Source organism: Trueperaceae bacterium (assembly GCA_019454765.1).
Classification (GTDB): domain Bacteria; phylum Deinococcota; class Deinococci; order Deinococcales; family Trueperaceae; genus JAAYYF01.
Map to the genome: position 1 here is coordinate 3213 of JACFNR010000015.1, position 51436 is coordinate 54648.

The following is a 51436-nucleotide window of genomic DNA, read 5'->3' on the forward strand; positions in this document are numbered from 1 at the left end:
AGGTACGCCTCCACCACGCGCGGGTCGCTCGTGACCTCGGCGTAGGTTCCGGCGGCGAGCTCCGACCCGTGATCCATCACCAGCACCCGGTCGGCGAGGTCGCGCACCACGGGCATGACGTGCTCGATGAACACCACCGTCACCCCCTCGTCGCGCACGGCGCGCACGAGTTCGACGGCCTGCCGCGCCTCGCCGGGACGCAGGCCGGCCATGACCTCGTCGAGCAGGAGCACCTCCGGCCGCGTGGCGAGGGCGCGCGCGATCTCCAGCCGCTTCTCCTGCAACAGGTTCAGGTCCTCCACCGGGTGGTCGCGGAGCCGCGTCAGGCCGGTGCGCTCCAGCGCCTGGTCGGCGCGGCGGCGCGCCTCGCCGGCGGCCACGCCGCTGGAACCGAACTGCGCGCCCACCAGCACGTTCTCGCCCACCGTCATCTCGGGGAACGGCTGCACCACCTGGAAGGCGCGCCCCAGGCCGAGCCGGCAGCGCTGGAAGGTGGGCAGGTGCGTGATGTCGTGGTCGAGCAGCGTGATGGTGCCGGACGACGGCGTCAGGAGCCCGGACACGAGGTTCAGGAGCGTGGTCTTGCCGGCGCCGTTGGGGCCGATGATGGCGAAGATCTCGCCGCGCCTCACCTCGAACGACACGCCGTTCACGGCGGTCAGGCCACCGAACGTCTTCGACAGCCCCTTGCCTGCGAGTATCGGCCTCACGAGCCGCCCTCCTCGCTCCGGGGAGCGTCCTCGGAGGCGGGCCGGCGCCTGAACGGCCTCCCGAGCAGGCCCACGAGGCCGCGCGGCATGAAGAGGATGCTCGCCACCAACACGATGCCGTAACCGATCAGGTAGCCCTCCGAGAACGTGCGCTTGAGGGTCTCCTCGAGGCCCGCCAGCACGGTGGCGCCGAGGATGGGACCGAGCGTGGTGTAGAGGCCCCCGAAGATCGGCGTGACCAGGGCGAGGACGGTCGTGTGGATGGAGAAGGCGCCGTCGGGGCTGACGCTGCCCAGGCGGTGCGCCTCGACCGCCCCGAGCAGGCCGGCGATGGCGCTGGAGAGCACGAAGGCGAGGAGCTTCATGCGGGCCGGGTCGACCCCCATGACGCCCGCCACCTGCTCGTTGGTGCGGATGGCGGTGAACGCCGAGCGGAGGCGCGAGCGCTGGACGAGCGCCGACACCACCACGGCGAGGACCAGCAGGGCGGCGTAGACCCAGAAGTAGCTCTGGTTGCGGAGGAACGCCACCTCCCAACGCTCCATGGCGCCGGCCACGAAGGTCGGCCGGAACAGGGCGGGCACGTTGATGCCGGCGGCGCCGCCGGCCACCGGCGTCGGCAGGCGCTGCACGGCGGCCTTGAGCACCTCGGTGAAGGCCAGGGTGGCGATGGCGAAGTAGATCCCGAACAGCCGCAGCGTCACCGAGCCGAGGCCGAGCGCCAGCAGGGCCGCCACGACCCCGCCGAGCGGGATGCCGAGCCACAGTGGCGCGCCCGTGAGCTTGAAGAGGACGGCGGTGGTGTAGGCGCCCGCGCCCGTGAAGGCCGCGTGCGCGAGCGAGAGCTGGCCCGTGCGGGCGAGCAGGTCCCAGGAGAGCGCCAGGGTGGCGAGGACGAGGGCGTTCGTGGCGAGCGAGAGGTAGCTGACGGACGCCCGTCCGAACAGCTCCCGCAGCGCCGCGGGCAGCAGGACGAGGAGGAGGGCGAAGAGAGCGGTCACGACGAGGTCGCGGCGCAGGCCGCCGCGCGGGCCCCTCACGCCGTCCTCCGCGAGCGCCACACTAAGACGATGAAGATGATGGCGAAGAACACCATGTTCCTCAGCGCGTCGCCGTTGGGCACGAGCGTGGCGACGAGAGACTCGGCGAGCGCCACGGTCAGGGACGCCGCCACGATGCCGCGGATGTTGCCGAGGCCGGCAAGCACCACGATGGCGAAGGCCTTGAGCGTGAACGCGAGGCCCACCGTGGGGGTCGGCGACTGTATGACGGCTATCATCACCCCGCCCATGCCCGCGAGCAGGGCCGACAACGCGAACGCCACGAGGTAGACGCGGTTCACCTCGAGGCCGACCAGGCCCGCGCCGATGCGGTTCTGGGCCACCGCGCGCATGGCGCGGCCGAGCGGGGTGGCCGCCAGGACCCAGTAGAGGGCCAGGACGAGCACGAGCGAGATCACGAAGCTGCCGAGCGGCACGGCGCCCACGCTGACGCCACCGAACTGGAACCCGAGCGAGCGGTACGGCACGTTGGCGATGGTGCGCGGGTCGCCGCCCCAGATGAGGAGCGCCAAGTTCTGCAAGATGATGCCCAGGCCGAAGGTCAGGAGCATCTGGTTGAGCTCGGGCGCCTTCAGCACGAAGCGGATGGAAGATAGGTAGATCAACGCGCCGATGACCGCGAGGGCGGGCGCCACGAAGAGGAGCGAGAGCAACGGGTCGAAGCCGAAGCTCACGAAGAGCTGGTAGGCGAGGAACGCTCCCACCATGAAGAACTCGCCGTGGGCGAAGTTGACGATGCCGATCACGCCGATGGCGAGCGCCAACCCGACCGACACGAGCGCGTACAGGCCGGAGGCGAGCACGCCCGAGACGATGGCTTGCGGTAGGAGTGCGAGGTCCATGGTGGTCTCGTGCCGTGAGGGCGGTCGGGGGGCCGCGCATGCTCGCGCAGCCCCCCGGCGCCTTCGGGCTAGCTGCTCAGCGGCAGCTCACGAGGGGGGCGGTGGCTCGCGCGGCGGGCCAGACGAGCTCGCGGACGCCGTCCTGGAACTGGAAGACGTTCCACATCTCGGCGCCGAAGCCCTGGTGTAGGGCGATGACGGACGGCTTGAAGCTCCACTCGCCCATGGGGGAGGGGAAGGTGCCCGACTGCAGGGCCGCGATGACGGCGGCCTGATCGGTGGTGCCGGCCGCGTTGATGGCGTCGGCGTAGCTCCACAGCTGGGCGTAGGCGAGGGCGGCCATGTAGTTGTCCGGCGCCTTGCCGTGCATGGCGACGTACTCGTTCAGGAACGTCTTCGCCTCGGGGTTGGGGAGGTTGGGGAGGTAGCCGATGAGGCCCGTCACGCACTGCGCCTCGGGGGCGGCGTCGAACTCGCTGGGCCAGCCCGGAGGGGCGCCGAAGATGTACTGCGGGACGTAGTTCATCTCGCGGATCTGGCTGGTGAGGGGGACCACGTCGGAGTCGTAGCCGATCCAGAAGAGAGCGTCGGCGCCGCTGGCGGCCGCCTTGGCGATGGCGGCGCGGAAGTCGCCGTTGCCGCCAGTGAGGGTCGACTTGAACGCCTCGACGAGGGGCACGTCGATGCCCGCGTCTTCCAGGAGACCGGCAGCCGCGGCCGCGCCGGGCCCGCCGAAGGCGGAGTCCTCGTGCAGGAGCGCCACGCTCTTCACGCCCGTGCTGGCCATGAACCCGGTGGACGCCTCGGTGTTCTGGTAGTCCCACGGGTGCACGTGGAAGAACCACTCCTCCTTGCCGAGGAGCTCCTCGATGCCGTCGAAGCCGTCGATGCCGATGCCCGACACGGCCCCGCCGATCCACGACACGATCGGCTGGAAGGTGCGGAACGACTCGACCAGCGCGAGCGTGACGCCGGAGGAGTAGCCGCCGGCGATGAACTCAACGTTGTCCTCCGTCATCAGCTTCTCGAAGGCGGCGACCGCCGTGGCGGGGTCGGCCTTGGTGTCCTCGATGACGAGCTTGAGGGGCTGGCCGAGCACGCCGCCGGCCGCGTTGATCTGGGCGAGGGCGAGCTCGAAGCCCGCCTTCTGGGCCTGACCGGTGCCGGCCGCGCCCCCGGAGAGGGGCGACAGGATGCCGATGGTCACGCCCTGCGCGGCCGCGACGGCCAGGAGGGCCACGACCAGGGTTGCGAGTATGCGCTTCATTCTTCCTCCTTCTGTTGCTTGCGGTCCCGCGCGGTGGCGGGTCTCCGGCTGCGCCGGCTGGGGGTCTTGGGTGGGCGTCTGCGGGAGGGGCGCCGGGTTCATGTCATGCGGTCCCCCCTGACTCGGGGCCCCGTCCGAACGTCTGGGCCAGGAGGGCGCGGAACCGCGCGGGCGCTTCGAGGGGCGGTGCGTGCCCCACGTCTTGCCAGGTGATCAACTCAGCGTCCCGGTAGGCCCCGGCCGTCACGGCGGCGGCCTCCGCGTCGATGAGGGCGTCCTTGGCGCCGTGCAGCACCACGACCGGGACGGTCACGGCGGTCGTGGCGGCGCCGAGGTCGTACGCGGCGAGCGCGCGGGAGTTGCCCTCGTAGGCGGCTGGAGCCATGGCGAGGGCGTCGTCGACCAGCGCCGGGAAGTAGGCGGGGAGGCGCGTGGGTGTGACGGCCGCCAGCGAATCGTGCAGGAGCCGGCGGTCGGTGCGCATGGCCGCGAGGGCCAGGTAGTGCTCCTCCGGGGTCACGTAGCCGAACGGGGGTGCGGCGTCCACGAGCAGGAGCGCGGTCACGAGCTCGGGGTGGCGCACGGCCAGCGCCTGCGCCACCGCGCCGCCGAGGCTATGCCCCACCACGCCCGCGCGGCTCACGCCGAGGCCGCCCAGGAAGGCCGCCATGGCGTCGGCCCAGGCGTAGACCCACTCGCCAGTGGGCCACCCCGCCGGCAGCGGGCTCGAGCGCCTGAAGTTGGGCAGGTCGGGCGCGAGCAGGAGGAGCCCCTCGGGCGGCTCCTCGAGCTGCTCCTTCCACCACAGGTGTGAGGCGAAGTTCCCGTGGATGAGGAGCACCGGCGCGCCCGCGCCGGCGCGGGCGTAGCCGAGCGTCAGCTCCGCCGCGTGGCCCGGCCGACCGGGCCTGTCCACGTTGACCGTGAGGTTCGCCGTGGTCACGCGTCACCTCCCGCGGCCTTCGCGCCGTGCTCTGCCTCGAACCGCTGCCTGAGAGCGGTCTTGAGGATCTTGCCCGCGCCGCTCTTGGGCAGCTCGGTCGCCACCTCCACGTGCTTGGGCACCTTGTAGCGCGCCAGCCGCTCGCGCATGTGCCGCGACAGCTCCTCGGGGGTGGCGACGAGTCCGGGGCGCAGCACCACGACCGCCAACCCCACCTCGCCCCAGCGCTCGTCCTCCACGCCGAGCACGGCGCACTCGGCCACGGCGGGGTGGTCGTAGAGGCAGCTCTCGACCTCGCTCGGGAACACGTTCTCGCCCCCCGAGATGAACATCTCTTTGCGCCGCCCCCTGATGGTGAAGAAGCCGTCCTCGTCGGTGGCCGCCAGGTCGCCGGTCCACAGCCAGCCGCCCCTCAGGGCGTCGGCGGTGGCCTCGGGCCGTTCGAAGTAGCCGCTGAACACGTGGGGCCCTCGCAGGGTGAGTTCGCCGACCTCGCCCGGCGCGCAGGGCGTGCCGTCCTCGCGCCTCACGGCGGCCTCGGCGTGCAGGAGGGGCTTGCCGACGGACTCGGGCCGCGCCTCCGCCTGCTCGAGCGTGATGGAGAAGCAGTTGACGCCCGCCTCGGTCAGCCCGTAGCCCTGCCTGAAGCGCACGCCGCGCCCGGCGAAGGCGCGCCGCACGGGCTCGGGGCAGGCGGCGCCGCCCGAGATGGCCCAGCGCACGCGCGAGAGGTCGCGCTCGGCGAAGCTCGGGTCGGCGGCCAGCATGGCGTACATGGTCGGCACGAGGAAGAGGATGGTCACGCCGAGCTCCTCCACCAGCCGCAGGTACTCGACCGGGTCGAACCTGCTCTGGAGGATGGTCCGGCCGCCCAGCTGGTAGAGGGGCGTGGTGAGGACGTTGACGGCGGCGTGGTAGCAGGGGGTGGCCTGCACCGCCACGTCGGCGTCCGTGAGGCCCCAGGAGAACACGGTGTTGACGGCGTTGTAGAAGACCTGCCGGTACGGCAGCATGGCCCCCTTGGGCAGTCCGGTGGTGCCACCCGTGAGGAGGATCATCTGCGGGTCCTCGGGGCTCAGCCTCGGCGGGGCGAGCCGCGGGGCGGCTTTCCCGCGGGCGGTCACGCTCTCGTCCCAGGCGGCCAGGTCGATGAGGGCCGGGCCGCTCGCGCCCTCGGCGAGAGCGGCCCCCTCGGCGGTCGCGGCCGCAGCCGCCGCGTTCTCCGCATCGTGGAGCACCGCGCTGGGCCGCAGGTAGGCGCCCAGCTCGCGCAGCTCGCGCTGTGCGAGACGCACGTTGAGCGGCGTGTAGACGAAGCCGAGCTTGGCGGTGGCGAGGATGAGGTCCAAGTGGCCCAAGTGGTTGTTGGCAGCGATGGCCACGCGGTCGCCCTTGCCGACCCCAAGCTCGGCGAGGTGAGCCGCGGCGCGGTCGGCCCGCTCGTTCAGCTCGGCGTACGTGTACCAGCGACCCCGCCACCAGAGGGCGTCGCGCTGCGGCGTGAGGTCCGCGCGGCGGGCGGCGACGTCGAGGATCACGCCGCGCCCTCCTCGCTCCAGCGGAGCGCCACGGCGTTCCACACGTAGCCCACGCCCGCGGCAACGGCCACGGCCAGGTCGCCGGGCCGCAGGCGGCCGCTCGCGCGGGCCAGCTCGAGCGACAGGATCTGGTCCACCTGTCCGAGGTGGCCGTAGCGGCTCAGGTAGGTGCTCTGCTCTGGCGCCAGGCCCAACTCGCGCAACAGGTAGTCGTGAGCGCTGCGTTTCACGTGGAGCATGGCGAGGTAGGCGAGGTCCGCCGGCTCGGCGCCGCTGCGCTCCAGCGCCTCCCTGACCACGCGCACGAAGTTGGCCAGGCTGGCGTGCTCCAGGCGCTCCTTCATGCCGGCGGGGTCGGGGACGCGCAGACGGTAGTCGCTCACGTTGGCGGGAGTGAGGGGCGCCTTCGTGCCGCCCACGGGCACGAGCACGTCGAGCGAGAAGCTGCCGTCCGTGATGATGCTCGAGCCCAGCAGGCGGTGCCCGGCGCCGTGCTGCACGACGGCCGCCCCGGCGCCGGCGCCCAGGTTGTACATGAAGCGCACGTCGGGGTCGGTCAGGTCGATCAGGTCGGAGTTGCGGTAGCCGCCGGCCACCAGCACCACGTTCACGCTCTCGTCGGCCAGCAGGAGGTCCTTGGCCTGCTTGAGGGCGAGGACCGCCGTGCCGCACTTCTGCCCGACGTCGTAGGCGTAGGCGTTGCGGGCGCCCACGTCGTAGGCGAGCTTGATGCCGGCCGTCCAGACCGGGTACTCCTTGTACTCCTCCGTCATGGAGATGACGACGTCCACGTCCTCGGGCCGCACGCCCGCGTCGGCCAGGGCGCGCTCGCCGGCGGTGACCCCCATGGCCACGGGATGGTCGTCCGGTCCTGGCAGCACGCGCTCCTCGATGCCGAGCTTGTCGCGCACCACCCACTCGGGGAGGCCGGTGGCGGTGGCGAGGTCGGCGGCGCTGAGGCGGCCCGCCGGCACGTAGGTGGCGAGACCGGTGACCCCGACGCTCGTCCGCGAGGGAGCGCTCACGGCGCCGCCTCCGGCTCGGGCGCCAGCCCGTGCGCGACGAGCTCGAACGTGGCGGCCAGGACCTCGGCGGGCGGCGCCTCGCGGCGCCAGATGGCGTACCTGAGGCCGAGGAAGTGCGCCACGCCCATGAGCGCCCACGCCTGGGCGCCGGCGTCGGAGCGCCTCACCTCGCCGGTCGCCTGGGCGCGCTGGAGGTTGACCGTGTAGGCGTCGGCGAGCGTCTGGTAGTACTCGCGGTAGATGGTCTCGTCGACGAACTGCGACTCCATGACGACCCGGTAGAGGTTCTGGTGCGTCAGGGCGAAGCGGATGAACGCCTCGAGGCCCAGGCGCTCCACCTCGAGGCGGTCGGCGGCACCGGCCGTGGCCTCGCTGAGGGCGTGCCTGAGCTGCCTGCCCATGTCGAGGACGAGCTCGCGCAGGGCGTCGACCTTGGCGGGGAAGTAGAGGTAGAAGGTGCCCTGCGCCACGCCCGCCCGCCGCGTGATGTCGGAGACGGAGGTGGCCACGTAGCCGTTCTGACCGAACTCCGTCTCGGCGGCGTCGAGCAGCTTGCGGCGGGTCGCTTCGCCGCGCGCTGTGGTCGGGCGGGGGAGTGCGCTCAACTAGGTGCCTTCCTGCCGGCGTCCACGCCGCACGGTCGGTGCGCGGCGCGGAACCTGACTACTGATTCAGTTGTCAGTAAGTAAAGCGCTTGCCGCGGCGGCTGTCAAGGCCACCCCAGCCCCGGTCGGATCTGCCTCTGAGATGACTCGGGCCGCCGCCCCGAGGGTCGACGCCCGGCCGGCAACGCCGGCGCCTCAGAGGTCGCCGGCCACCACGGTCACGACCAGGTCGGTGCCGCTCCCGTCGAAGAGGTAGGCGCTGCCGTCATGCACGAAGGGGTCGTCGGACCGGGCGAGCCTCACGGCGCCCGCGGCGCCGAGAGGGGTCGGCGCCGTGAGGAGCCTCCCGGCCTTGTCGACCAGCGCGAACCAGGTCCCCGTGTAGGTCGTGGGCGTCCACGTCTCCCACAGGAGCAGACCCGCGTCGTCACCGGCCCGCACCGCCTTCAGGCGCGAAGCGTTCCCGGCGTCGACGTCCGGGTAGCTGGTCAGCCAGCGCAGCCCCGCGTTGCGTTGCGGCGCCCAGCCGCCGTTGAAGTCGTAGAACCCGCCGCTCTCGGTGACGCTCCCCGGCCCGCCCGAGAGGACGAGGTCGTCGGTCACCACGTTCGCCTCGCCGTAGGGGGCGGCCTGGAAGTCGGCGCGGACCTTCACGTTCCCTATGTCGCGGGGGTCCGTCAGGTAGCCGGCGGCCCGCTCGTTGCGGAGTGCCCGCCCGTCAGGGTCCGGCTCGCCCACGAAGACGACGAGCAGCCCGTCGTCGAACTCGAGCACCGCGCCGAGCTCGCCGTAGACGTTGTTGTCGTTCGACCACCGGTAGTACGTCGTGCCGCCCCCGCTGATCTCCTCGTACACGGGGTAGGAGACGCCGGCGGGGCTGGTCGCGGTGGTGCCGTGCTCGGTCTTGAAGGTGTACACGACGCGAGAGGTCTTGCTGCCGACCGCGATCCGGTGGAGGTTCACGCCGCGGGGGTAGTTGTCGCCGTGGTCGATCGCGAGGAAACCACCGCCCTCCGCCGCCGTGAGGTAGGTGCCGAACGAGTGGCCGGACGTCTGCCCCAAGAGGCTGGTCTGCGTGAGCGTGTCGGCGTCGAAGGTCGCGGCCACCCCGCCCTGGTGGTTGAGTCCGTCGCTCGAGCGGTGCATGAGGCGCGAGAGCACGAGCGCGAGCTGGCCGCGAGAGTAGGCCAGGGCCGAGTGGCCCTCCCACGGCCTGACGTCACCGGAGGCGATCATGTTGAGGCCTTGCCGGCTCGTGTCGAGGGAGACGGCCGCGGCGGCCGACTCGGCCGGGGCGCCGAACGTGTAGGCGCGCAGCGTGAGCGTGGCCGCGACCTCCTCCTCCGTGGTCCCGCCGGGCGCCAGGGTCAGGTAGTAGAGCCGCCCGGCGCCGAAGGTGGCGGCGAGCAGCCGCTCGCCCCCGCCGGGAAGGCTCCAGGAGCTGCCGCGCGCCAGGTCGGCGCTGAAGAGCGCGACCATGACCTCCCCGGCTGAGGCCGACTGCCACACGGCGCCGACGAGTCCGTCGCACGCGAAACCGAAGTAGGTGCGTGGGGCGGGGTAGCGGTTCTGCCACTCGCCGGGCCCCGCGGGGGAGGTGCCCGCGGCGGCGGGAGCGGCGGCGGCGACGGGGAGGCGCACCTGGCTGGCGACCAGTTCCCCGCTCGGCAGGCCGGGGGCGGCCCAGGTGCCGAGCGGCACGGCCGCGGCCCCGGACGGCGTCAGCGGCAGGTCCCGGCAGCTGCCGCCTGGCAGGGGCTCGGGTGGCGATTTGGGCGGCGGCACCAGGTCCTCGAGGAACCCGCACGCCGCCAGGGCGAGCACCAGCGCCCCCGCGACGGGCGCCAAGCGCCACGCGCGCCTCGCGGCGCCGACGGCCCGGTGCGCGGTGCGCACGGCCCGGCACCCTGTTCGGTGACCGACCACGGTTGCCTAAGCTTACTCGCCGGGTCCCGCCCAGGGAGCGACGGCCGTCGCCGGGAGCGCAGCGTCGCGGCCCCGCCACTCCCCGACCGGAGCCTCCCGCGGAGGTCCGGCCAGGCGAAGGTGCGTGGCGGCGTCCGCCCGCTCGGCGAGCAGCCGCGCGACGTGCGGGTGGCAGGTGAGGAAGAGGACCTGGTGCGCGAGCGCCACGTCCGCGATGACGTCGGCGAGGCGCGCGGCGCGCTCCGGGTCGGCGTTCACCAACACGTCGTCGAGCACGAGGGGCAGCGGGCCGTGGCTCTCCGAGAACGACGCGACCAGCGCGAAGCGCACCGCCAGGTAGAGCTGCTCCTTGGTGCCGCGGCTCAGCTCCTCCGTCTCGCGCGGTTCGTCGGTGGCCGTGAACACCCTCAGGGCGCGCCCCTCCTGCAGGTGGACGCGCGTGTAGCGGCCCGCCGTCATCGACGCCAGGTGAGCGCCGGCGCGTCGCAGCACCGCGGGCACCTTAGTGCGCTCGTACTCGCCGAGCGTCTCGTCGATCAGACCCTTGGCGAGGCTGGTCACCAGCCAGCGCCGCGCCTGCGCTCGCGCCTCGGCGGCGGCGAGGTTGGCCGCCAGCTGGTGCGTGGCGAGGTCGGCGGAGTGCGTCAGGTCGTCGAGGCGCTGCTTGAGCCCCCCGACCCGCTCGTCGAGCCCCCTGACCTCCTGTCCGAGGCGCTCGGCCGCCTCCTCCCGCACCTTCACGTCGGCCTCCCAGCCGCGAGGGTCGGCCGCCGCCAGGTCGCGCCGCGCCGCGTCCTGACGCGCACCGAACCGGGTCGCGAGCTCGCGCTCGGCGTCGCGGACCACGGCCTCGTGGCGCTTTCGTTCCAGCTCCCTCTCGGCGCGGCGGGCCTCAGCGCCGGCCAACGCCTCGACCCACCCCCGCACGGCGCTCGCCACGCCGCCCTCGCCCACCGTCTCGCCCAGCGCCCCCGCCAGGCGCTCCGCTCGCGCGCGGTAGTCGTCGTTTCGCAGGGTGGCCGGGCGCACCCAGGCGTAGGCCTCGCGGTAGGCAGACTGCGCTGCCCGCCCGCGCTCGATGGCGTTCAGCAGGTGCGGGACGACGGACGGGCCGCTGCCGGCCGGTAGGCCGTTGCGTTCGCACCACGCCTCCCACTCCCGGCGCGCGTCGGCCTCGACCGCCTTGCCGGAGGCGACCTCCTGCCTGAGGGCCTCGAGCGCCTCTCCCGCCGCCCGCAGCGCAGCGACCGTCGAGTCGTGGGCGGCGCGAGCTCGGCGGGCCTCGCGCAAGGCGTCCGACCGGAGGGCGAGGGCACGCAGCGCGGCGCGGAGGTCGGCCGCGAGCGTCGCGCCGCCATCCAGACCCAACCGCGCGGCGGCGGTCCTCGATTCCGCCGCCAGCTCGCCGACCACCAGCTCGAGCCTCGCCGCCTCCTCCGCGAGCGCCGCCATGGCATCTCGCCCCCGCGCGCGCTGCCGTGCAGGGGCCAACAGGGCGGTCGCGGCGAGCCCCAGCGCCAGCGCCAAGGCGCCGTAGCCCGGGCCCGCCCCCCAGGCCAACCAGGTGGCGCCCGCGGCGAGGGCGATCAGCAGGCCCCAACCGACCCAGCGGGCGGTCCGGCCGGACGCCGCCCGGGTCGAGGCGGCCTGGAGCCGCTCCAGGGCGCCCGCGCGCTCGTTCTCGGCGCGGCTCAGGGCGACGCTCAGGTCCTCCAGGCGCTCGAGCTCCGCGCGGCGCGCCTCGACGGCTCGCAGGTCGGCGACGTCGTCGACCGGCGCGGCGCCGCCCTGACCCGCGCCCGCGGGCGCCGGCCGGACGGCCTCCGCCAGCAGCCCCTCGCGCCTGGCGCGGGCGGAGGCCTCGGCCGCGGTCGCTTCGGCGAGCCTGTGCTCGGCCGCCTCGACGGCGCCGGCGAGCCTGGCGCGCGCCGCCATGGCCTGCTGCGCCTCGGCCTGAGCGGCCTCCGCCCGTTCGCGCCAGGCGGCGGCGCCGTCGAACGCCGCCAGGCGCGCGGCGCTCCAGGCGGGGCCTAGCTCGCGGAGGCAGTCTCGCAGCGCGTCGACGCGAGCCTGCATCGCCGTGAGCCGCCGAGCCACCTCGTCGAGCGTCTGCTCGTACCGTTCGAGGCCGGCGCCCAACTCGGTGATGGTCGCAGCGTGCCGCAGCCAGCGCTCGTCGGCGCCCTGCGCGCCACCCTCCGAGGCGGCCGCGCCAAGGCGTCGCAGGGCGGCGAGCGACTCGGCGCGCGCCTGCCACGCCGGCCACAGCGCCAGGAGGTTCGCCTGCCAGTCGCGCTGCGCCAGCGTCCGCCCCAACTCGTCGGCCCGGGTCCGGGCCAGGGTCGCGGCGTCGTCGCGCTCGCGCTCGAGCCTCTCGAAGGCGCGCGCCTCGTCGCGAGCCTGCGTGGCGGCCGCCTGCAGGCGCCGCAGCTCTTCGGCCGGTCTGCCGAGGGCCGTCTCCTTGCTGCGCGGCCTCAGCAGTTCACCGAGCCGCGACTCCAGGTCACGGGAGGCGCGACCAGCGTTCTCGCCCGCTCCCGCCACCGCGGCGGAGAAGAGGCGCTCCTTCACGGCCGCGTCCGTGAGGCCGTCGAACTCCTGGAGCTCCCCGAGGCCGAAGGCGAAGACGTTGCGGTAGGTGCTCGCGTCGAGCGAGCCGGTCAGCGCCGCCAGGCGGGACAAATCGAGCTGGTCGCCGCTCGCGAGGTCCAGGAGGCGGTGGGTGGCGCGCGCGCCGCTGCGGATCACGCGGTAGGCGCGGTCGGCGTCGTGGAGGTCCAGGCTCCCCACCACCCGGGTGGCGGCCGCGAGCGCCGTGGGGAAGAGGAGCGCCTGGATGAAGGCCAACAGGGTGCTCTTGCCCGCCTCGTTCGGGCCCTCCACGACCACCAGGCCCGGTCCGAGCTCGAGCTCCGTGCCCTCTAACGCGCGGAAGCGACCGATGGAGACGCGGCCCAGTCGCACGGCTCAGGCCTCCCGGTAGCCGACGTCCAGCAGGTCGAGAGCGAGGGCCTCGGCCTCGTCCCAGATGGCCCCGGCGTCCGCCTCGAACGAGGCCAGGTCGAGGAGCGCCGCGACGGGGCGCAGGTGCGGGTGATCGTTCAGTTGCCGGGCGAGCGCCGCGACCGCTCGCGCGGCCTCCGGCCGGCCCGCGTCGCTGCGGCGCAGCAGGTCCGCCACGAAGTCGCCGGCGGCGAGGCGAGCCGCGCGGTCCATGGGCGGCCTGGTGCTGAGGCGCACCTCCTCCCACCAGACGTTGGGGGGCGCCGTGTCGCGAAGGTAGTCGGTGAGCCCTTGCTCCCCGCCGGCGCGGAGCGCGGCGTTGGCGGGTCCGGCACCGCGCAGCTCGGCGCGCAGGACGTGAGTGTGCGCGGCGCCCGCCGGACCCACGGCCGCGGCCAGCGCGGCGTGCACCGCGTCGACATCGGCCAGGCCGGCGATGTCTATCGTGACGTCATCGAAGCGCACCAACCCCACGTCGACGAACTCGAGCGTCGCGCGTCCGTCCTCGACGTGCACCAGGTAGAAGCCGCGTTCGCCGCGCTCGCCGGCGTGACGGGCCTGCAGGTTGCCAGGGTAGACGACCACGGGGTCCCGCTCCTGCAGGACGGCGCGCGTGTGGACGTGCCCCAACGCCCAGTAGTCGAGGCCGGCGGCGCGCAGGTCGGCCATGGTCGTCGGCGCGTAGTTGTCGTGCCCGCCCAACCCAGCGACGTTGGCGTGCAGCAGGCCGACCTGGAACCCCGCGAAGCCCGGGTCGCGCGCGAAGCGCAGCGCGAGGTTCTCGCTGACCTCCGGTTCAGCGAAGGAGAGGCCGTGCACGAGCGCCAGCGTCTCGGCGCCACGCACGACCGGCGCGGCGCGGACCGCGTCGTGGCCGAACAGGGTGACGAGGGGCGGCCACTCGCTCACGGCCGGCCAGCGACCCCCGCGGGGGTCGTGGTTGCCGTGCACCACGAAGCTCGCCACGCCGGCCGCCGACAGGCGCGCGAGCCCGTCGCGGAACCGCAGTTGGGCCCGCACGCCCGCCACCTCGCTGTCGTAGACGTCGCCGGCGACCACCACGAAGTCGACGCCGGCCGCGAGGCAGGCGTCCACCGCGGCGTCCCACGCCGCGAGCGAGGCGTCGCGCAACGTGTCGGCCAGTCCCTTGTTCACGTCGCGCAGCCCGTGGAACGGGGTGTCGAGGTGGAGGTCGGCCAGGTGAGCGAAGCTGAAGCGCATGAGCCTCCTTCCCCGTGACGGCGATGGCGCCGCGCCTGCGCGGACCCGGCCCGGAAGATAACGCGCTCTGCGTGCCCCCCGCTATGAAGGAACGCCTAGCGGGAAGGGGCAAGGAGAGGGGCCGCAGGCGGCGTTCGCCCCGCCTGCGGCCCCTCCCTACGCTCCTTGGGCCCCCGGCCCCTCCAGCGCCCCCGCGCTCCCTCTTTGACCCCGGCGAGGTGGTGTTGGGCGCTCCCGTTGGCGCGCCCTCCAGCCTCTCCGTGCCGCCTCAGCTCGACGGCCGGGCGCTCTTCTCGGCGTTCGCTCCAGCGGCGCCGAGCGCCAGCATCCCGCCTGCCGCCCTGCCGGGCGCCAGCCCGGCCTCCGTCGTCCGCAGCTCGGCCGCGGGCTTACCGATCCCGAAGCCTTGCACGTGGCTCGCGCCAAGTGCCTTCAACTCCTCGCATGCGGACGCGTCCTCCACCCCCTCGGCGACAACCACCGCGTAGCGCGCGCTCGCGCCGAGCACGAAGTCGCGCGCGGCGGCGCGCTCCTCGCCGCGACCGTGAAGCGCGGCCTGCACCACGCTGCGGTCCACCTTGACGCCGTCCACGGGCGCGTCGAGGCGGGCGCGGTGGCCGAGGTCCTCTCGCGTGACGTCGTCGAGGTAGATGCCGCCGCACAGCTCCCGCAACAGCCGAAGCTGACGTGACAGCGTCGACGACTCCGGCGCCGCGCCCTCTACGACCTCGATGTAGAGGCGCTCGGTGACGCTGGGCAACATGCCCTCGAGCGCCAGCAAGGTGCCCGGGAGCTGGAGTTGAGCGGGAGTCAGGTTGACGGACAAGCGGACCTCGGGGTGCGCGGCGAGCACCTTGGCGCCCTTCAGCAGGGTGAAACGCGTGAAGGTGTCGATCCTGGCGGGCGCGAGCCAGTGAGGCAGGATGTCGAGCGGCCCGCGGATGGTGCCGTCGGGCAACCGCCACCGGATCAGTGCTTCCGACCAGTGGGCGTGGCCAGCGGCCAGCCGGACGATCGGTTGGAACATGAACGTGAGGTCTTCTAGTGGCGACTGCATTCGGGGGGATGGAGTCTTTCTGGTTGGAGCAGGGGCGACCCGCGGTAGGGGGCAGCCGCCGCGCTGCCTACGCTAGGCAGCGGTGGGGGCGGTCGACCTCAGCCGACGTCCCACTCGCCGGGCAGGTTGCTGCCACCGGCGATGACCGTGGCCGCGGGCGCGAAAGCGGCGAGGCTACCGACGGCGAGGCCGCTGATGGCGAGGGTGACGAGCAGGGCGGTGGCGATCTTCTTGAGGTTGCGCATGGGGGATTACCTCCGGTGGCGTGTTGACATGAAGGTAGTTCGCGGGGCGCTTCAAAGGCGCTTCATCGAGGCCGCCTCCGCCCGAAGCGGCGCTGAAGCGACGCGTCGACTAGCCTCGGGGCATCTCCGGGCCGAGGTCCGAACCGGAAGAAGGCTGAGTCGCTATGGATAGAGTCGCTTTGGACAGAGTCGCATTGGACAGAGAAGAAGCCCTGCGTCAACTGAAGGCCACCACCCAGTTCACGTTCGTGGGCGACAAGGTCCTGCTCAGGCAGGCGAGCGTCCTGCGAGCCGCCGCCGAGGTGCAGCTCGATGCCGCCCGCGCCGCCCACGTCCCCGGCGAGATGCTGCGCGGCGGCGTCAGGGCGCCGGTGGCGCGCCCCACGGCCTGAGCGGCGCCTAGGCGGCGCCCGAGCCCGACGCCCGTACCTGGCGCGCCCGTAACTGGCGCGCCAGGTACGGGCGCGCTATGTGCGGGCGCGCCAGGCCCCGCTGCGTCGCACTCGCACGCGCCACGGCCGGGCACCCCACGCTACGCACGCACGGTCACTCGGCCGCGCCCGGCCGGCCGAGCCTCGGGCGGCTATCCTTAGGCGATGTGGCTCGAGCGGCTCCTCGGAGTCATAACGGGGTCGGATCTGCCGGTGGTCGTGACCGGTGGCGAGCCGTACGGCGTCCCGTTCCTGATCGAGGCGATGCGCGCCAGGACGCCCCTGGCCTGGTTCGAGGTCGGCGCCGACGCCCGCGGTGACGCCGTCGCGCAGGGCAACGCGCTGGCCCGCGCCGTCGACGGCGCCATCGGCACCCGCCTGCTGGGCTCGGCGCTGCCGTACCAGGCTCAGCTCGCCTCGTTGCGCCACCACGGCGCCGACCTGCGGCCCCTCTGGCTCGCGCTGACCACCGAGCTGACGAGCGAGCCGCTCCTCGCCGACCTCCTCGACCTCCACCGCCACGGCTTCGGCGTCCTGCTCGACCTGCGGGGCGCGGAGGCGCCCCCCGCGTGGGCGCGGGGCGGGGCGGCGACCCTGCTCGGCCCCGCCGAGCTGCGCCTCCCCCGCGACGAGGCCGAGCTGTTGCTGCCGCGCGCCGTGCCCGCCGACGGCCTGGAGGCCCTCTGGCGCGCAGCCGACGGCCGCTTCACGGACCTGTTGAGGCGCGCCAACCGCGTGGCCGGGATCCCGGCCCTGAGCGTGCCCGGCCCGAGCGGGGCGCTGGTGGACGCCGAGGAGGCGCAACTGGTCGACGTGGCCGTGGCGGTCCAGGCGCTGCGGCGCGAGGGAGAACTGGTCGCGGCGCTCGAGCTGGCGACACTCAAGGCGCCCGAACTGGTCGACGACCTCCTCAAGCAGGCCGGTCCGCGCTACCAGGAGGAGGGCCTGCTCAAGCGCCTCCACCTGCTCCTCTCCGCCCTCCCGGAGGAGCACGCGCACGGCGAGCGGGTGCTCGAGTGGCGCCTCGTGGCGGGCTTCGCCGCCGGCGACGTCACGACGGTCCTGCCGGACGTGGACGCCTACCTGGCCGTCCACCTCGCGCCGGAGTTGCGGGCGCGCCGCGCCGGCGCGCTGCCGCCGGAGAAGGGGTTCGCGCTGGCCGAGCAGGCGTTGGCCGCGCGCCGCACGCCGCTCACGCTGTGGCAGTACGGACGCCTCCACCCCGATCCGGAGGTGGCGCTGCAGACGCTCAGGGAGGCGGTGCAGTTGGCCGACGACGTCGGCGGGCCGTTCGACCTGGTTCGCAACGCCGGCATGCTCGTGGCGCAGCTCTTCCGGGTCGGCGACTACGAGCAGGCCGCGCGCTGGGCGCGCTGGACGCTCGACGTCTTCGATCGCGGCGACGTGAGGGACGGCGCCAGGCGCCTGCAGGTCGTCAACGACCTCGCCATGGCCAGCATCATGAGCGGCGACCTGGTCGGGGTGCGCGGCAGCCTCGAGAGCGCCCAGGCGATAGCCGAAGGGAACCTCCCGCAGCTGGCCGTGCTGCTGCGCGGGACGTTGGCCGGCCTCGAACTGGTCGAGGGCGCGCCGGAAGCGGCCCTCGAGCTCGCCCTCGCGAACTACCACACGAGCACGAGGCGCTCGCGGGCGGTGCACGGCCAGTTCCTGGTGCGCGTCCTGCTCGAGCTGGGCAGGCGCGGCGAGGCGCGCCGCGTGGCCGACGACGTCGTCGCGTTGGCGGACGAGGGGCGGGGGTTCGAGTGGCGCATGGCGCAGCTCGCCGCCGGCATGGTCGACGCCGTCGAGGGGAAGGGCGGCGCCGCCGAGCGGCTGCTCGACGTGGCGCTGGCGCGCGACCTGTCGGCGGAGCACCGCCTCGCCGCCGCCCTCCACTACCTCGTTGCCGCCGGTGACGGCGCGGTCCTACCCGACGACGTCGCGGCGCTCGTGGCGGGCGCCAGCAAGGCCGGCCTCCGCGTGGCCAGCGGTCCGGAGGAGACGTTCCGAGGCGTGTGGGGCGTCGTGGTCGCCCCGCCGGCGGGCCTGCGCCTCACCCTCCTCGGCGACCCGACGGCGCGCTTCCGCGGTCACGCCCACGCCCTCCCGCAGCGCCTGGCCGAGGTGGCGACGGCGCTGGCGCACCACCCGGACGGCATAGAGCTCGACGCGCTCAACGTCTACCTGGTGCCGGACGGCCAAGCGCCCCTGACCAAGAGCGGCATGCGGGCCATGCTCACGAGGCTGCGCAAGCTCCTCCCCGTGAGCGACGCCCCCTACCGCTTCGAGGTGCCGTTCGACTGCGACCTGCTCGAGCTGCGCGCCCACCTCGCCAAGGGAGAGGTGCGCCAGGCCGTGGCCCTCTACCGCAGCCAGCTGCTGCCGCAGAGCGAGGCGCCCGGCGTCGTGGAGGAACGCCTCGACCTGGAGGAGGAGCTGCGCCAGGCGGCCCTCGGTGCGGGCGACCCGGACGCGCTCTTCGACCTGGCGCAGCGCCTCGGCGACGACCTGGAGTGTTGGGAGGCCGCCGCCGCCGCGCTGCTCGCCGGCGACCCGCGCCTGACGGTCGCCCGCGCGCGCGTCAGGCGACTCGCCGAGGCTTACGCGCCGCCCAGCTGAGGCCGCCTGCTCCAAGTCAGGTCACCGCTGGCAGCGGACGGCCTGCCACCCTCACACGCTCTGCGCGCGGTGCAGCAGGCGGTAGGTGCCCGGCCGCGCCAGCAGCTCCTCGTGGGTGCCCTGCTCCTCGATGCCGTCCTCGTCGACGACCACGATCCTGTTGGCGTCCTTCACAGTCGCCAGGCGGTGCGCGATCACCAGCGTGGTGCGCCCCTCCGCCAGCTCCGTTAGCGACTGCTGGATGGCTCGCTCCGTCTGGGTGTCGAGGGCCGAGGTGGCCTCGTCGAGGATGAGGATGGGCGGGTTCTTGAGGAATATGCGCGCGATGGCGAGGCGCTGCTTCTGCCCGCCGGACAGCTTCACCCCGCGCTCGCCGATGACGGTGTCGAGCCCGTTCGGGAGCTCCTCGACGAGCCGGTCGAGGCGCGCGCGGCGCGCCGCCTCGAGGATCTCCGCTTCCGTCGCGCCTATCCTGCCGTAGGCGATGTTGTCCCTGATCGTGCCGGCGAAGAGGAAGACGTCCTGCTGCACGATCCCGATCTGGCGCCTGAGGCTCGCCAGCGTCATGTCGCGCACGTCCATCCCGTCGATGGTGATGCGGCCGCGGCTCGGCTCGTAGAAGCGCGGCAGGAGCGAGCAGATGGTCGTCTTGCCCGCCCCCGACGGGCCCACGAACGCCACCGTCTCGCCGGCCGCGACGCGCAGGTCCACGTTCCGCAACACCTCGCGGCTGCGCTCGTAACCGAAGCTCACGCCCTCGAAGGCGATGTCGCCCCGCAGGTTGCTCACCTCCACCGCCCCCGGCCGGTCGGCGATGTCGGGCCTCGTGTCGATCAGCTCCGTGTAGCGCCTGAAGCCGGCGATGCCCTTCGGGTACGTCTCGATAACGGCGTTGATCTTCTCGAGGGGCCTGAAGAAGACGCCCACGAGGAGGATGAACGCCACGAAGCCGCCGTTGCTCAGGCCGCCCGTGATCACGAAGTAGCTGCCCGCCACCATGACGATCAGTTGGGTGAAGCGCATGCTGAGGTAGGAGAAGGCGTTGGTGGCCGCCATGATGCGGTACGCCTCCAGCTTGGTGGTGCGGTACGCCTGGTTGTCGCGCGCGAACAGCTCGCGCTCGTGATCCTCGTTGGCGAACGCCTGCACCACGCGCATGCCGCCCACGTTCTCCTCGATGCGGCCGTTGAAGGCGCCCACGCGGTCGTAGATGGCGCGCCAGTTCTGCGTCATGCGCCCGCCGTAACGCACGGTGAACCAGCCCGTGAACGGCACGACGGCCAGGGTGATGAGGGCCAGCGGGACGTTGACCGTGAACATCAGGACGAACGCGCCCAGCAGCGTCATGACCGCGATGAACAGGTCCTCCGGGCCGTGGTGCGCCACCTCGCCGATCTCCTCGAGGTCCTTGGTCAGGCGCGCCACGAGGTGACCGGTCTTCTGCTCGTCGTAGTAGCCGAACGACAACTTCTGAAGGTGGTCGAAGGCGTTGCGCCGCATGTCGGTCTCGATGTTGATGCCGAGCATGTGGCCCCAGTAGGTGACGGTCGCCATGAGGCCCGTGTTCAGCAGGTAGACGAGGGCGAGGGCCACCGCGGCCATCGCGATCGACGCCCAGTGGCCGGTGGGGAGGAGCCTGTCGATGAAGACCTGCACGGCGAGCGGGAACGCCAGCTCCAGGACCCCCGACACGACGGCGCTAGTGAAATCGAGCGCGAAGAGGCCCCGGTAGGGTGCGTAATGGGAGAAGAAGCGCCGCAGCACCCGCAGATGGTACATGAGGCAGGCCGCGGCCCCTGTTCGCGGGGTGGTGGCCGCGGTCGCGCGTCCGAGCCCCAGAGGGTCGGTCGCGTAAGCCCGGTCGTGCGGGCCCGTCCGTGGCGGCGACCTGCCCGTTCGGGCTAGGCTTGGCGGCCATGAGCACGCCCGCAGAGCGACCGCGCGTAGGCGACGGCCTCGTCGCCAGCCTGCCCATCGCGCTGGCCTACTTCCCCGTGGCGGTCTCGTTCGGGGTGGCCGCGGCGAAGGCGGGCTTCAGCCTGGCCGAGGCCACGTTCATGTCGGTAATCATCTTCGCGGGCGCCAGCCAGTTCCTCGCCCTCGCCCTCCTGGCCGGCGGCGCGGCGCCCCTGCTGGCGGTCCTGTCGCTGCTGGCGATGAACGCTCGCCACCTCCTCTACGCCCCGGCGCTCCTCGAACAGGTGAAGCGCCGCGCCGGCGCCGCGCCCCGGACCAGGTGGGCGTGGCTGTGGGCCTGGGGCCTCAGCGACGAGGTCTTCGCCAGCGCCATCGGCCGCGTGGCCGCGGGTTCGCTCGCCTGGCGCGAGGGCTGGCAGGCGGGCATCGGCCTGGGGGCCTACCTGGCGTGGACGTCCGGCACGGTCGTCGGCGCCGTGCTGGGCGGCGGCGCGTTCGAGCGCTGGCCCGCCGTCGACGCCGCCCTCGGTTTCCTTATGCCGGCGCTGTTCGTGTCGCTGCTCCTCGCCATGTTCGAGCGGCGTCACCTCCCGGCCGTGGCGGCGGCCGTGGTCGGTTTCGGCGTCGGCGCCGCGTTGACCACGCCCAGCACGGGCCTCCTCGTGGGGATGCTGGCAGGCGGCCTGGCCGGCGCGGTCGGCGGCGCCGGCCCGCAGGAGGGAGGGGCCGAGTGACCGCCACCTTCGTGATCGTCTGCGTGAGCGTGGGGCTCGGCACCTACCTCTTCAGGTACCTGCCGGCCCGCCTGCGCGGCGGCGAGCGGTGGGGCGCCGCGCGCGGGCCCCTGGGTCGCTACCTAGGCGCGTTCCTCGGCAGCGTCGGGGTGGCGGCGGTCGCGGCGCTCCTGGCCGCGTCGCTCGCTCCCTACCTGCCGGTGACCCTGGCGGGCGGGCTCGGCGGAGGCGCGCCGCGCGACGCCCTCGCGGCCCTGGCCGGCCTGGCGGCCACCGCCGCCGCCTTCCGGTGGCGCCGCGACGTGGCGGTCAGCACCCTCGTCGGAGCGGTGGCCTTCGGGGTGGCGTGGTGGCTCGCGTGAAGGGCGACGCACGCCACGGGCGGCGCCGGAACGTTGGGGCCGCGGCGCGGACCGGCCCCGTTACCGCCGGGGCGATCCCGGCGGCGGCTCGCCCCCGCCCGAGCGCGGCACCGGCAGGCGCAGCTTGAGCGCGCGGCTCCCGACTCGCACGACCAGCGTCACGATCACGGCCACCACGAGCGCGAGGCGCGGGTCGACGGCGAACACCAGGTAGTAGGCCAGGGCGCCGAGGGCCGCCGCCGAGGCGTAGAAGTCGCCGAAGCGGTAGAAGATGCCGGGGACCTGCCCCACGAGCACGTCGCGCAACACCCCGCCCCCCACCCCCGACACCGCCCCGGCGAAGACGGTGCCCCACGGACCCATGCCGTAGGCCATGCCCCGCTCCGCCCCCAGGGCGGCGAACAGCGCGAGGCCGAAGGTGTCGAGGGCGTAGAGGAGCCGGCTGTCCTCCCTCACGCGCCGGTGGACGAAGAACACGACGATCGCCGTGGCGGCCACGCCCCAGAGGAGCGCCTCGTTGGAGAGCGCGGCCGGCGGCAGGGCGCCCACCATGACGTCGCGGATGGAGCCGCCGCCGATGGCGGTGACGGTCGCCAGCACCAACACCCCGATGATGTCGAAGCGCCGGTGCACCGCGACCAACGCCCCCGAGGCGGCGAAGGTGAGCGTGCCGACCCAGACGAGACCGTCGACCCAACTCACGCGGACCTGCTCACGTGGCGCAGCATAACGAGGACGCCGCCCGCGCGGGCGGCAGACCTGGGTCAAGGCGGGACGCGCGCGGGGGTGGGATGCTGACACCGATGAACGCCAAGCGACACGACCTCACGGCCGCCATGCGGCCCGAGCCGACGAGCGCGGGGAAGAGCTTCCTCGTCAGGGAGCCGGGCCTCACGCAGGTACTCCTCACCATGGCCCCCGGACAGGGCATGCCGGTGCACGACCACCCGGGCGCCACCGTCAGCATCCTCGGGCTCGTGGGTCAGGCCACCGTCTACCTCGAAGGGGTCCCGAACCCCGTCAAGGAGCGAGAGCTCATCTCCTTCCCGGGCGAGCACCAGGTGAGCCCGCGCAACGACTCGGACGCGCTCGCCGTGGTGCTGATCACCTTGGCGGAACGGGTGCCGTCGGCCTGAGGACGGGGCGGGCGCGGCGCGCCCTCAGTCCTGGCCCTCGCGGCGTCGCGGCAGTACCACGCCGGCCAGCACGAGCACGGTCGACACCGAACTGACGCTCACCCCCACCACGGCCGCCACCCGGATGATGATGCGCTCCGCCGGGGCGGTGATGTCGGCCAGGGGCGCCGCCAGCACGAGCGCCGAGGCCAGCATCAACCCCACGAGCGAGATGCTGAGCACCATGCGCCTGAAGCCGCGCTCGAAGCCGCGCTCGACCGACTCGAGCCGCTGCGACAGGGAACTCGCGTCGACCTGCAGCGCCGTGCGGCCCCCCTCGAACGCCTCCAGGAGCCCGAGGGCGGCGCCCACCACGTTCGGCGCCCGCCCCGCCAGTTCCCGCGCGAACGGCGCCGCCACCTCCGGCACCAACCGGGTGGGGTCGAGGCGCTTGACCAGCAGCTCGCGCAAGGTGTGGAAGGCGATGTCGACCACCTCGTCGGCCCCCTCGGAGCCCATCAGTGTGCGCATGATCGCCTCGCCCTGACCGATCGACTTGAACGCCAGCGTGAACGAGCGACGCAGCTTGAGGCCGTTGCGCACGAGCAGGGTCATCAGCTCCGCCAGCAGCGCGCCGACGTCCGGGTCGGCGGCGTGCAGCACGAGGTGGTGGTTGAGGAGACGCCTCACGTCGCGCTCGAGGGCGGCCCGGTCCACGCCGGGGTGCGGCTGGCAGAGGGCCAGCAGCTGCTGCGCCGTCGCGCCCGGGGCGCGGTCGTGCAGCGCCCAGATCAGCTGGGCGAGGCGCACCCGGTCGGCGCGCGTCAGTTGACCAACCTGCCCCATGTCGAGGAAGACGATCTGACGCCGCTCCCGGTCGTACCAGACGTTGCCGCCGTGCAGATCGGCGTGGAAGAAGCCGTCCAGCACCACCTGCTCCAGTAGCGCCCGGAAGAACTTCAGGGCAAGGGCCCTGCGCCCGCGCTCGCTCAGGCCGAGCGCCGCCACGTCCGTGATCTTCACGCCCGTCACGCGCTCGAGCGTCAGGACGCGGCGGCCCGACCAGCCTGGGTAGACGGCCGGCACGTGCACGAACGGGAACTCCCGCATGTTGTGCTTGAGCTGCTCCGCCTGGTACGCCTCGTTGTCGAAGTCGAGCTCGGCCACGACCATGTCGGCGAACTCGTCGAAGAGGGGCGACAGGCCGAGGCGCCGCACCACGCGTAGGCGCGCCTCGAGCGTGGCGATGAGGTCGCGCAGGACGTTGAGGTCGGCGCGCACAAGCAACTCGATGTTCGGCCGTTGGACCTTCACGACCACCCTCGTGCCGTCGGGCAGCGTAGCGGCGTGGACCTGGCCCATCGAGGCGGCCGCCAGGGGCGTCTCCTCGAAGGTCGCGAAGGCGACGGCGAGCGGGCGCTTCAGCTCGCGCTGCACCTGCGCCGCCGCCTCGAGGAAGGTGAACGGCCTGACGTGGTCCTGCAGTTGCTCCAGCTCCTGGCGCCAGGTGGGCGGCAAGACCTCGCTGCGGCTCGCCACCAACTGCCCGAACTTCACGAAGGTGGGACCCAGCTCCTGCAGCATCAGGCGGAGCTTGACGGCGGGGTCCTCCTCGCTCAACCTCGGCCGCACGCGGTAGAGGAGGCGCTTCATGAAGTTGCGCACCGGCGCCAGGAAGGTGTAACCCACGGCGATGTCGACCAGGTAGGAGCGCAGCATGGCGATCAGTTGGACGGTGCGCAAGCTCTCCGCCAGGCGGTTGCGCTCGCCGCCCGGGAGCCGCTCCAGCCAGCGCCAGTAGGCCGGCGTCGAGCGCTCGTCGCCGGGCAGCCGCGGGCTATCGAACCCGACGACCGCGTCGAACGCGGCCACCAGCACGCCCATGAGCACGGCCCCGAGGGCGGCCGTGACGAGGCGCCGCGCCGGGTCGGCCCACCCCTCCTGACCGAGGTAGCTGAGGCCCAGGAAGATGAGCACGTCGATGACCATCGCCACCAGGCCCAACGACCAGATGTAGAGCCGGCCGCTGAAGAAGAGCATCACGGGGCGCACGAAGGAGTGGAGCGCCCCGAACACGAGCCCGACCACAACGTAGGCGAGCACGGGCGGCAGCAGCGCCGCCGGCGCATCGGAGCCGTGCGCCAGGAGGCCGGGCACGACGTTCAGCACCACCGCGGCCGCCGTCGTGTAGACGAGCAACCTGACGAGGAAGTAGATCATCGGCCCGTCACGCTCATGCCCAATCTTGCCACCTCCCGCGCCGCGCGGGGCGGCCGGTCCCACCGGCGGGGGGCGGCGTCATCCTAAGGGCGGATGCGGGCCCGGTCCGCGGCCGACTAACTTGGGGGCATAAGGAGGTCGCCATGAACGACACCGAGGGTGAAACGAGGAACGAACGGGAGGGCGCGGCCGCCACTGGCGCCGCCACTGGCGCCGCCACGGGCGCCGCCGCCGGTGCGCAGACCAGCAGGGGCGGAAGGACCACCACGGAGGAGTTCCGCGTCTCCGGGGAGGCCGTGGTAGCCAAGGTCAAGGAGCTCGTCCACGAGGGGAACGTGCGCCGCATCGCCGTGAAGAACGACGACGGCAAGACCCTCATCGAGATCCCCTTGACGCTCGGGGTGATCGGCACGGTGCTGCTGCCCGTGTGGGCGGCCCTCGGCGCCATCGCGGCCATGGTGGCCAACCTGACCATCACCGTCGAGCGCGTCGTCAAGGACGACGAGGAGAAGCCCGCCTGAAGACGGCGCGGCGCCCACCCCTGGCCGGCGGTGGGCGCCGCGTGACGGCGCCGTGACAGGGGGCGAGTAGACTGGCCGCGTGACGGTTTCCCGCGTGCTGGACGACCTGACCGGCGCCGCCGCCCGATCGGAGTTGGCGCCGGCGCTGGCCGAGTTCGCCGCCCGGCGCGACGCCGCCGGCGAGCACCACGCACTCGCCGTCATGGACGTCGACAACCTGAAGTCCCTCAACGACGTCTACGGTCACGCCACCGGCGACGCCGCCCTCCGTGCCGTGGCGGCGCGCGCGCTCGGCGCCCTCCGAAGCGGCGACCGGCTGTTCCGGTACGGCGGCGACGAGTTCGTGATCCTCCTGCCCGACACCGACCGCGCGGGCGCGGAGGCGATACTGCGCCGCGTTCACCAGCACGTTACGGCAGACCCGGTGCAGGCGGCGGTGTGGGTGTCCGTCGGCGTGAGCGTGGGCGTGGCCGCCACGGACGAAAGGGACGGGCGCGACCTGTTCACGCGCGCCGACGACCGCGCGCGCCGGGCCAAGCGCACGGGCCGCAACGCCGTGCTCGCCGACGACGGGGAGGCCGCGCCGCCCGCCGACCCGCTGAGCGGATCGCGCCTGCAGGGGCGGGACCCGCAGCTCGCCGCCTTCAGCGCCTTCCTGGCGACGCCGGGGCTCGCGGTGCTCCGGGTGGACGCCCCCGCCGGGGCGGGCGTGACGCGCTTCCTCGACGAGCTGGCCGTCAGGGCTCGGCAGGCGGGCCGGGCGGTCAGGCGCCTGGATGGGCGGGCGTCCCGCAGCGGACTCCACCTCTGGGCGCTCGACTCCGCCTACGCCGGTGTGGCGCACCACGAGGGCGTGGAGCGCGACCTCGCCGGGCTGATGGCCAACGACGCGGAGGCGCGCGGCCTGGTGCTCCTCGTCACGGCCGGGCCGTCGCTCGACCTGGGCAGCGTGAGGCTGGTGGAGGCCCGGCTCGGCGCCGGCGGCGCGAAGCTGGTGGAGGTCGTGGCCCCCGGCGCTCACGGCGCCTTCGCTCCCGATGAGCGGCTCCAGCTGACGCCGCTTGCGCCCGCCGAGGTCGGCGCGTGGCTCGGCGCGGCGCTGGGAGGGCCGCTCGACGGGCCGCTCGTGGCGGCGTTGACGGCGGCGGGGGAGGGGCTGCCCGGCCGGGTGGCGCGCCTCGTCGGGCGGCTCGTGGCGAGCGGGGCGCTCGTGCGGCGTGGCGGCGTGTGGAGCGCCGAGCCGAGCGCCGTGGCGCGCGAGGCGGCGCGGCTCGCGGCGGAAGGCGAGGCGGGGGAGTCCGGAGGTCGCGCCGCCCCCCGCGTCACGCTGCCCGCGTGGGAGACGCCGCTCGTCGGCCGGGCGCCGTGGCTCAGGAGCGCCGGCGCCACCGCGCGCGAGCACCGCCTCGTCACCCTGGTGGGCGCCGGCGGCGCGGGCAAGTCCCGGCTGGCCGCGCAGCTCGCGCTGGAGCTGGCCCACGACCCGGCGGGCGGCGCGGCCGACGGCACCCACTGGGTGGATCTGAGAAGCGTCGGCGGCGCCGGGGCGCTGCCCGGCGCCCTCGCCGAGGCGGCCGGACTCGAGGGCGTCGAGGACGCCGAGGACCTGGCGGCGCGCCTGGGCACGCGGGAGCTGCGGCTGGTTCTGGACAACGCCGACGCGGTCGCCGAGTGGGCCGGCGGCCTGCCGCGCCTGCTGGCGCGCGCCCCCGGTCTGAGCCTGTTGGTCACCTCGCGCATGCCGTTGCGCCTGCCGGGGGAGGTCGTGCTGGCCGTGCCCGCCCTGACGCATGTCGCGGCGCGCGAACTGTTCCGCCACGGGATGCGCCGCGTCGGCGTTCAAGACGAACCAGACGAGCGCCTCCTCGACGAGGTGCTCCTGCGCGTCGGCCGCGAGCCGCTCGCGCTGGAGCTCGCGGCCGCCTGGACGCGGATCCTGAGCGGCCCAGAGCTGCTGGCGAGGCTGGACGAGCAACCGGGATCGCTCGTGGCGGTGCCGGGCATGCAGCCACTCACCACGCGCTTCATCGACGTGGCGCGGCGGCTCATGAGCGAGGAGGAGCAGGCGGCCCTCGGGACGCTCGCCCTCATCCCCGGCGGCTTCACCGCCGAGGACGGCCGCGAGGCCAGCGGCGCCTCGGCGTTCTTCCTGCTGGCTCTGCTCGAGCGCTCCCTGCTGCGCCGCGACGGGGAGCGTTACTCGGTCCACTCCGCCATCGCCGAGCGTTTCCGAGCCGCGCTCGCGGACGTGGAGGCCGCGGAGGGGCGGGTGGCGCGCACCTACTCCGGACTGGCGCGGCGCCTGGGCGAGCTCCCCGGGCGCGAGCGGACGGAGCGGGGGTTCAAGCGGGTCGACGCGGAGCGCGCCAACCTCGAGAGCGCGCTGACCTGGCTGGCGAAGCGACGGGACGTCGCCGGGGTGTGGCCGCTCGTGCGGCTGCTGCGCGGCTACTACGACGTGCGGGGCAGGTCGCGTCGCGGGCTCGCCGTCTTCCGGCAGGTCGACGAGGCGCTCGCCGGTGCGGTGGACGCGGAGCTCCTGGCGTGGGTGAGGGAGGCGCGCGGGCTCTTCCATTGGCAGCGCGGCGAGGTCGACGCGGCCAGGGAGTGCGTGGCCGACGCGCTCGCGCTGCTCGCGCCGGGTGGACCGAACGCCACCTTCGGCATGGTGCTTAACACGGCCGGGATCGTCATGGACGGTGACTTCGACGAGCAGGTGGGTTACTTCGACGCCTCGGCGCGCATGCGCGCCTCGCTGGGCGACGAGTTCGGGGAGGCGCAGGCGCGCGGCAACGTGGCGTTGCTGCTGGCGTCGCGCGGGAGGCACGAGGAGGCGTACGCGGCCCTGCAGGTGGCGCGCCGCAACTACGTGGCGGTGCGGCACGACAGCGGGCTGGCGTTGACCTTGGCCAGCATGGCGCAGCAGGCTCACGCGGGCCGGTTGCCGGCGGCCGGGGCCTTGGCGCTGGCGCGCGAGGGGCTCGAGCTGGCGGAGCGCATCGGCTACCCCTACGGCGCACGCCTCGCCGCGACCGCCATGGCGGAGGTGTTGGCCGCCGGCGGCCGGGGCGAGGAGGCCGCCGCCGCGTTCGCGCGCGCCGCGCGCTGGGCCCACGAGGAGGAGCGCCCGGCCCTCGAGCACGACCTCCACGAGCGCGCCGCCGCGGCGCGCCTGGCCGGGCAGGCGGCCCTGGCGGCCGACCCGGAGAGCGCCTAGGCCGGCACGCCCACGCGCGCCGCGGCGGCCGCGGCCTGCACCACGTCGGCGACCAGGTCGTCCGTCGCCTCGACGCCCACCGACAGCCGCACGAGCCCGTCGACCACGCCCTCCGCCGCCAGCAGTTCCCGCGGCAGGAGCTGGTGGGTGGTCGAGGCGGGGTGGCAGGCAAGCGACGCCACGTCGCCGAGGGACACGGCGTGGTCGAAGAGGCGCAGCGCCTCGAGGAAGGCCGCCGCCGCGGGCAGCCCGCCGGCCAGCTCGAGCGACACCATCCCGCCGAAGTCGCTCATCTGCCGCGCCGCCACGGCGTGACCCGGGTGCTCCTCCAGGCCCGGGTAGTGAACGCGCGCCACGCCCGGTAGGCCGCGCAGGGCTAGCGCCACCGCCCTGGCGTTGCGGCAGTGCGCCGCCATGCGCAGGTGCAGGGTGCGCATGCCGCGCAGCAGCAGGTGCGCCGCGAACGGGTCGAGGGTGGCGCCGAGGTGACGCAGCCCCTCCATGCGGATGGGTCCGGTCAGCTCGACCGGTCCCGCCACGACGCCTCCCAGGAGGTCGCCGTGGCCGCTCAAGTACTTGGTCGCCGAGTGCACCACGAGGTCGATGCCGTGTTCGCGGGGACGCGTCAGGTACGGCGTGGCGAAGGTGTTGTCGCACACGCTGATCAGTCCGTGCGCCCGCGCCACCCGGCCCACTAGCGCCAGGTCGTGCACCCGCAGGTCGGGGTTGGTCGGCGTCTCCACGTAGAGCATGCGGCTGTGCGGACCCACGGCCCCCGCGAGCTCGTGGTCGGCCACGGCGCGCGCCGTCACGCCGAAGCGCGGCAGGAGGTCCTCCAGCAGGCCGCGCGTGCCGCCGTAGAGCGGCCCGAGGAGCAGCACCTCGTCGCCCTGGCGCAGCAGGCTCATGAACACGGCGGCGATGGCGCCCATGCCCGACGCGAACGCCACCCCGTCCTCCGCGCCCTCCAGCGACGCCACCTTCTCCTCGACCGCCCTGACGGTGGGGTTGCCGACGCGCGAGTAGACGTTGCCCGCCGACTCGCCGGCGAACAGGGCGGCGCCCTGCGCCATGCTGCCGAGCACGAACGTGCTCGTCTGGTAGATGGGCGTGACGTGCGCCATGGTCAGCGGGTCGTGATGCTGCCCGGCGCGGACGGCACGCGTGGCGAAGGCTCGCCCCTGCCTGTCTTGTTCCATGCCCGAGTCTACCCGCGCGGCTGGGGCGGGGTCGGTGCCGGGCCGACCGGCGGTGCGCGCGTCGGGGCCGAGGACCCTCCCTGACGCGTTCTTTGCCAACCGTCGCGCGGTAGGCGTACAATGCGCCTACCCAAAACCGGGCGCGGCGCAGGCCGCACACCTTCATATCTACCAGCAGGGATGGTGGCTCGAAGATGATCGAAACGGCTCAAGACCTCCTCAACTACGTGGGTGGCAAGTGGCAGCCCTCACGCTCCAGCGCGCGGCAGGACGTGCGCAACCCCGCCACGGGCGCGACCATCGCTCGCGTGCCCCTCAGCCCCAAGGACGAGGTCGACGAGGCCGTCAAGGTCGGCGTCCAGGCCTTCAAGGCGTGGCGCGAGACCCCGGTGGTCGACCGCATCAAGCCGCTCTTCAAGCTGCGTGAGCTGCTGACCGCCAACCAGGACGAGCTGGCGCGCACCATCACCAACGAGGCCGGCAAGACGTACGGCGAGTCGTTCGCCGAGATGGCCCGCGGCATCGAGAACGTCGAGGTCGCCTGCGGCGCGCCCTACATGATGCAGGGCACCAACAACGAGGACATCGCGCACGGCATCGACGAGCACATGATCAGGCAGCCGCTCGGGGTGGTGGCGGCCATCACGCCGTTCAACTTCCCCGGCATGATCCCGCTCTGGTTCCTGCCGTACGCGGTCGCCACCGGCAACTGCTTCCTGCTCAAGCCGAGCGAGAAGGTGCCGATGACCACGCAGCTCCTGTTCCGCCTGCTAGAGGAGGCCGGCTTCCCCGCCGGTGTCGTCGGGCTCGTCAACGGCGGCAAGGAGACGGTCGACGCCATCCTGGATCACCCGGACGTCAAGGCGGTGTCGTTCGTCGGCTCCACCTCGGTGGCCAAGTACATCTACTCGCGCGCCGCGGCCAACGGCAAGCGCGCGCAGTGCCAGGGCGGCGCCAAGAACCCGGCCGTCATCCTGCCTGACGCCGACATGGAGATGGCCACGCGCATCGTGACCGACTCGGCCTTCGGCTGCGCCGGCCAGCGCTGCCTCGCCACGTCCGTCGCCATCACGGTGGGCGACGCGCGCAAGGAGTTCACGGAGCGCATGGTCGCGGCCGCGCAGGCGCGCAAGGTGGGTTACGGCCTCGAGAAGGGCGTCGACATGGGCCCCGTCATCTCGGCCGAGTCGAAGGCCCGCATCGCCGGCCTGATCGACAAGGGCCTCAGCGAGGGCGCGCGCCTGCTCACGGGCGGCGCCGACGCGGACATCGACGGCTTCAGCAACGGCTACTTCGTGCACCCCACGCTGCTCGACGACGTGAACCCCGGTTCGAGCATCGCCAAGACCGAGGTCTTCGGGCCGGTCCTGTCGATGATGCACGCCTCCAGCCTCGACGAGGCCATCGACTGGGTCAACGACCGCGCGTACGGCAACCAGGCCTCCATCTTCACGACCTCCGGCAGCGCCGCGAGGCAGTTCCGCCACCAGGCCGTCGCGGGCAACATCGGCATCAACCTCGGCGTGGCCGCTCCCATGGCCTTCTTCCCGTTCAGTGGCTGGAGCGAGAGCTTCTTCGGCGACTTGCACGCGCAGGGCGCGCACGGTATAGAGTTCTACACGCAGACGAAGATCGTCATCGAGCGGTGGCCCCAGACCTGGAGCCGCACGTTCTGAGCTAGGCCGCTTCAGGCCCCCACGCTCGCGGTCGCCGTAGGGAGGTGGCCGCGAGCGCGACGTACCCAGAGTCGGCCCCGTCAGCGCCCGCGAACCCCCTACGTAGTAGCGGAGTCCCAGGAGGAGCATGGAGCACAGTGAGCTGTCCTTGGCGCAGTTGCAGGACTCGTTCTCCGAGACCTACCCGCGCTACACAGAGAACGAGGCGAGAGTCGAGGCCGACCGCTGCCTCTACTGCTTCGACGCGCCCTGCATAAAGGCCTGTCCGACCAGCATCGACATCCCCACCTTCATCAGGCAGATCGCCAACGACAACCTGACGGGCGCGGGCACCACCATCCTCGAATCGAACATGATGGGGCACTCGTGCGGCCGCGTCTGCCCGGTCGAGGAACTCTGCGTCGGGGCGTGCGTGCTCGGCCGCGAGCACCGCCCGATCGCCATCGGCAGGCTGCAGCGCTACGCCACCGACCACATCTTCGACAACGACATCCAGCCGTTCGACCTCGTTCCCGACACGGGCAAGCGCGTGGCCGTCATCGGCGGCGGCCCGGCGGGCCTCAGCGCCGCCGGCGAGTTGGCGCGGCGCGGGATCCGGGCGACCGTGTTCGAGAAGGACGAGTTCGCCGGAGGCCTCTCCACCTACGGCATCGTGACCCTGCGCGAGCCGACGCAGGTGGCGCTCGACGAGGCCGCCTTCGTCGAGAAGCTGGGCGTCGAGATCCGCACGGGAGTCGAGGTCGGCAAGGACGTCGGCATCGACCACCTCTTGAACGACTACGACGCCGTCGTGTTCGCTGCGGGCACCGGCCGCGTGCCCGACCTCGGCGTACCGGGCGAGGAACTCGGCGGCGTCGTGGAGGCGCTGCCCATGGTGCGGGCCAGCAAGCTCGCCTACCTGGACGGTTTGGATGGCTTGCGCGACATCGAGGTGGGCGACGAGGTGATCGTGGTGGGCGCGGGCAACACGGCCATCGACGCCGCCACCATCGCCAAGCGCCTCGGCGCCGAGCGCGTCACGATGCTCTACCGCCGCAGCCGCGCCGAGATGAGCGCCTACGATCACGAGGTCGACTTCGTGCGCAACGAGGGCGTCGACATCCGCTTCCTCACCCAGCCCGTCGAGATCCTGGGCGAGGGGGGGCGCGTGACCGGCGTGCGCTGCGTGCGCATGAAGCTCGGCGAACCCGACGCCAAGGGCCGGCGCTCGCCGCAGCCCGTGCCGGGCACCGAGTTCGTGCTGCCGGCCGACCAGGTCATCAAGGCCATCGGGCAGGAGAAGCTCGTCGCGCTGTACGACGCGGTCGGGGTGGCTCACCGCAACGGTTACGTGACCACCGACGCCGAACTCAGGACCAGCAACCCGAAGGTGTTCGCGGCGGGCGACTGCATCCGCGCCACCGGCCACGCCATCACGGTACAGGCCGCCGAGGACGGCAAGATCGTCGCCAGGGCCATCGCCAAGCAGCTGGGAGTGGCCGACGTCGAGCCGAACCCCACCCGCGGCCGTTTCCTTCACGCCACGGCGAACGACATCGCGAGGATCCATGGCTGACCTCACCACCAACTTCGCGGGAATCACCAGTCCCAACCCGTTCTGGCTCGCTTCCGCACCCCCCACCAACTCCGCCTACCAGATCAACAAGGCCTTCGAGTACGGCTGGGGCGGCGCCGTCTGGAAGACAATCGGCGATCCGGTCCTCAACGTCGTCAACCGCTACGGCCAGTTCCAGTACAACAAGAACCGGCTCATCGGTATCAACAACGTGGAGCTCATCTCCGACAGGCCCATCGAGGTCAACCTGAAGGAGATCCGCGAGATCAAGAAGCTCTGGCCCGACCGCGCCGTGATCGTGTCGGCCATGGTCTCCAGCAACGAGGCGGCCTGGAAGAAGGTGGTCCAGCAGATCGAGGACACCGGGGCCGATGGCATCGAGCTCAACTACGGCTGCCCGCACGGCATGAGCGAGCGCGGCATGGGCGCGGCGGTCGGGCAGGTGCCCGAGTACTGCGAGATGATCACGAACTGGGTCACCTCGGCCGCCAGCATCCCCGTCATCGTCAAGCTGACGCCCAACGTCACCAACATCATCCCGCCGGCTCACGCCGCCATCAACGCCGGCGCCGACGGCATCTCCCTCATCAACACCATCAACTCCATCACGGGCGTCAACCTCGACACCTTCGAGATGACCCCCAACATCGGCGGCAAGGGCGGCCACGGCGGGTACGCCGGGCCGGCCGCGCGCCCCATCGCGCTGCACATGCTGTCGCAGGTAGCGTCCGACCCGAAGTTCCAGGCGGCCGGCATCCCCATCTCCGGCATGGGCGGCATCGAGACGTGGCGCGACGCGGCGGAGTTCCTGCTCCTCGGCTCCACCAGCATGCAGGTCTGCACGGCCGTCATGCATTACGGCTTCCGCATCATCCACGAGCTGTGCGACGGCCTCTCGAACTGGCTCGACGAGAAGGGCAAGTCGTCCATCGAGGAGTTGCGCGGCGCCTCGGTGCACCGCATCTCCGACTTCGGCGACTTCGACCTCTCCTACCGCACCGTCGCCCTCATCGACGAGGACAAGTGCATCCAGTGCAACCTCTGCTACGTCGCCTGCGACGAGGGCGCGCACCAGTGCATCGACCTCACCAAGGACGGCAAGGTCGTCGACCCCGAGACGTACACGGGCGCCGAGCTCCTCCAGCCGGTGGTGCGCGAGGACGACTGCGTCGGCTGCGACCTCTGCAGCCTGGTGTGCCCGGTCGACGACTGCATAACGATGGTCGAGCGGCCCCCGAAGTTCGAGTCGGTCACCTGGAACGAGCTCCTGCGCACGCGACCGGAGGTGACCACGGACTGGGACGCCATGGTGGCGTTCCGCGAGGAGAAGGGTATCGAGATCCACTGAGCGTGACGCGGCGGGCGCCCGGCCGTACCGGGCGCCCGCTCACTATCGGCACGAAAGGACGAACGTGAGCCTGCTCATCAAGAACGGCGAGATCGTCACGGCCGCCTCCCGGATGCGGGGGGATATCTTCTGCGAGGACGAGACCATCACGGCCATCGGCCAGGGGCTGACGGCCCCCGCCGGCGCCGAGGTCATAGACGCGAGCGGCAAGTACGTGTTCCCCGGTTTCATCGACCCGCACGTGCACATCCACCTGCCGTTCATGGGCACCGTCACCAAGGACACCCACGGCACCGGCAGTCGGGCGGCCCTGGTGGGCGGGACCACCACCTACATCGAGATGCTGGCGCCGGCCAGGCAGGAAGACCTCATGCAGGGCTGGCGTCACTGGAACGAACTGGCCGCCGGCAACAGCGCCTGCGACTACACCTTCCACATCGGGGTCAGCAAGTTCGACGCCACCACCGAGGCGCAACTGCGCGAGATCGTGCAGCAGGGCATGACCTCCTTCAAGGTCTTCCTCTCCTACAAGGGCTTCTTCGGCGTCAACGACGAGGAGCTCTTCCGCACCCTCACCCTCGCCAAGGAGCTTGGCGTCAGGGTCACGGCGCACTGCGAGAACGACGAGCTGGTGGCCCAGCTGCAGGCGCAGCTGCTCGCCGCGGGCAAGACCGGGCCGGAGTGGCACGAGCCCTCGCGGCCCGAGCGGGTCGAGGCCGACGGCACGGGTCACTTCGCCACCTTCCTCGAGATAACGGGCGCCAAGGGCTACGTCGTGCACCTGAGCTGCGAGCCCGCCCTGGAGGCGGCGCTCGCCGCCAAGGCGCGCGGCGTCGACCTGGCCATCGAGTGCGTGGTGCCGCACCTCGTGCTCGACAAGACGTACGCCGAGCGGCCCGACTTCCAGGGCGCCAAGTGGGTCATGTCGCCGCCACTACGCGACAAGCGCAACCAGAAGCCCCTATGGGACGCGCTTGCCGCCGGGCTGATCGACACGGTCGCCACGGACCACGCCCCCTTCGACTTCGCGGGGCAGAAGGAGATGGGGCGCGGCGACTTCACCAAGATCCCCAACGGCATCCCCACCATCGAGGACCGGGTGAACCTCCTCTACACCTACGGGGTGAGCCGCGGCAGCCTGTCGCTCGAGCGCTTCGTGAGCGCGGCCAGCACCCGCGCCGCCCAGCTCTTCGACCTCTACCCGAGGAAGGGCACCATCGCCGTCGGCTCCGACGCGGACCTGGTCGTCTACGACCCCGGCTACCGGGGCCGCATCAGCGCCTCCACCCACAGCATGAACGTCGACTACTCAGGCTTCGAAGGCGTCGAGATCGACGGGCGCCCCAGCGTGGTGACGGTCCGCGGTCAGGTGGCCGTGAGGGACGGCAAGTTCGTCGGCGACCCGGGGCGCGGCAAGCTGCTGAGGCGAACCGCCGGTAGGTAGAGACCCCCGTGACAGAGGCCCCCGTGATAATCGACGTCCAGGACGTCTCGAAGCTCTTCCGCGTCGGCAAGTCGGAAGCGGTGGCGCTGCAAGACGCCAGCCTGCAGGTCAGTGACGGGCAGTTCGTGAGCCTGATCGGCCCGTCCGGCTGCGGCAAGACCACGCTCATGCGCCTCGTCGCCGACCTCATCGAGCCCACCACGGGGCGCATCACGGTGGCGGGCAAGACCCCGAAGGAGGCGCGCGCCTCCCGCGAGTACGGCTACGTCTTCCAGGCGCCCGCCCTCTACGACTGGCGCAACGTCGTCAACAACGTGACCCTCCCCCTCGAGATCATGGGTTGGTCCAAGAGCGAGCGCCGCGCCCGCGCCGAGCAGATGCTCGAGCTCGTCGGGCTCGAGGGGTTCCACCGCTCCTACCCATGGCAGTTGTCGGGGGGCATGCAGCAGCGCGTGTCCATCGCGCGGGCCCTCGCCTTCGACCCGAAGCTGCTCCTCATGGACGAGCCGTTCGGTGCGCTCGACGAGATCACCCGCGAGGCGATGAACTTCGAGCTCCTGCGCCTGTGGCGGCAGACGAAGAAGACCATCGTCTTCGTCACCCACTCCATCGCGGAGGCCGTGTTCCTCTCCTCGCACATCGTGGTGATGACGGCGCGGCCGGGACGCATCCGCGAGATCATCGAGGTCGACCTGCCCTACCCGCGCGACGCCGAGACGCGCGAGACGGCGCGCTTCTTCGAGCTCACCACCCAGGTGCGCGAGGCGTTGCGGGTCGGCAAGGAGGGCGAGAGCGGCGCCGCCCGCGCCGCTAACGGTCGCTCCCTGGCCCAGGTCGGGTACTGAATGGCGGGTGCCGGCCCCTTGCTCGGCAAGGCCACGAGGCGCCGCTTGGCCGCCGCCGTGCCGGTCGCCGTCGTGGTCACGATCGTCGTCCTGCTCATGTACCCCGTCGCGCTGTGGCTTGGCCTCCCGCTCGCCAAGCTGCGCATGGAGAACGTCGCCAACTGGGTGCGCGAGACCACCGCGCCGCACCCGCTCGCCGAGGCGCCCGCCGACCCGGCGGCGCCGGTCCCCGCCGGCACGCGCCTCGAGTTCGGACGGGTCGGGCCGGCCGTCACCACCGACCGGTCGGTCCTCGTCTTCGCCGGTGAGCCCCTCGACGCGCGCTTCGAGGTCACGGGCGACGTCGTCACCCTCGCCGACCCCGTCGCGGGACCGTTGCTGGAGTGGGGCGAGGCGCTCACGGCCGTCGATGCCGACGGGCGCGTCTACCGGTTGCCCAGCGGCGCCGGGGCCGGCACGGCCCTCTACGCCGGCGGGCGGCTCCTCACGCCCGACGCGGTGGCGGCGGTCGAGCGGCCCGACGGGGCGCTCGCGACCTTCACTTTCCCGGGCGCCGGCGCAGGCGCCGGCCCGGTGCTCGTCAACGACGTCGTGCTGCTGGAGGGCGAGGGGTTCGAGGCCGATGGCACCGTCGTGAAGCTCGCGGCGCCCGCGCCCTTCAACGCCACCGTGAGGCGCGTCACGGGCGATTACGCCCTCCTGGACGCGGCGGGCACCATGATCGCGTTGGCGGACCCCGGCGCGGCGCCGCCGCGCGCGGCCCGCGCGGTACTCGGCCTGGCGGAACTGCTCGACGGCGCGGTGGACGGCAGCAACCGCGTCTTCCAGCTCCAACACGCCCCCCTGGTCGAGTCCGACGCGGAGCGCCGCATCATGCTCGACGGCGACGAGCTCTCCCCGGCGGCCGAGCGGCCGCAAGAACGCGTCGATGGCCAGCGCGCCACCTTCACCTTCGCCAGCGAGCGGGGGGTCGTCACGGTCGGCGGCGTCGAGGCGCTGGAGGGGAGCGACTACACGCGCGACGGCGCCACGGTCACGTTCGCCAAGCCGCCCGTGCGCAACGCGCCCCTCAGGCAGTACCCCGACTACCTCATCCTCGACCCCGCCAAGGGGATCATCGAGCTGGGGACGGCGCCCCAACCGGGCAGCCGGGTGTGGGCGGCGTCATACACCTACTACGACCACCCGTCCTGCGGTACCACCCCGCTCGAGTGCTTCTTCAGCATGCCGCAGCACCCCATGCCGTTCCCGCACTGGATAGCGGCGCGCCTCGGGCCGTTCTTCGGGGCGTACCCGCTCAGCGACCCGCGCAACGTGATCCGCGCCACCATCTACACGGCCGGCGGCACGCTCGCCGCGCTCCTCTTCGGCGGCGCCTTCGGGGTCCTGCTCGCCATCGTCTTCGTCGCGATCCGGCCGCTCGAACGGGCGCTGCTCCCGTGGGTCATCGCCTCCCAGACGGTTCCCATCATCGCGCTCGTCCCCGTGCTGATCCTGCTCCTCGGCAACGCGGGCATCGTCGTGCAGACGAGCATGGTGCCGGCCGCCATCATCGGGGCGTACATAGCCTTCTTCCCGGTCACGGTCGGCACCGTCACGGGCCTGCGTGCCGTCGACCCGCTCTCCATCGACCTCATGAAGAGCTACGCGGCCACGCCCTTCCAGCTCTTCTGGAAGGTGCGCTTCCCGGCCGCCGTGCCCTACCTGTTCGTCAGCCTCAAGCTGGGCGCCGCCGCCGCGCTGGTCGGCGCGCTCGTGGCCGAGACGGAGTCGAACAACCGGCTGGGGCTCGGCTACGCCATCGTGGGCCAGGTCCAGGCCGGCAACGTGTCGGACGTCTGGATCCTCCTGCTCATCTCCGCCTTCGTGGGCATCGGCCTCGTGGCGCTCGTGGGCCTGTTCCAGCGCTTCATCGCCCCGTGGGAGCGCAGATGATGACCGACGTCGAACCGGACCTCGCCGTGATCGGCCCCGCCGAGGCGGCCAGGGCCGCCTGGCGGCCGCACTGGCCCACCCTGCTCCTCCTCGTCGCGGCCCTCGCGGGCCTGGCAGGCCCGTTCGAGGCCGGGGCGCGGGCGTACCTCCTCGAGGGGGGCGGCAACCCGCTCACCTCCGGGCTCGCGCTCCTCCTCGTGCTCGGCGCCGCCGTGGTGCCCGCCGCCTGGGGCGGGCCGTGGACCGTCCCCATCGCCACGCCGCTGGCGCTCGCCGCCGCCCTGCTCGCCCTCCTCGGGCAGCGCGCCCTGCCGGGTCCGGCCGGCTGGGGCTACTGGCTCGTCCTCCTTGGCGGCCTCGCCGCCGCCGCCACCGCGGCCGGCCGCGTGAGCGTCATAGAGCTCGAGAGCGACGCCCCGCGCTGGCAGCACCGCGTGCAGGAACTCGTGCCCGCCGGCACCGTGGCGTTCCTCGTGCTCCTCGCCTGGGAAGGGCTGGTCGTCGGCTCGCGCGTGCCGAAGGGCATCTTCCCGCGCGCCTCCGACATCTGGACGGCGTTCCTCGGCTCGTGGCGGGTGCTGCTTGCCGACGCCTACCTCACGTTCGTCAAGGAGGTACTGTTCGGCTTCGCCGTCGGCCTGACTACCGGCTTCCTCGTCGGTAGCGCCATCGCGTTCAGCCGCTTCCTGCAGCGCGGCTTCCTGCCGCTCGCCACCGCCTTCGGGGCCGTGCCGATCGTGGGCCTCGCGCCCGTCCTCGGGCGCGCCCTCGGCGTCGACTGGGAATCCAAGGCCGCAGTGGTCGTGATAGTCACCTTCTTCCCGGTCGTCCTCAACACGGTGCAGGGGCTCACGCTGGTCGACCCGCTCAAGCTCGAGCTGCTGCGCTCCTACGCCGCCAGGCCGCTGACCGTGTTCTTCTCCCTGCGGGTGCCCAACGCCCTGCCCTACCTCTTCAACGCGCTCAAGGTCGCCGTGGTCGTCGGGATCGTCAGCGTCATCGTGGCGGAGTTCCTGATCCCCGGGCCGCCCAACGGGCTGGGTCAGCGCATCAGCCTCTCCGCCCACCGCGGCGCGTTCGACATCGTCTTCGCCGCGATCCTCGTCTCGAGCCTCATCTCCATGGCGCTCTACGCCGCCATCACCTTCCTGGAGCGCAAGCTGACTGCTTGGCACCCCTCGACGAGGGGGTCGTGAGTATGTGAACGCTCCGTCCGCACCTCGTGATCGATCGGCAGCACAGTCGCAAGTCCGACTTGGAGGTAAGGAATGAAACGCACGCTGGTAAGCCTGTTCGCCCTAGTCATGCTCGGCCTGCCCGTCGGGATGGCGCAGAACCTCATCCCCATCAACTTCCAGTCCAAGTGGTTCCCGCAGGCGCAGTTCGCGGGTTACTTCGTGGCCCAGGACAAGGGGTTCTACGCCGAGGAGGGGCTCGACGTCACCGTGCTCGACGGCGGCAACGTCAACCCGGCCGTGGCGGTGGCCTCCGGCAACGCGGACTTCGGCACCGACTGGCTGGCCAACATCCTCGTCCAGCGCGACCAGGACCTGAAGACCGTCTACATCGGTCAGATGTACCAGCGCGCCGGCTACCGTCTCGTGGCCCTCAAGAGCTCGGGCATCGAGACGTTCGACGACATGGCCGGCCGCAAGGTCGGCGTGTGGGCCTTCGGTAACGAGTTCGCGACCGAGGTCGTCTTCGCCAAGGCGGGTCTCACGTCCAACCTCGACCCGACCGTAGCCAACCCCGACGTCGACGCCGTCGTCTACGCCTTCGACCCGTCGCTCGTCTTCCCCAACGAGGTCGACGTGGCCAGCGCCATGACGTACAACGAACTCGACCAGATCGTCGGGCTGGGCTACGACCTGAGCACCCTCAACGTGCTCGACCCCGCCACCATCGGCGCCGACATCCTCGAGGACAGCGTGTTCGCCAACCCCGAGGTGCTCGCCAGCACGAACTTCAAGGGCTCGGGCCTGAGCGGTCGCGAGGTCGCCGAGCGCTTCCTGCGCGCGTCCATCCGCGGCTGGGAGTACGCCGTGGCCAACCAGGACGAGGCCGTCGGCATCGTCCTCAAGTTCTGCGGCGACACCTGCGCCGGCTCCGGCAGCCGCCAGAGCCCCCTCATCCACCAGACCTGGCAGATGGCCGAGGTCGCCAAGCTGGTCAAGCCCACGCCCGACACCGCCGTCGGCTCCCTCGACCGCGACGCGTTCGAGCGCTCCGTGGCGCTGCTCGTGGACGTCGGCCTCATCAACAACGCCTACACCTGGGACGAAGTCGTCGATCCCAGCATCTACGACGCCATCAAGTAGGCGCTAGCCTCGCTGCGCGTTCGGGCCGGTCGCCGCCTCTGGCGACCGGCCCGCGTCGTGGCTAATGCTCGCGGCCCGACGGGCCGGCTCCGGTCGTAAGGCCGCGGCGACGCGGGCGCTTCGGGGCGATGGCGCCCCGGTTCGCGCGGGTCATCTCGTGAGTGAACCCTACCGGGGCCTGGGTGCGACGCCGGGATCATAGGCGGCGCGCTATAATCCTCCCCTTGCGCCGCCGCCGCGACCCGCGGCCGGGCGGCGCCCCGGAGGACCGTGAACCAGACCACCACCGCGCCGCTACCGGCCAGCCCGCGCCCCGCCGCCCGGAAGGGCGCCGGCTTCACGGCGCGCGAGCGGAACCTGACGTTCGCGGCGCTGCTCGTCGTGTTCCTGCTCGGGGCGCTCGACCAGACCATCGTCTCGACCGCCATGCCCCGCATCATCGAGCACCTCGGCGGCCTCAACCTCTACACGTGGGTGACCACCGCCTACCTGCTGGCGTCGACGGTGATGGTGCCCATCTACGGCAAGCTCTCCGACGACTTCGGACGCAAGCCCATCCTCGTCGTCGGCGTCGTCATCTTCCTGCTCGGCTCGGCGCTGAGCGGGCTGGCGGGCGAGTTCGGCGACCTCCCCCTCCTCGGCGGCGGCATGACGCAGCTCGTGGCGTTCCGGGCCCTGCAGGGGCTGGGAGGAGCGGCGCTCTTCTCCAGCGCCTTCGCCATCATCGCCGACATGATCCCGGCGGCCGAGAGGGGCAAGTACCAGGGGCTGTTCGGCGGCGTCTTCGGCCTCGCCGCTGTGCTTGGCCCGCTGGTCGGCGGCTTCTTCACGGACATGGGCGAGACCAGCCTCCTCGGCATGAGCATCGCCGGCTGGCGCTGGGTGTTCTACGTCAACCTGCCCGTCGGCCTGCTGGCGCTCTTCATGATCGCGCGCATCATGCCCGCTCTGCCCGCGGCCGGGCGCAAGGGGAGGCTGGACCTGATGGGGGCGGCGCTCATCGTCACCACCTTCGTGCCCATGCTCCTCGCCCTCACGTGGGCTGGCACCACCTACCCGTGGGGGTCGCCCGTCATCGTCGCCATGCTCGCCTTCTCGGCGCTGTCGCTCCTGGCGTTCGTGCTGGTGGAGGCCCGCGTGAGCGACCCGATGCTGCCGCTCGACCTCTTCCGCATCCGCGTGTTCACCACCGCCAACCTCGCGTCGTTCGTCATCAACGTGGCGTTCCTTGGGATCGTGATGTTCCTGCCGCTCTTCATGCAGCTCGTGCTGGGCGTGTCGGCCACCAACTCCGGGTTCACGCTGCTGCCGCTCATGAGCGGCATGATCGTGAGCTCGTTCCTGGCGGGGCTGCTCGTCACGAGGACCGGCCGCTACAAGCCGATCATGCTGGGTGGCTCCGTCATCCTGCTCGTGGGCGCGCTGCTCCTCACCGACATCAGCCTGGACTCCACGCTCTTCGGCCTCGGCTGGCGCATGGTGATCGTGGGCGTCGGCCTGGGGCCGGCGCAGAGCCTCTTCACCCTCGCCGTGCAGAACTCCGTGCCGTTCGCGCGGATGGGCGTGGCCACCAGCGCCAGCCAGTTCTTCAGGCAGATCGGCTCGGTCATCGGCCTCGCCGTGTTCGGCACGCTCCTCACCATGGGGGTGCAGCGCGAGGTCCCGAAGTACGTGCCTACCGTGCCCGGCATCGACCACGCCTTCGACCTCAACTCCCTCGTCGGCGCCGGCGGCGAGGTCGGCGGCGCGGCCTCCGGCGCGGTCGACCTGCAGGCCGAACTGCGGGCGGCCTTCGAGGCGGTGGCCGGACGCGTCCAGGCCGCCGCGGGGGGCGACGTCGCCGCGGCGGAGTCGCTGGCGGCCGACGCCACGCTACCGGCCGCGGTGCGCGAGTTCGCGGAGCGAGCGCCGCACCTGGGTCCCGCCGAGCGCGCCGCGCAGCTGCCGCCGGTCATGAGCGCCCTGCAGGGCCACCTCCAGGCGGTCGGGGAGGGCTTCAAGCGCGGCATCGACCAAGGGTTCGCGGTGGCCATCAGGCTGCTCTTCCAGGTCAGCTTCGCCATCTTGCTGCTCGGCTCCGCGCTCATCGTCTTCGTACCGGGGCTGCCCCTGCGCAAGGTGGCGGCGATGGACGTCGCTCGCGGCGAGGCCTGAGCGCGGCGGGTTCACCGACGGTTCTCAGCCGACACTCACGTTGACCCGGCGCTTGGCTTAGAGTGGAGCGTCCAGAGCGTTAGTCGATCGTGGTGGGTCCACCGTTATGCGGGCGGCGCCACCGATCGACCGCAGCCTGGCGCCAGGGATCCCGCCGAGCGGCGCGCTAGCGCGTCGATCCGCCGGCGGCGTCCCCCTCGGAGGTGGACGAGATGGAAACGTGGCTCCCCGTGATCATCCAGGTAGTGGCGGGTCTGGTCGGCGGTAACCTCGCGGGCGCCGGCGCCAAGAAGGGGTCGCTCGGGCCGACCCTCAACTCCGTGGTCGGCGCGCTTGGCGGCCTGGGCGGCGGTCAGCTCCTCGGGGTGCTCGGCGTCGGCGGCAGCAGCGGCACCGACCTCATGGGCATCATCAGCAGCATCGTCGGGGGCGGCGCGGGCGGAGCGATCCTCACGGCCATCCTGGGGGCCTTGAGGGGCGGCGCGACCAAGGCCTGACGCTCGTCCGTACCGGCCGTCAGGGGCGGAGGAGTTCCTCCACCCGTCCCCTGGCGGCCTCGGCGGCGGCCTCGTCGAGGAAACCGAGACGCGTCCGCCGCCGCAACACGTCGTCCGCCGTGTGCGCGAACTCGTGGTCGCGCGCGTGCACGACCTCCGCCTCGACATACGGGTGCGCCGGCGCGAGGCGCGCGCCCAAGCCGTCGGCGGCCAGGCGTGCCACCGCGGGCGCCCGGTCGCCGTACGCCCGCGCCAGGTGGGCGGCCACGTCTGGCGCCAGGCCGAACTCCTTAGCCAACGGCGCGCCCCCGTCCTCCACGAAGCCGGCGGCGCCGACGAGCTCGAGGTGAGCCGTCACGCTCTCGCGAGACGGCGTCAGTTCGGCGTGGCTCACGACCACGGCGACGGCGTCCTCCGCCATGCGCCGGTACGTCGTCCACTTGCCGCCGGTGACGGTCACCAGCCCGCTGGCGCTCACCAAGATCGTGTGATCGCGCGAGATGCGCGCCGTCCCGCCCCCCTGGGGGCGCTTGGCGCCGTGATGGGTGACGTCCTCCCCGCCGACCCTGCCGACCGCGTCCTGCTGCACGAGGGGGCGCAACCCCGACCAGGCCGCCGACACGTCCGCGCGCTCCACCGGCAGGTCGAAGTAGTTGCGCACGTGCCTCAGGATGTACTCGACGTCCGCTTCGGACGCGGGCGGGTCCTCTTCGACCGGCGCGGGGTTGTCGGTGGTGCCAACCAACGTGTGCCCGAGCCACGGGAGGAGGAACAGCACGCGGCCGTCCTCGGTCTTGGGGATGAGTAGGCCCGTGCCGGGCGGGCTGAAGCGGGACGGCAGCACGATGTGGATGCCCGAGCTCGTCTCCAGGATGGGATCGGTGCCGGGCTCGTCGAGGCGGCGCAGCTCGTCGACGAACGGCCCGGTCGCGTTCACCACCACGCGGGCCCGCACCTCGAGCGGCCCCGGGTCGCCGTCGAGCGCCCCCTGCGCCACGACCCCCGTCACGCGCCCCTCGGCCTTCGTCAGCTCCGTCACGCCCACGTAGTTGAGGACGAGTGCGCCCTCGCGCGCCGCCGTCAGGGCGAGCGTGACGTTCATGCGGGCGTCGTCGAACTGGCCGTCGTGGTACTCGACGGCACCCTTCAGGCCCGTCTGTTTGAGCATCGGGAACCGCTCCATCGCCTGGTCGCGGTTGACGAGGCGGCTCGGTTGGAGGTTGGCGCGGCCCGCCAGCATGTCGTAGAGCTTCAGGCCCGTGAAGTAGTAGGGCAGCTCGAGCGCCCCGTAGATGGGCGTGAGGAGCGCCAGCGGGTGTGCGAGGTGCGGGGCGTTGCGCAGGAGGATGGCGCGCTCCCGCAGCGCTTCGCGCACCAGGTGGAACTGCGAGCGGTCGGCGTGCTTCACGGCCTGCTCGAGGTAGCGCACGCCGCCGTGCACGAGCTTGGTGCTGCGGCTGCTGGTGCCCGACGAGAAGTCGTGCCGCTCCAGCAGCGCCGTCTTCAGGCCGCGCGAGGCGGCCTCCAACGCGATGCCCGTGCCGGTGGCTCCCCCGCCGACCACCAGGACGTCGAAACCGTCCCGGCTCAGCCGGGCGAACCTCTCGCTGCGCTCACTGCTCATGGCGGACCCGCCCTCCCCAAGGTCGGTCTGCGACGACCATGCCGCCCCGGTGCGGTCGCGGTTGGGCGGCCCCGCACGTCGCGGCCCGCCGCGGCGGATGCGTTGGATGGCAGAGTAGCAGAGTGGCGCGGCGGGGTGCCACTCGAGGGCACCGCGTGCCGCGCCGCCTGCGCGAAGTGACGACCGCCACAGGCGGGCGCCGGGAGCGGGCATAGGTTTGGGGAATCATCGGCGTGCCGACGGGCGGTCCGCGTGGCACGCGGCGTGTGGGGGCGCCTCGCCGGCGCCGCCGTCCCGATCACGCGGTGGCCGCCAGTTCGTCGAGCGCACGCGAGGAGGAGCACGATGGGCACCATCATCTTGATCTTCGGCGCGGGCCTGCTCGTTGGGTCGGGCCTCCTTCTCTACTTCTTCTTCGCGGCTCGGGGCGTGAACCCGCCCGCCGGCGTCAGTCGCCTCGAGGCGGCCGATTTCCCGCGCGTGGCGAGCCTCTTCGAGGGGATGATGATGTTCGCCTTCGGCTCTTTCCTGTTCATCTTCGGCCTGGCCTGGCGCCTGTCGGGCGGCGCAGGGGGCTGAGGGGCGGCGCGGGTGTCCCGCTAGCGCGGGCGTCCCGCTGGCGCGGGCGTCCGCTGGCGCCGGCGCCAGCGCTGGCGCGTGTGCCGCGGCCGGAGCGAGCCGGTTCGCGCCCGGCCGGCGGTCGCCGGTAAGATGCGGCGTGGCGGTTCCCAAGCGACGTGACCGGCGACTGGTGTGGGCTCTCGTGGTGGGCTGCCTTGCCGCCACCACCGCCTGGTTCCTGCTGCGGCCCGCGCCGGGTCACGCCAAGTACCTGCCGGACCTCACGCTCGAGCGCCTCGAGGGGGGCGAGGTGGCGCTCGGCGCGGCGGCCGGGCAACCCACCGTCATCAACCTGTGGGCCACCTGGTGCCCGCCCTGCAGGCGCGAGCTGCCCATGTTGGCGGCAGCCGCCCGCGCCAACCCCGGCGTACGCTTCTACTTCGCCGACCAGGGCGAGGACAGGGGCACGGTGCAGGCCTACCTCGACGAGCGGCCCGAGCTCGAGATCGGCGGCGTCCTGCTGGACGCGAGCAGCCGGCTCTCGGAGGAGTTCGAGGCGATGGGGTTGCCGGTGACGCTGTTCTTCGACGCGGCCGGCGGGCACGTCCTGACTCACGTTGGCGAGGTCACCGAGGTGGACATGCTCAACTACCTGACCGACCTCAAGCGGGGCAAGCTCTGATGCGCCTGCCGGTCCGGGGCGGTCCCGCCAGGTGACGGTGGCGCCCGAGGTCGATCCCGCCGCCTACTTCGTGCGGGAGTCCGCCACGCGCTTCCGCCCCACCGTCCACGTGGGCGGGGGCTGGGATCCGAACGAGCAGCACATCGCGCCCGCCATCGGCCTCCTGGCCCACCTGGTGGAGGCCGATCACGCGGCCAGACGCGGCGACGAGCTTGGGCTGACGCGCCTGTCGTGCGACATCCTCGGCACCATGCCTATGACGAGCGTGGACGTCGAGGTCGCGGTGCTGCGGCCCGGTAAGACGATCGAGTTGGTCGAGGCCAGGTTGAGCCAGGGCGGCCGCGCGGCCGTCGTGGCGCGCGCCTGGCTGGCGGCGCGTTACGACACGGCGAACGTGGCCGGTTCGGCGTTCGCGGCAATGCCGCCCCGCGACGAGATGCGGAGCTGGGGCATGGCCGCCGCCTGGCCGGGCGGCTTCGTGCGCTCGGCGCAGATCTGGCGCCGCGACCTCGGCAAGGGGCGGGTGCAGTTCTGGCTGCGCGGCGACGTGGCGTTGCTGGAAGGGGAGAGCGTGAGCGCGACGGCGCACATGCTCAGGCTCGTCGACGTCGCCAACGGCATCGCGGCGCGCGAGGCGCCCGAGGAGGTCCTCTTCCCCAACCTCGACCTCACGGCTCACCTCTTCAGGCGACCGGTCGGCGAGCTCACGGGCCTCGACACGACCGCGTCGTTCGGGCCCACCGGTGCCGGACTGACGCAGAGCGTCATCCACGACGAGGCCGGCCCGCTCGGTACCTTCGCTCAGACGCTGACGGTGAGGCCCCGCCGGCCTTGAGCGCCCTCGCGGCTAGAAGTTCTTTCGCCTGAAGGCCAGCAGCCCCAGCGCTACGGGCGCCGCCACCCACGCGAGAAGCGCGCCGATCGCCACGAGCGCGCCCGTGGCGCTCCCGAGGAACGTTCGGAAGAGCGCCCCCGTGTAGCCCATGAGCGCGGCCGTGTCGAGCTGCAGCAGGACGAGGATGCGCGAGAGGTCGATGGGGTTGAGGAGGCTCAGCGCGATGACGGCGCCCTCGATCGGGTAGGCCTGCGCCACCACGATGAAGTAGAGGACGAGCCCGTCGTAGACGACGGTGAGCGCCAACCAGATGGCGAGCGCCAGGCCGAGCGCGCGGGCGCGCTCCTCGTTGGCCAGGCCGAGCCAGAAGGCCAGCGCCGTGAACACGAGGCTGATGAGGGCGCCGGCGCCGAGGAGGCTCGCCACCATGGGGGTGTCGAGGCGGTTGCTCAGGCCGTAGACGAGGAACGGCACGCCCGTGCCGAGCACGAAGGCGCCCGCCAGCGGCAGAGCCACGCCCGCGTACTGGCCCACGAACACGCTGGGGCGCGACACGGGTTGCGTGAGGATCAGCTGCACGAAGTCGCGCGTGTAGTAGTAGTGGTTCATGCCGAGCATGAGCGACACGAGCGGGATGACGAGCAGCACCAGGTTGAGCGAGCTGAGGGCCGCCTGGGCGGCGTCGTCGCCGAAGTAGAGGAGGCCGCCCGTCGCCGCCAGGAAGAACAGGGTATAGATGAGCATCCAGCGGCTGCGCAGCAGGTCGAAGAAGGCGTACTTCATGACCTTCACGGTCGTGTTCATGCGGCGTGCTCCTCGGCGCGGGGCGCCTGCTCTGGACTCAGCTCGACCTCGCCCGTCATCACCTTGGCGATGGCGCGCTCCAGGCGGCGTTCCCCGGTGGCCTCGCGGATGGCCTCGAGGCTGCCGCGGTAGCGCACGGTGCCCTCGAGCAGGAAGAGGACCTCGTCGGTGAGCTCCTCCAGCTCGCTCATGACGTGCGAGGTGAGGATGATGGCCACGCCGCGCTCGCGTTCCTCGAGGATGAGGTCCTTGAGGCGGCTGCTGGCCACCGGGTCGAGGCCGGCGCTCGGTTCGTCCAGGAGGAGGACGTCGGGCGAGAACAGGAAGGTGAGGACGGCGCTGGCCTTCTGCTTGGTGCCGCCCGACAGGACCCGCAGCCTCTTGTTGAGGTGGGGCCTGAGCTCGAAGCGGTCGATGAGGGCCGCCAGGCCGGCGGGCTGCTCGCCGCGCAGGTCCTGCACGAACGCGAACAGCTCGCTGACCTTGAGGTTGTCGGGGAAGCGCGGCTCCTGCGGCATGTAACCGACGCGCCTGCGGGAGGCGGGGTTGTTGCGGACGTCCTCCCCGCCTATCGTGACGGTGCCGGCGTCAGGCAACACCAGCCCGAGGATCGACTTCATGAGGGTGGTCTTGCCGGAGGCGTTCGGGCCGATGACGGCCGTGACGCGTCCCGGTTCGAACCTGGCGCTGACCCCCTTGAGCACTCGGAGCTTGCCGAAGCTCTTGTTCAGGGCGTCGACGGTGACCATCTGAGCCTCCCCATGAGCGGCCTATCGTCCTCGATGGCCTTCGGTGTGATGATGGGCAGTAGCCTCTCGGCGTAGTCCATGACCTGCGAGAGCGGGCTCCGCAGCAGGATCATCGACTGCGGGAACGACTGCACGGTCATCGAGAAGAGGCGCACCGGCCGGAACGGCACGTCGCCGACCCCGTCGCGGTTCAGGTCGTAGCCCTCGTAGGCGTCCCAGTAGTTCTCGAGGAACGAGTTGTACGAGCGGTTGGCGTTCGTGATGACGTCGAAGGTGTTGCCGATGAAGTTGTTGTACATCACGCGCATGCCCATCGAGTTGGAGAGCACCCGCAGGGCGTAACCGTTCCTGACGAAGTCGTTGCGCGTCAGGTCGGTACGGTTGGAGCCGTCGATGTAGACGGCGGCCGAGTTCCGCTCGAACAGGTTCCCCGTCACGACCGAGTCGTCTATCTCCTTGAGGAGGAGGCCGTAGGCGGCGGCGCCCCAGTTCTCCAGGAAGCGGTTGCCGCTCATGTCGATCTTCTTCGAGTACATGACGGCCACGCCGGCGCCGTTCTCCCTGAAGGTGTTGTCCTCGAAGCGCGACTCGTGGGAGAACATGAAGTGCAGGCCGTAGCGGAGGTTCTTCTCGCTGACGTTACCGGTCACGTGGGCGCCGCGGGCGAACTCGAGGTAGATGCCGTCGCGGTGGCCGCTTACATAGTTGTTCTCGATCGTCAGATAGGTGGCGTTCCAGCCCTGGATGGCGTTGCCCGTGTACGCCTCGAGCTCGCCGTGGCCGATCACGCTGTTTCCACGCACCGTGCAGCCGATGGACTTGGCGAAGTAGATGCCGAAGAAGGCGTCCTCCACCCGGTTGTCCTCGATCAGGCAGCGCTCCACCTCCTCGACACGAAGCGCCGCCACGTCGGTCACGTGCGAGCGACCTGAGTCGCGCAGCACCAGGCCGCGCACGACGACGTCGTCGGCGTCGACGGTGAGGATGGCGTGCGTCAGCTCGCCGTCCAGCACCGGCCAGTCCTCGCCAACGAGGGTGATGCTCTTGGTGATGGCAAGCGGGCCCTCGCGGTAGGTGCCCGCCTTGACGACGACCGTGTCGCCGTCGTCGGCGGCCGCCAGGGCGCCCGCCACGGTCGGGTAGGCGCAACTCGCGCACACCTCGAGCGTCCGCGCCTGCGCCTGACCCAGCGCCAGCGCCACGAGGACCGCGCCCAGGAGCGCCGGCGGCAGGCCGGCGGCCCTGCGCGCCCGCGAGCGCCGGACCCGGGTCGTCAAGGGTGGGCGCCCTCGACCGCGGGCGCCTCGTCCATGCCGGCCGGCGCCATGTGACCGTGGCCGCTGCCCGCCAGCCGCTCCAGGAAGCCGGCTTCCATCAGGATGGCGGGCAGGTCCGCGTAGCGCCGCTCGATGCCGTTGGCGTCGGCGCGCACGTTCTCGAGGTCGCCAAGGGTCTTGTACGCCGACAGGTTGAGGCCCATGGGGCTGCGGACCTTCACGCTCTGCAGGTAGCGCGCCTCCTCTGCCTTGAGCCAGGTGCCGGGCCTGAGGTAGTCGGTCACCCAGGTGGAGTGGACCTGATCCTTGGCCACGTGGCCCTCCATGAGGAACGCCACCATGCATTCGACCGAGTCGAACTTGTAGACCTTGCCGGTCGTGGTCACCACCTGCGAGGTGAAGCGGGCGTCGGACACGACCATGTTGCAGGCGGCGCACATGTCCTGGCCGAGGACGACGGCGGCGGGTTTGGGCGCCGAGCAGCCGGCGAGGAGCAGCGCCCCGGCCACCGCGGCCGCCGCGACGGCGCGCCGCGCCTTGATGCGGTCGCGCCACCACATGACGGCCAACAGGGCGACGGCGGCGACGAGCCCGCCCGCCAACGCCACGCCGCCCCAACCCGGCCAGGCGGTGATGTAGAAGTTCATGAAGATGCTGGTGCCCAGCATGGGCGGGGTGTAGCCCTCCATGGTGATGGCGGCCTTCGGGTCGACGGTGTGACCGAACTTGTAGAGCCAGCGCGCGAAGTCGGCGAGGGCGAGCACGGCGAAGAGAGCGTAGTAGGCCACCCACGCCTGGAAGACGCGCTTGCGGCCCACGATGGCGGCGGCCAGGCCGAACGCCGTGACCAACGAGATCAGGATGGGTAGGGCCTTGAGCTCCCAGAAGTCGGCCGCGTCGAGGGTCATGAAGCCGACGTAGTGGTTGAGGCCGTTGATGAGGTCGACCCGGCCGGTGAGGGCGTTGGCCCAGATCTGCATGGGCAAGCCCTCGGGGTACTGTGGCGCCTCGAAGTAGTAGTGCCACAGGGGCGACACGAACGTGAAGATCGGGACGAGGGCGATCAGGGCGATCAGCACGCTGACCGGCCACGAGAGCTGGCGTCGGCGTGAACGCATGAGGTTCCTTCCTTGTGGCCTGCCGCCGGCGGGTGGCGGCGTCGGTGGGCCCGGTCGGGCCGTGAGACCGGACCGGGCCCGAGGTGTCCGGCTGCGATTACGCGTCAGGATGGACGGCAGCCGGCGAGAGTGGCGGGGGGGGGCGGGGGTGCGGGGGCCCCGGGGGGGGGGGGAGGGCGAAGGGCCCCCGGGGGGGGGCCGCCCCCGACCCCGGGGGCCCCCGCCCCGAGACCCGC

42 protein-coding genes are annotated in these 51436 nt (G+C 72.4%); 20 read left to right on the forward strand and 22 right to left on the reverse strand.

Translation table 11 applies throughout. From position 1 onward, the window contains the following. From H3C53_06165 to H3C53_06225, 13 genes are all read right to left on the reverse strand, one after another. A partial coding sequence (locus H3C53_06165) for an ABC transporter ATP-binding protein (protein MBW7916255.1) occupies window positions 1-701 on the reverse strand: 701 nt, incomplete at its 3' end. A gap of 5 nt (window positions 702-706) precedes the next feature. Further along, window positions 707-1750 (reverse strand): branched-chain amino acid ABC transporter permease, encoded by a 1044-nt coding sequence (locus tag H3C53_06170; protein ID MBW7916256.1) that lies wholly within the window; start codon window positions 1748-1750, stop codon window positions 707-709. Next, entirely contained in the window at window positions 1747-2613 is an 867-nt protein-coding gene (locus H3C53_06175) for a branched-chain amino acid ABC transporter permease (GenBank protein ID MBW7916257.1), read from the reverse strand. The genes H3C53_06170 and H3C53_06175 overlap by 4 nt, the downstream gene beginning before the upstream one ends. 76 nt (window positions 2614-2689) lie before the next feature. Beyond that, entirely contained in the window at window positions 2690-3880 is a 1191-nt protein-coding gene (locus H3C53_06180; protein ID MBW7916258.1) for an ABC transporter substrate-binding protein, read from the reverse strand. Window positions 3881-3983: 103 nt separating this feature from the next. Then, window positions 3984-4823, reverse strand: coding sequence for an alpha/beta fold hydrolase (locus H3C53_06185; GenBank protein ID MBW7916259.1), 840 nt, complete (start codon window positions 4821-4823; stop codon window positions 3984-3986). Then, entirely contained in the window at window positions 4820-6361 is a 1542-nt protein-coding gene (locus tag H3C53_06190; protein ID MBW7916260.1) for an AMP-binding protein, read from the reverse strand. The genes H3C53_06185 and H3C53_06190 overlap by 4 nt, the downstream gene beginning before the upstream one ends. Beyond that, window positions 6358-7386, reverse strand: coding sequence for a 3-oxoacyl-ACP synthase (locus H3C53_06195; GenBank protein ID MBW7916261.1), 1029 nt, complete (start codon window positions 7384-7386; stop codon window positions 6358-6360). The genes H3C53_06190 and H3C53_06195 overlap by 4 nt, the downstream gene beginning before the upstream one ends. After that, window positions 7383-7991 (reverse strand): TetR/AcrR family transcriptional regulator, encoded by a 609-nt coding sequence (locus H3C53_06200; GenBank protein MBW7916262.1) that lies wholly within the window; start codon window positions 7989-7991, stop codon window positions 7383-7385. Before H3C53_06200 ends, H3C53_06195 begins: the two co-directional genes overlap by 4 nt. A gap of 195 nt (window positions 7992-8186) precedes the next feature. Next, window positions 8187-9887 (reverse strand): hypothetical protein, encoded by a 1701-nt coding sequence (locus H3C53_06205; protein ID MBW7916263.1) that lies wholly within the window; start codon window positions 9885-9887, stop codon window positions 8187-8189. Window positions 9888-9929: 42 nt separating this feature from the next. Then, window positions 9930-12881 carry an AAA family ATPase gene (locus tag H3C53_06210; protein MBW7916264.1) on the reverse strand — a complete coding sequence of 984 codons (2952 nt, stop codon included), beginning with the start codon at window positions 12879-12881 and terminating at the stop codon, window positions 9930-9932. A 3-nt stretch (window positions 12882-12884) separates the two neighbouring features. Then, complete coding sequence (locus tag H3C53_06215) at window positions 12885-14141, reverse strand: DNA repair exonuclease (protein MBW7916265.1); 1257 nt, start codon at window positions 14139-14141, stop codon at window positions 12885-12887. A gap of 268 nt (window positions 14142-14409) precedes the next feature. Then, on the reverse strand, window positions 14410-15168 hold the full coding sequence (locus tag H3C53_06220) for an EAL domain-containing protein (protein MBW7916266.1): 759 nt from the start codon (window positions 15166-15168) through the stop codon (window positions 14410-14412). A 128-nt stretch (window positions 15169-15296) separates the two neighbouring features. Next, complete coding sequence (locus H3C53_06225) at window positions 15297-15443, reverse strand: hypothetical protein (protein MBW7916267.1); 147 nt, start codon at window positions 15441-15443, stop codon at window positions 15297-15299. A gap of 194 nt (window positions 15444-15637) precedes the next feature. Between H3C53_06225 and H3C53_06230 the strand changes: the two genes are divergently transcribed. Together H3C53_06230 and H3C53_06235 are read left to right on the forward strand one after the other, a co-directional pair. Next, on the forward strand, window positions 15638-15835 hold the full coding sequence (locus H3C53_06230) for a hypothetical protein (GenBank protein MBW7916268.1): 198 nt from the start codon (window positions 15638-15640) through the stop codon (window positions 15833-15835). Window positions 15836-16039: 204 nt separating this feature from the next. Next, window positions 16040-18493, forward strand: a complete 2454-nt coding sequence (locus H3C53_06235; protein ID MBW7916269.1) for a hypothetical protein — start codon at window positions 16040-16042, stop codon at window positions 18491-18493. A 51-nt stretch (window positions 18494-18544) separates the two neighbouring features. On the opposite strand, the gene H3C53_06240 is transcribed toward H3C53_06235, so the two are convergent. Next, a complete protein-coding gene (locus tag H3C53_06240) occupies window positions 18545-20257 on the reverse strand; it encodes an ABC transporter ATP-binding protein (GenBank protein MBW7916270.1) in 1713 nt (570 codons plus the stop codon). A 152-nt stretch (window positions 20258-20409) separates the two neighbouring features. Between H3C53_06240 and H3C53_06245 the strand changes: the two genes are divergently transcribed. Both H3C53_06245 and H3C53_06250 read left to right on the forward strand, forming a co-directional pair. Continuing rightward, window positions 20410-21144: an AzlC family ABC transporter permease gene (locus H3C53_06245; GenBank protein MBW7916271.1), complete on the forward strand. Its 735-nt coding sequence runs from the start codon at window positions 20410-20412 to the stop codon at window positions 21142-21144. After that, window positions 21141-21506, forward strand: a complete 366-nt coding sequence (locus tag H3C53_06250; GenBank protein ID MBW7916272.1) for an AzlD domain-containing protein — start codon at window positions 21141-21143, stop codon at window positions 21504-21506. Before H3C53_06245 ends, H3C53_06250 begins: the two co-directional genes overlap by 4 nt. A gap of 60 nt (window positions 21507-21566) precedes the next feature. Here H3C53_06250 and H3C53_06255 read toward each other — a convergent pair whose 3' ends face one another. Further along, the gene (locus tag H3C53_06255) at window positions 21567-22208 is read right to left on the reverse strand and encodes a TRIC cation channel family protein (GenBank protein MBW7916273.1); all 642 of its coding nucleotides are present in this window, start codon (window positions 22206-22208) and stop codon (window positions 21567-21569) included. A 101-nt stretch (window positions 22209-22309) separates the two neighbouring features. Between H3C53_06255 and H3C53_06260 the strand changes: the two genes are divergently transcribed. Continuing rightward, entirely contained in the window at window positions 22310-22642 is a 333-nt protein-coding gene (locus H3C53_06260; protein ID MBW7916274.1) for a cupin domain-containing protein, read from the forward strand. 24 nt (window positions 22643-22666) lie between these two features. On the opposite strand, the gene H3C53_06265 is transcribed toward H3C53_06260, so the two are convergent. Further along, window positions 22667-24841, reverse strand: a complete 2175-nt coding sequence (locus H3C53_06265) for a phage holin family protein (protein ID MBW7916275.1) — start codon at window positions 24839-24841, stop codon at window positions 22667-22669. Between the two features lie 143 nt (window positions 24842-24984). Between H3C53_06265 and H3C53_06270 the strand changes: the two genes are divergently transcribed. Then, window positions 24985-25362, forward strand: a complete 378-nt coding sequence (locus H3C53_06270; GenBank protein ID MBW7916276.1) for a DUF4342 domain-containing protein — start codon at window positions 24985-24987, stop codon at window positions 25360-25362. 79 nt (window positions 25363-25441) lie between these two features. Then, a complete protein-coding gene (locus H3C53_06275) occupies window positions 25442-28579 on the forward strand; it encodes a diguanylate cyclase (protein ID MBW7916277.1) in 3138 nt (1045 codons plus the stop codon). Here H3C53_06275 and H3C53_06280 read toward each other — a convergent pair. Then, window positions 28576-29778, reverse strand: a complete 1203-nt coding sequence (locus tag H3C53_06280; protein ID MBW7916278.1) for a PLP-dependent transferase — start codon at window positions 29776-29778, stop codon at window positions 28576-28578. The genes H3C53_06275 and H3C53_06280 overlap by 4 nt on opposite strands. A 194-nt stretch (window positions 29779-29972) precedes the next feature. Between H3C53_06280 and H3C53_06285 the strand changes: the two genes are divergently transcribed. The 10 genes from H3C53_06285 (at window position 29973) to H3C53_06330 (ending at window position 43550) form a co-directional block, all read left to right on the forward strand. Beyond that, window positions 29973-31454 (forward strand): CoA-acylating methylmalonate-semialdehyde dehydrogenase, encoded by a 1482-nt coding sequence (locus tag H3C53_06285; GenBank protein MBW7916279.1) that lies wholly within the window; start codon window positions 29973-29975, stop codon window positions 31452-31454. A 127-nt stretch (window positions 31455-31581) separates the two neighbouring features. Then, entirely contained in the window at window positions 31582-33009 is a 1428-nt protein-coding gene (locus H3C53_06290; protein ID MBW7916280.1) for an NAD(P)-dependent oxidoreductase, read from the forward strand. Next, on the forward strand, window positions 33002-34357 hold the full coding sequence (gene preA / locus H3C53_06295) for an NAD-dependent dihydropyrimidine dehydrogenase subunit PreA (GenBank protein MBW7916281.1): 1356 nt from the start codon (window positions 33002-33004) through the stop codon (window positions 34355-34357). The genes H3C53_06290 and preA overlap by 8 nt, the downstream gene beginning before the upstream one ends. Before the next feature lie 64 nt (window positions 34358-34421). Beyond that, window positions 34422-35801, forward strand: a complete 1380-nt coding sequence (hydA, locus tag H3C53_06300; GenBank protein ID MBW7916282.1) for a dihydropyrimidinase — start codon at window positions 34422-34424, stop codon at window positions 35799-35801. 8 nt (window positions 35802-35809) lie between these two features. Next, window positions 35810-36646, forward strand: coding sequence for an ABC transporter ATP-binding protein (locus H3C53_06305; GenBank protein ID MBW7916283.1), 837 nt, complete (start codon window positions 35810-35812; stop codon window positions 36644-36646). After that, entirely contained in the window at window positions 36647-38581 is a 1935-nt protein-coding gene (locus H3C53_06310; GenBank protein MBW7916284.1) for an ABC transporter permease subunit, read from the forward strand. It abuts the gene before it with no gap. Beyond that, window positions 38581-39777 (forward strand): ABC transporter permease, encoded by a 1197-nt coding sequence (locus H3C53_06315; protein ID MBW7916285.1) that lies wholly within the window; start codon window positions 38581-38583, stop codon window positions 39775-39777. The genes H3C53_06310 and H3C53_06315 overlap by 1 nt, the downstream gene beginning before the upstream one ends. Window positions 39778-39849: 72 nt before the next feature. Then, complete coding sequence (locus tag H3C53_06320) at window positions 39850-40899, forward strand: ABC transporter substrate-binding protein (GenBank protein MBW7916286.1); 1050 nt, start codon at window positions 39850-39852, stop codon at window positions 40897-40899. 270 nt (window positions 40900-41169) lie between these two features. Beyond that, a complete protein-coding gene (locus tag H3C53_06325) occupies window positions 41170-43053 on the forward strand; it encodes an MFS transporter (GenBank protein ID MBW7916287.1) in 1884 nt (627 codons plus the stop codon). Window positions 43054-43265: 212 nt separating this feature from the next. Continuing rightward, window positions 43266-43550, forward strand: coding sequence for a hypothetical protein (locus tag H3C53_06330; protein ID MBW7916288.1), 285 nt, complete (start codon window positions 43266-43268; stop codon window positions 43548-43550). 19 nt (window positions 43551-43569) lie between these two features. Here the strand turns inward: H3C53_06330 and H3C53_06335 are convergent, their stop codons facing one another. Next, window positions 43570-45174: an FAD-dependent oxidoreductase gene (locus H3C53_06335; GenBank protein MBW7916289.1), complete on the reverse strand. Its 1605-nt coding sequence runs from the start codon at window positions 45172-45174 to the stop codon at window positions 43570-43572. A gap of 345 nt (window positions 45175-45519) precedes the next feature. Here H3C53_06335 and H3C53_06340 point away from each other — a divergent pair, with 345 nt between their 5' ends. From H3C53_06340 to H3C53_06350, 3 genes are all read left to right on the forward strand, one after another. Beyond that, window positions 45520-45753 carry a hypothetical protein gene (locus H3C53_06340; protein MBW7916290.1) on the forward strand — a complete coding sequence of 78 codons (234 nt, stop codon included), beginning with the start codon at window positions 45520-45522 and terminating at the stop codon, window positions 45751-45753. Window positions 45754-45892: 139 nt separating this feature from the next. Beyond that, complete coding sequence (locus H3C53_06345; GenBank protein ID MBW7916291.1) at window positions 45893-46417, forward strand: TlpA family protein disulfide reductase; 525 nt, start codon at window positions 45893-45895, stop codon at window positions 46415-46417. A 37-nt stretch (window positions 46418-46454) separates the two neighbouring features. Beyond that, window positions 46455-47252: a thioesterase family protein gene (locus H3C53_06350; protein MBW7916292.1), complete on the forward strand. Its 798-nt coding sequence runs from the start codon at window positions 46455-46457 to the stop codon at window positions 47250-47252. A gap of 12 nt (window positions 47253-47264) precedes the next feature. Here H3C53_06350 and H3C53_06355 read toward each other — a convergent pair whose 3' ends face one another. The 4 genes from H3C53_06355 to H3C53_06370 are packed head-to-tail and all read right to left on the reverse strand — an operon-like array spanning window position 47265 to window position 51200. After that, a complete protein-coding gene (locus H3C53_06355; GenBank protein ID MBW7916293.1) occupies window positions 47265-48056 on the reverse strand; it encodes an ABC transporter permease subunit in 792 nt (263 codons plus the stop codon). Next, window positions 48053-48805, reverse strand: coding sequence for an ABC transporter ATP-binding protein (locus tag H3C53_06360; protein MBW7916294.1), 753 nt, complete (start codon window positions 48803-48805; stop codon window positions 48053-48055). Before H3C53_06360 ends, H3C53_06355 begins: the two co-directional genes overlap by 4 nt. Continuing rightward, window positions 48784-50082 carry a nitrous oxide reductase family maturation protein NosD gene (locus H3C53_06365; GenBank protein ID MBW7916295.1) on the reverse strand — a complete coding sequence of 433 codons (1299 nt, stop codon included), beginning with the start codon at window positions 50080-50082 and terminating at the stop codon, window positions 48784-48786. The genes H3C53_06360 and H3C53_06365 overlap by 22 nt, the downstream gene beginning before the upstream one ends. Beyond that, window positions 50079-51200 (reverse strand): nitrous oxide reductase accessory protein NosL, encoded by a 1122-nt coding sequence (locus H3C53_06370; protein ID MBW7916296.1) that lies wholly within the window; start codon window positions 51198-51200, stop codon window positions 50079-50081. Before H3C53_06370 ends, H3C53_06365 begins: the two co-directional genes overlap by 4 nt. Window positions 51201-51436 lie beyond the last annotated feature (236 nt).

Excerpts from the sequence above, each read along its gene's own strand:
- H3C53_06175 (MBW7916257.1), bottom strand. The coding sequence starts at position 2,613 with ATGGACCTCGCACTCCTACCGCAAGCCATCGTCTCGGGCGTGCTCGCC.
- H3C53_06180 (MBW7916258.1), bottom strand. The coding sequence starts at position 3,880 with ATGAAGCGCATACTCGCAACCCTGGTCGTGGCCCTCCTGGCCGTCGCG.
- H3C53_06215 (MBW7916265.1), bottom strand. The coding sequence starts at position 14,141 with ATGCGCTTCAGCTTCGCTCACCTGGCCGACCTCCACCTCGACACCCCG.
- H3C53_06220 (MBW7916266.1), bottom strand. The coding sequence starts at position 15,168 with ATGTTCCAACCGATCGTCCGGCTGGCCGCTGGCCACGCCCACTGGTCG.
- H3C53_06225 (MBW7916267.1), bottom strand. The coding sequence starts at position 15,443 with ATGCGCAACCTCAAGAAGATCGCCACCGCCCTGCTCGTCACCCTCGCC.
- H3C53_06235 (MBW7916269.1), top strand. The coding sequence starts at position 16,040 with ATGTGGCTCGAGCGGCTCCTCGGAGTCATAACGGGGTCGGATCTGCCG.
- H3C53_06245 (MBW7916271.1), top strand. The coding sequence starts at position 20,410 with ATGAGCACGCCCGCAGAGCGACCGCGCGTAGGCGACGGCCTCGTCGCC.
- H3C53_06260 (MBW7916274.1), top strand. The coding sequence starts at position 22,310 with ATGAACGCCAAGCGACACGACCTCACGGCCGCCATGCGGCCCGAGCCG.
- H3C53_06265 (MBW7916275.1), bottom strand. The coding sequence starts at position 24,841 with ATGATCTACTTCCTCGTCAGGTTGCTCGTCTACACGACGGCGGCCGCG.
- H3C53_06270 (MBW7916276.1), top strand. The coding sequence starts at position 24,985 with ATGAACGACACCGAGGGTGAAACGAGGAACGAACGGGAGGGCGCGGCC.
- H3C53_06280 (MBW7916278.1), bottom strand. The coding sequence starts at position 29,778 with ATGGAACAAGACAGGCAGGGGCGAGCCTTCGCCACGCGTGCCGTCCGC.
- H3C53_06285 (MBW7916279.1), top strand. The coding sequence starts at position 29,973 with ATGATCGAAACGGCTCAAGACCTCCTCAACTACGTGGGTGGCAAGTGG.
- H3C53_06290 (MBW7916280.1), top strand. The coding sequence starts at position 31,582 with ATGGAGCACAGTGAGCTGTCCTTGGCGCAGTTGCAGGACTCGTTCTCC.
- preA (MBW7916281.1), top strand. The coding sequence starts at position 33,002 with ATGGCTGACCTCACCACCAACTTCGCGGGAATCACCAGTCCCAACCCG.
- H3C53_06310 (MBW7916284.1), top strand. The coding sequence starts at position 36,647 with ATGGCGGGTGCCGGCCCCTTGCTCGGCAAGGCCACGAGGCGCCGCTTG.
- H3C53_06315 (MBW7916285.1), top strand. The coding sequence starts at position 38,581 with ATGACCGACGTCGAACCGGACCTCGCCGTGATCGGCCCCGCCGAGGCG.
- H3C53_06320 (MBW7916286.1), top strand. The coding sequence starts at position 39,850 with ATGAAACGCACGCTGGTAAGCCTGTTCGCCCTAGTCATGCTCGGCCTG.
- H3C53_06330 (MBW7916288.1), top strand. The coding sequence starts at position 43,266 with ATGGAAACGTGGCTCCCCGTGATCATCCAGGTAGTGGCGGGTCTGGTC.
- H3C53_06335 (MBW7916289.1), bottom strand. The coding sequence starts at position 45,174 with ATGAGCAGTGAGCGCAGCGAGAGGTTCGCCCGGCTGAGCCGGGACGGT.
- H3C53_06340 (MBW7916290.1), top strand. The coding sequence starts at position 45,520 with ATGGGCACCATCATCTTGATCTTCGGCGCGGGCCTGCTCGTTGGGTCG.
- H3C53_06355 (MBW7916293.1), bottom strand. The coding sequence starts at position 48,056 with ATGAACACGACCGTGAAGGTCATGAAGTACGCCTTCTTCGACCTGCTG.
- H3C53_06360 (MBW7916294.1), bottom strand. The coding sequence starts at position 48,805 with ATGGTCACCGTCGACGCCCTGAACAAGAGCTTCGGCAAGCTCCGAGTG.
- H3C53_06370 (MBW7916296.1), bottom strand. The coding sequence starts at position 51,200 with ATGCGTTCACGCCGACGCCAGCTCTCGTGGCCGGTCAGCGTGCTGATC.